Raw genomic sequence first — 57,671 nt, 5'->3', positions numbered from 1 at the left:
GCATCGCGTCTTTTTGGGCTTCTTTTAACGTTTCTATCAGCAACATGATTTTTCCTCCGAAAAAAAACGCGCCATAAGCGGCGCGTTTTTCTAAATAAAATCTATCTTAGTAGAGTTTTACGCGACGAGCATTTTCGCGCGCCAACTTCTTCATGTGGCGCTTTTTAGCGGCTGCTTTCTTACGCTTGCGTTCCCATGTTGGTTTTTCAAAAAACTCACGACGACGTACTTCAGATAGTACACCGGCTTTTTCACATGAACGCTTAAAACGACGAAGAGCAACGTCAAACGGCTCGTTCTCTCTAACTTTAACGATAGGCATTTACAAATTCACCTCAAATAGTAACTGATCGACCGGGATTTCATTGAGGGATTAGCTCCACCCGGGTTAAAAATGGTGCGGAATTCTAATCATATCTGAAAAAGAAGTAAAGCCGAATTTGCGAAAAACTCGGAAACACGTAAACTACGCGCCAAGCTAAAACACCACCATATTATTGAGCATTTACCATTTCCATGCGCGTACTAGGTATTGAAACGTCCTGTGACGAGACCGGCATTGCCGTTTATGACACCACAGCAGGTTTATTGTCACACTCTTTATATAGCCAGATAAAGCTCCACGCTGACTATGGGGGCGTTGTGCCTGAATTGGCGTCGCGCGATCATGTACGTAAAATTGTACCGCTTATTCGTGAAACGATTGCCGAAGCGGGGCTTGTCTCGTCTGATATAGATGGGATCGCCTATACGCGAGGCCCAGGTTTGGTAGGTGCTCTCTTAGTTGGCGCATCGGTGGGGAAAAGTTTGGCGTACGCATGGAATATTCCGTCAATCGGGATACATCACATGGAAGGCCACTTGCTTGCACCGATGCTGGAAGATGACAGGCCGGAGTTCCCCTTTGTCGCGCTGCTGGTTTCCGGTGGACACACCCTCTTGGTCGATGTGCAAGGCATTGGGCAATACACCGTGCTTGGCGAGTCCATAGATGATGCTGCCGGTGAAGCATTCGACAAAACCGCCAAACTCATGGGATTAGACTACCCGGGGGGGCCTTTGCTCGCCAAACTGGCGGACCATGGTGAGCCAGGGCATTATCAGTTTCCCCGACCAATGACCGACAGGCCGGGACTGGATTTTAGCTTCAGTGGGTTAAAAACCTTTGCGGCGAATACTATCCGAGCGTCTGACAATCAAGATCAGACCAGGGCCAATATTGCTTTTGCCTTTCAGGAAGCGGTGGTAGACACCTTGGTGATCAAATCCAAACGGGCGCTTAAACAAACCGGGCGAAAACGGCTTGTGGTTGCTGGCGGCGTTAGCGCAAATCATTATCTGCGAACCCAACTGAGTGAGGTTATGCGCTCGCTGCGGGGGCAGGTGTACTATCCCAGTCTGGCATTTTGTACCGATAACGGTGCGATGATTGCGTATGCTGGCGCACAGCGATTAAACGCTGGGCAAAAAAGTGACTACGATTGCCGCGCAAAACCGCGATGGCCTCTGGAAGAGCTACCTGCACTCTAAGTCACTCCCGGGTTCTGCCTTTATCCCAAATCTTGCTTTCTTCACGGTGCCAGAGTCGCCTGATGTTTTCATGATGTCGAATAATAATCAGTACTGACAACATCGCCACCGGAACCGTGTACAAAGGCTTGATTAAAAAGGTGAACAACGGTGCCAGAGAAACGGCAACCAGCGCGCCTAACGACGAATAACCAAAAATCAACACAGTGACAAACCAAGCTGCTATCAGCAGGCCTGCTAAATCGAGGCCAATGGGTAGCATCGCGCCAAATGCCGTGGCAACGGCTTTACCGCCCTGAAAACCAAAAAATACAGGGAATATGTGCCCTAAGCACGCTGCAATCGCAATCAGGCCCAGAAAAAGTGGCTCAATGCCTAAAAAATAGCTCAGGTAGACGGGTATGGTGCCTTTCAGAATGTCGCTGACCAACACGAGTATGGCCGGTATCCGGCCACCCAGACGGTACACATTGGTTGCGCCCGGATTCCCCGAACCGCTTAGGCGGGGATCAGGCAGGCCGTATAAACGACATACAATGACAGCACTGGAAAGCGAACCGCACAGATACGCGGTACAGAACATCAAAATTATCAGTGCAGCCATGTCATCATTGCTAGGTTCACGGTAAACTGACGCCACATTACAAGAAAGCGGTTGCTCGCGCTAGTTTAGCCGCGCACTGTTTCCGCTCAATACTGTGACAGTTTGCCTATGGAACAAGTAATTATTGAAGGCCTTGAGGTTTCAACCGTGATTGGCGTGTATGAATGGGAGCGCACCAAGCCTCAAACGCTTTATGTGGATTTGGTGATAAATGCCGATCTAAATACGGCCTGCATGTCTGACGATGTCTCTGACACCATTGATTATGCCAAAGTTGCCGAATTTTTGGTTGCTGTTGCCGCCAATGCCCGATTTGAGTTGCTTGAAGCGCTGGCACAAAAGTTTTGTGATCAGCTATTTGCAAATTTTAGTCTGAGGCAAATCGATGTCACGATCACCAAACCGAACATACTGCCCAATGCACGCAAAGTTGCTGTGCGGCTAATCAGAAAAGCGTAAACCGTGAGTATATTACGTCATCATATTCTTATCAGTGTCGGCAGCAATATTCAGCGTGAAACTCACACCCGCAGCGGTGTCGAAGCATTGCAAAACCTATTTTCAGATGTCACCTTATCGTCTGTTTATGAAAGTGAAGCGGTAGGGTTCAGCGGAACTGCATTTTATAACTTAGTGGTGAGTGCATACACCACCATGGCAGTGGGCGACGTGTGCCGGACGCTGAAAGCCATTGAGCGTGAAAATGGCCGCATGCCAAGCGAAAAGAAATTCGCGCCAAGAACGCTGGATTTGGATTTGCTAACCTATGATTCTCTGGTGACTCAGTCTCCCGTTGTGCTGCCACGAGAGGAAATTACCTATAATGCCTTTGTTTTGCAGCCTCTGGCGGAAATTGTGCCCGATGAGGTTCATCCCGTTGTACAAAAAACTTATGCCACTCTATGGGCTGAATATGATAAAAAACAACAACGCTTGTGGCCAATTGATTTTTCATGGAACTAAACGCCAATGACATGGTTTGAAATAATAATACTGGCGATTATTCAGGGCATCACAGAATTCCTGCCGATATCAAGCTCAGCGCACTTATTGTTACCTGCTGAATTACTGGGCTGGCGCAGTCAGGGGCTTGCCTTTGACGTTGCTGTGCATGTTGGCAGTTTGTTGGCGGTACTCATTTACCTTCGTCAGGACGTGGCGCGCATGACAGTCGCATTTTGCTCGCATGGTTGGCGTGCTCAGCAAACTGATGATAGCCGCTTGGCGTGGTGGGTGATCGTTGGCACGATACCCGTGGTTATCGCCGGTTTCCTGATGAAAGATTGGATCGAATTGAATGCGCGTACGGCACTGGTCATGGCAACGACGACGATACTCTTCGGACTGTTATTGTGGTACGCCGATGCAACCGCGAAACTCAGGCTGAAGATGGCTAACATGCGGGGTATGCAGGCGTTGCTGATTGGTTTGGCGCAAATCGTGGCGCTAATTCCCGGTACATCGCGTTCTGGGATCACCATGACGGCGGCATTGATGCTCGGTTTCACGCGGGAAGCCGCAGCACGCTTTTCATTTTTGCTGTCCATTCCAGCCATTTTAGGGGCTGGCCTGTTAGCCACAGTGGATCTTCTGCAAAGTAGTGAAGCCGTTGATTGGTCAGCGCTGTTTTACGGCGCGGCATTTTCATTTGTCAGTGCCTATCTCTGTATCTATTTATTTCTTAGTTGGATATCACGGATTGGCATGTTGCCGTTTGTCATTTACCGGCTAATGCTCGGTGCCGTTTTATTGTGGTTTGTGTTTGCATAGCAGCCTGAAACGAGAACGATGCCACGCACATTTGAAGGAGAAGGTTATGAGCGACACTATTTTTGACAAGATTATTGATAAAAGTATTGCGGCGGACATTCTTTATGAGGATGACCTCGCGCTGGCATTTGCTGATATTAACCCACAAGCGCCAGTACATTTTCTGGTCATACCCAAAAAGCGTATTGCCACCATCAATGACATCAGCAAGGATGACCGCGAGCTGGTAGGGCATTTATATTGGGTTGCCGCGCAACTAGCTGATCAAAAAGGCTTTGCCTCAGAGGGATTTCGCACGGTCATGAATTGCAATGAGTTTGGTGGCCAGTCGGTGTATCACATTCACTTACATGTGCTCGCGGGTAAGCCGCTTGGCTGGCCACCTTATTCAGACGAGTTAAAGGAGAGTTTGGAATAGGTTAACTGTGTCAGGTACGTTGATGAGCCCGTTGAATTGGGCTCATCAATCTGAGTCCTATTTCAAATACTGTTTACCTTGCTTGAAGTGGATATCGACCGGAATATTCGCGGCTGAAAGCCGCTCAAGATCGTCAGCCAATTGTGGCTTTATAACGCCCATGTCGTTAACCAGCTGAGCCACCCCCGCATAGTCGCCATCGCCCTGCAGCATAAGTATCTTTTGTGAGAGCGCTTCGATGGCGTCATCCATTTTGTCAAAATTGACTTTATACAAGCCGTTTTCGTCGCGACTAAAGGCACCCGCCTCGGCGAAGAAGTTAAAACGGATCATGTTCGCTCTGCCGTGAGCGCTCGATGCACCAAATCGGACTGAGCGGAAGATGCCTGCCATAAAGGTTGTGTAGTAGTCTTCGATAGTACCTTCGGTAATTTCGCCACGCGCCAGCAATTGCTGGATCATGTACAAGCCTAAGATATCAGCCTTACCTTCTTCTAACGCAGAAGCATGTTCTTTAAGCGCGCTGCGCACAGTTCCCTGACCATCCAGCGTGTTCTTAATACCTAGCCCATGAGCGACTTCATGAAACATGGTATTAGCAAAGAAGGCATCGAACGTAATGTTATCCCGTTGTTCAGGCACAATTAGCTGCTCTGCGATAGGCACTAAAATATGCTCAAACTTGGCTTGCATGGCATTTTTCAGTTGTAACCGTCGTGTGCCTTTCTCTAATTGCACTTGTTCATCATTCGGAAGATTGATCGCAATCGTTTTGCTTCCGGCATTACTGTGCCCCGCGTAGTAAATCACATCGTAAGCGTTCAAATCAGCATTCGCACCGGGCATTTCGGCTTTATATTCAGCAGGAACCGGCAGACCTTCCTGTAGCGATGGCAAAAACGCCGCGAACTTGGCTAACCTCTCACTCCACGACAAATCCTTAATCAACACGTAGGACTCAAACGCGGCACGGTAACCGAATAGTTGATCCTCATAGGTCTCGATGGGACCGATGACCAATTCGATCGGATTGGTTTTCATGTCCATCCACGCCATATCAGAGGCTTGATACGCGTCAGTTAGCAACGCATCAGCACGCAGTGTAAGATAGCGCGCAAACTCCTCGTTCTCAGCCAATTCGGCAGCCGCTTGTAATAAGTTAGCCGCTTTGCTCAGTTGCTTTGCGTATTTAATCGAATAGGGCACCGTGACAAGCGCACCGTTGTCGTCACGCTCGACCATGCTGTACAGGCCAGTTTTGTCGTCGAGATCAGCACTCTCAAATTCAGCTTTGGTCATATCGGCTGGGTAAAATTGTGCCCCCAGCGGCTTTTTACCGACGCCAGACAAAAACGGCGCGTCACCGGCTAACCTGTCCCACGGGCCGTAATTAATCGAAGCAAAATGGGCAACGGCATCGTCGCTAATCTGGGTGATTAAATCAGATTTCGAGTGCCCGTATGCTTGTAACCAAAACAAAGAATCCATTATTTTTGACGCATCAATAAGCAATTCGAGCATCTTCTTTTGATTGGCACTGAGATGGCTTATATCAGCACGTAGCTCAACCGGGTAATAAATATCCAGTCGCTGCCGGTTACCGATAAAGGTTAACTCTGGTGCTTGCTTTTCAGCCGATGGGCTTTGCTGGTTCATTTCAGAGCGTTGTTCAGTCTTGGGTTGGCAGGCGCTCAAGCCTAGGCAGACAGCTAATGTGAGTAGAGTCAGTTTTGTTGTTTTGCGTGAGAGGGTCATGGTGATTCTCTGTTGTTTTTATTGCACGTACTATAGCCCCGAAAGCGTTATCTGCAAAGTTGCTACCGACTGATTAACCCGTCATTTTCTTGATTCGGATCACAGGATTCAAACGCGAGAGGATTGACTGGAGCATAGATTAGGATACGCTATGACTTAACCGATTTGGAACGCAACGCTTTCGCGTGTATGGATTACTAAGGCACAACTATGTCAACACAAAATGCATTACTGACAATCTTAACTGAGAAAATCAATAACGACACCTTGGTCTTACCTACGCTGCCCGCCATTGCGTTAAAGGTACGCAAAGCCGCAGACGACCCGGATATCAATCTGAACGACATGGCTGATGTTATCGGGCAAGATCCTTCGCTTAGCGCCAGAATGATCAAGATTTCCAACAGCGCCTACATGGGCCGCAGCGTAAAGGTGAACTCTGTTCAGCAAGCGGTAACACGTATCGGTTTGCGTCAGATTAAGAATATTTCCACTGCGTTAGCCATGGAACAGCTGTTTGTGTCTAAAAACGATTTGGTGTCTGAGTACATGAAACGTGAGTGGGAAAAGACCATCGATATTGTGGCCAATGCGATGGCCGCATTGCAGGTGCATACTAAAGAAACCAAAAACCGTGACCTTCAGCTTGATTCAATGACCTTGGCCGCCTTAGTCTCAAAAATTGGTGTGTTGCCCATTTTGACGGAAGCAGAACGTCATTCAGAAGTATTTGCGAATCCTACCTTTTTAGAAGACGCCATCGAGAAGTTATCAGGCCCTATCGGCGCAAATATTATGAACGCTTGGGGTTTTTCTGAGACATTTGCGAGTGTGGCATCAGACTGGCGTGACCTGGGTGTCATTCCTGACACGCTCAGCTACATTGATTTTGTGCGAGTGGGTGCTGCGTTAAGCGGTCAGATGGGCAGCAAAAAAGATGCAGTGTTAAACTTAGCCTTATCTCGCAAAATGGTGAGTGATACGAAAGCCTTTGATTCAGATGAGTTCCACGATATGCGCAATAGCGCCAAAGCCATTTTTGCTTAACACCAGTGCAGATGTGAAAAAGGAGGCTGACGTTGCCTCCTTTTTTTGTGTTTCAGATACGGCACATTACAGGTCTTGCAATTAGTCGTTATTCAGTGCCAGTACTGTAATCATGTTTTCAATGAACGCCAGTATTTCTCCTGACATCAGCGCAAAGTCAGCATCCAGTTTCGCGGCGATCTCGTCTTTAGGGATATCCGCAGTTTGCTCTTTGACCACATCAGTAAATTTAATCCGCTTAACAGAGCCATCCTCATGAATCAGGCAGCTTAAGCGCTCATCCCATTCGATCGCGAGTTTCTGTACCAGCTTGCCAGACTCCAGATGAAGATTGATTTCATCGCTGTGCAAATCTTGATTCTTGCAACGGATGATAGCGCCTTCTTCACTGATAGATTTCAATTCGGCTTCTTCCAACAGAACCACTTTTTCGGGCGCTTTGTCAGTCAGCCATTGGGTTAACTCGCTTTGCAAGCTTTGGCGTACGAGAGGGATGGCGGGTACTGAAGTTAATGCTTTACGCAAATAGGCGAGAAACGCTTCCGCTTGACCATCACTGGATGCCTCGACCAGAATTTTGTCATGCTGCGTGGCAATCATGGCGTGAGTATAACTGTTTTTGGTAAACGATTGCGGTAGCAACTTAAACACGATCTCTTGCTTAAGATCCTGTTGTGCCTTTTTGCCCACCGGCGCACCGGTTTGTGCCTCAATGTCTGCGACTTTTTCGGCAAGTTCAGCATTGACCACCGCTGCCGGTAAAATTCTTTCCTGCTTTTTCAAACACAGCCAAAAGTTTCCATTTGCTGCATGATGAAGCGAGGTGGCATTGCGCATACCCGCCGCAGCAAAGGGAGAAGAGAAGCCCATAGTGGCAGTGTCTTGTTGCCCACAGGGGCGAAAAGAAAACTCTGCGAGCGCATTTTCCAAGCTGTCGGCGTCTAACGATAAAGGCGAAGTCAGGTGATAAGTCTTAAGGTTTTTAAACCACATATTTTTCACAATACAGTTGCAACAAAACGGCCGCGAAGACTAGCATACCTGTGCGCCTAAATCATTAGTGGCACGCGCCTTAGCGTCGCGGAAAACGAATGGTGTAATGCAACCCTTTTCCGGTCTGTGAACGGGCTTCAATCTGGCCATTCAGCGATTGAGTGACCAAGTTATACACGATGTGAGTACCTAAGCCGCTACCACCGCGAGAGCGCTTAGTGGTGAAGAAGGCATCGAACAAACTGTCTAGGTGTTCGGGGAGTAGCCCAATGCCATCATCCGAGTATTTCAGGGTCACGGTTTTTTCATCGGCTTCAACACTGATATTGATATGACCATTAACCTTGTGCTCAAACCCATGCATCACCGAGTTCATGACTAGATTAGTGATAATTTGCGCAATCGCGCCGGGGGCGCACAAAATATTGAGGGTTTCGTCACAGTCCACTTCGATGGTGTGGTGTGTGTTCTTGAAGCTGGGTTTGAGAGACTGAATAACCTCCTTGAGATACTCACACAACTCAAAACGGCGCTCAGCTTCACTGGTTTGATCCACAGCAACCTGTTTGAAACTCGCGATCAGCTCAGAGGCCCGGTTTAGATTATTCATCAGCAGTGCGGTGGTTTGCCCGGCTTCTTCAATAAAACTGCTCATCTGTGACTGCGTGATTGATTTGTCGTTAAACGCCGTTTCTAAACTCTTGATACGTTCCTGCAGGAAGCTGGCAGCGGTAACCCCGACCCCCAAAGGCGTATTGACGTCGTGCGCGATACCGGCCACGAGGCCGCCTAACGAAGCCATTCGCTCGGAATCAACTAATTGTTGCTGTGCAGCCTCCAGCGTGTCCATGGAGCCGGCCAACTCTTCATTGCGCTTGCGGAGCTCCTGCTCCACATATTGGCGATTATCGATTTCCTGACGCAGTGTTAACTGCTTGCCTAACAACTCGTCTTTTTGCGCTTCCAAATCGAGCATGATTTGGCTGAGTGCCGCCGTTTTTTTAGCGACCTCTTGTTCGAGCAGAAGATTTTGGTCATCAAGCTTTTGATTTGCTGTGGTCAAATCTTTTTGCGTTTGGCGCAGCTTAGTTTGGCTTTCAATCAGATCGGAAATCACCTGATTATAAGAATACTGAAGCTGCTTTAATTCATTATCATCTTCGACCTCAACGTTGAGCTTACTGTCTTGCAGGTTCTCAGGGTCGAAATTTTGCATTTGTTCTGTGATGGCATTGAGAGGCTGCGATAACATGCGGCGGAACGCGGTCAGGAATAAAAATATCAGGAAAGTCGTTTTGACGATCGCATTACCGATCAGGAAAAAGATACCCACTTCAATTCGGCCAAGAATAATTTCAAAGCTGGAATAAAGCGACACATCGCCAACACTGGATTGGCGGCCAGAAAACTCAAAAACCAAGGGAAAGCTGTAGCTGAACAAACCACCGGCGTGGTTACGAAATCCGTCCAGACCCACAGGCGCGGCTATCTTGGGCGCGGTGAAGCCGAAATCGACAATATAATTTCCTGCTTCGTCACGGATCTGCACACCTTCAACGATGGGCAGCTCCATCAACCCTTGCGCTATGGAAACGGCTTGAGGCGTATTCAGCTCCCATATCGCACGCGTCAGGCTGTCGCTGAACGTGTTCTGCAACGTCTGTAGTTCATCTTCAATCTGCTGTTTGGTACTGGTGTATTCAGCAATGATCTGAGTTGCGGTCACCACAAGCGTTAGCACAAAGTAGACTGAAAACACGCGCGTTAGTAGTTTGCGCGACAGGCTTGATGAGCCCAAAGCCATAAAAACCCTTTTTCATCAATCGTCTATCCTATCTGTTGAAGAATATGTTGATTTAGACGATTACACAAGCAACACATGTGGCAATCTTCACCTTTACTTGACAGCCGGGTTGTAACACTTTAATAAAAGTGTCACAGATGACCTTAATAATAGCGGCGTTTTTATGAACCGAGTGAAACCCATGTCAAGAACTGTGTTGCTTGTCGAAGATGAAGCGCCGATCCGCGAAATGTTAAAATTTGTACTCGAACAATCGGGTTTCACCACCGATGAAGCCGAGGACTATGATATTGCGCAGCAAAAGATTAAAGAGCCTTACCCAGACCTGATTCTACTGGATTGGATGCTTCCCGGTGGTAGCGGCGTTCAATTGGCGAAAAGCTTAAAGCAGCATGAGTTCACGCGAGATATTCCCGTGATCATGCTGACCGCACGCGGTGAGGAAGACGATAAAATTCGCGGTTTGGATGCGGGTGCTGATGACTACATCACAAAGCCATTTTCACCCAAAGAGTTAGTGGCGCGGATCAAGGCTGTGATGCGCCGAGTCACACCCACCAGTAAAGAAGAGCCGATCGATTTTAATGGTCTTAAACTTGAGCCCGTTTCACACCGTGTAACGGCAAATGATGAAAGCATCGATATGGGGCCGACGGAGTTTAAACTGCTGCACTTTTTTATGAGCCACCCGGAGCGCGTGTATAGCCGCGAGCTGTTGCTCGATAATGTGTGGGGTACGAATGTTTACGTTGAAGATCGCACTGTGGATGTGCACATTCGTCGTCTGCGCAAAGCCATTGGTAAATATGGGCACGACGCGATGATACAAACGGTGCGCGGTGCTGGTTACCGGTTTTCCGCAAAATAACGGTGTACTATCCGTTTTCGTGGTTTAAAAGTGTCGGTTTGTTGGCTGCTTATTTGGCAGCCTTTGGTGTGTTTGGCTGGTACATCAATGAGTTCATTGCCACATTAGCCATCGGCGCCGTTGGGTTGCTGTGTTGGAACTATTGGCAGCTTTATAAACTGAATAAATGGCTCTGGCATAGCAAGAAAATGTCACCGCCCACTGCGGTCGGCATCTGGGAGCATGTTTACGAAGGTATCTATCACCTGTCGCGCCGCAACCGCAAAAAGCGTAAGGAGCTGGGAGAACTGGTTAAGCGCTTTAGAGAAGGTTCTGAGGCGTTGCCAGACGCTGCCGTGGTCGTTGATGAACACGCAAACATTGTGTGGTGTAACCGACTCGCTCGGATCGAACTGGGTCTGCGTTGGCCTGATGACGCTGGGCGCCGCATCGATAATCTGATACGCCACCCGAAGTTTATCGAATACTTTCACGCTGGAAACTATCACTATCCGGTCGAAGTGCCTTCGCCAGCGAATATTCGAAAAATCTTTGAATACCGTATCATGCGTTACGGTGAAGAACATCTGTTATTGATCGCACGGGATGTGACCCGAGTTTCCCAACTGGAAGACATGCGTCGCGATTTTGTCGCCAACGTATCACATGAACTGCGCACCCCACTGACGGTGATCAACGGGTATCTTGAACTGCTACCGAACGCGCATGACGACGGTTCAATGACCGGCAAAGCCTTAAGCGAAATGAGTGCGCAAACGTTACGTATGCGTAACTTGATCGAAGATTTGTTAATTCTGTCTCGGATTGAATCCAGTGCGGAGCGGATCTACGAAAATACCGTTGATATGCCCAAAGTGCTTTCCACCATCGAAATTGAAGCGGCCACGTTAAATCAGGACCGCCATCACCAAATCACTTTCCATATTGATGCCGATGTCGAGCTGTTTGGCGTTGAAACAGAATTGCGCAGCGCGTGTTCTAATCTGGTTTTCAATGCAATCAATTATACACCGTCTGGCGGCAAGATTGATGTGTTCTGGCAAAACCACAAAGAAGGCGTTCGTTTTGCGGTGCGAGACAATGGCGAGGGGATCGAAGAGAAACATTTATCCCGCCTGACAGAGCGTTTCTATCGCGTTGATAAGGCGCGTTCGCGTAAAACGGGAGGCTCGGGCTTAGGCTTATCCATTGTCAAGCACGTACTTAGCCATCACAATAGCCGCTTAGACATCACGAGTGTTGTAGGGGAAGGCAGCGAGTTTTCGTTTGTGCTTTCTGATGAATTAATTAAAACACGCGACCCGTTGAGCGTGCAGAGAAACTCATGACCAACCCACGCCTTTCATGCGCCGTTTGGGCCAGTTTGTTCATCATGTTGGCGATGATGATAACTACAAGTCGTGCTGAGCAACTGAATACACCGCAGTCAGCTAAGCGGGCTAGCGTTGACCTTTCCCCCTACGCGCGTTTTCCTGGCGTAGACGGCAGTATTACGTCAGTGGGTTCTGATACGCTGGCAAACCTGATTGCGCTGTGGTCACAAGAATTCAAAACTTTTTATCCGCATGTGAAATTTCAAATACAAGCTGCCGGTTCCTCAACTGCGCCGCCAGCCTTAACTGAGGGCACAGCCACTATCGGGCCGATGAGCCGAGAATTAAAATCGAGCGAGATTAACGCGTTTCGGCGTAAATACGGCTATTCCCCAACACTGTTGCTCGTTGCCGTCGATGCAATCGCCATATTTGTCGACAGAAAAAACCCGCTACCCGGCTTAACGATGTCGCAATTAGACGGCATTTTTTCAGTCACGCGGTTTTGTGGCGCGCCCCAGCCGATTCAGCGATGGGGGCAGTTAGGTATCGATTATCTGGGCGGTGATCATGCGATCCGTTTGTTTGGCAGAAACTCTGTGTCCGGAACCTATGGCCTGTTCAAAGATATGGCGCTATGTGAAGGGGATTTTAGAGCTAACGTGAATGAGCAACCGGGCTCTTCGTCGGTCGTATTGTCGGTTGCTTCCTCTAACGGCGCGATGGGATACGCGGCCTTTGGGCACAAAACCGCCGGTGTGCGAGCGCTGCCTTTGGCCAAAGAAAACGGGGCTTTTGTTCCCCTTAATGAACAAACGGTGCGCAGCGGTACTTACCCGTTCACGCGCTATCTTTACATCATGATCAACAACCCCCCAGAGCAACCTCTACCCACATTGGAACGCGAGTTTCTGCGTTATATTTTGTCGGCTGAAGGTCAGGCGTTAGTGGCCAGAGACGGCTATTTCCAAGTGCCTTACGACGTGTTGCAGCGACAACTGCGCATTCTCAGTGGCGATGACGGGCTGATACCGGCACGCTAGTCCCCCTTTAGCGCACGGACAACACAAATTCTCTGTAGTTTGTGAAAGTTTTGTGACAATCACCTGGTGTAACAAATTTGTCATTTGCCTCGGTTAGGCTTCTTGCGTTTTCAATTAATATAACATTCGACTGGAGTCTAGAATGCAAGTGAAGCACCTCTTTAAAGCATCTGCGATTGCAACCGCATTGGTACTAGCGGGTTGTGGTGGTGATATCAATATCAGCGAAGGCGATATTGACAATAGCACGGTTAATAACAACACGAATAATGGCGGTGGCGGCACGCCCACACCACCACCGGCAACAGATAATACTCCAGGCGAAGTCAGCTCATTCCTTTCTGGCGAAGTGTCAGCGGCATTCGGTCAAACGGTTGAAGTGCGTGTGCTTTCTGGTCGCTTAACAGATGATGACGCGACCAACGGCAAAGTCACGCTGACTAACGACAAAGTGTGGGCATTGGAAGGCCCTGTATTTGTTGGTGGCGACAATGCAGACAGCACCGTGCTTGAAATTGAAGAAGGTACGGTTGTGTTTGGTCGCACCGGTAACGACTATCTCGTGGTTAGCCGTGGTTCACAGATTGAAGCCATGGGTTCGGCGTCTAGCCCGGTCATCATGACATCTCTTGCTGATGTGTTAGGCGATGAAGTCGGCGCAGGCCAATGGGGTGGTGTGGTTATTCTCGGTAATGCGCCGTCGAACAAGTGCCCAGTTTCTGGTGAGTGTTCGCTTCAGGTTGAAGGTGTTCAGGAAGGTGCAGTCTTTGGTGGAACGGATGAGACTGACAATTCAGGTACGTTGAACTACTTTGTGGTCAAGTATGCTGGTTTTGAGATTGCGCCAGATAACGAGCTAAACGGCATTACCTTCGGTGGCGTTGGTTCTGGCACCACCATTGATTACCTTCAGGTTCACGCGAATGCGGATGATGGTATCGAATTCTTCGGTGGTAACGCGACGCTTAAGCACGTTGTATTAACGTCTATTCAAGATGACAGCATCGATTGGGACAACGGTTACCAAGGTAAGATGCAGTATGTGTACGTAGAGCAGGATCGCGCCTCTGGCGACGCTAACCGCGGTATTGAAGCGGATAACGATGGCTCTACGCCAGACATCGAGCCTCAATCTAACCCAATGATTTCAAACCTTACCATCGTCGGTAACAATTTTGACGGTGAAGACGACTCTGAGGGTGTTTACCTTCGCGAAGGTACAGGCGCACAGATTTACAACATGGTCGTAACTGGCCCTGCGGGTATGGGTGAATGTTTTGAGGTTGAAAACTCAACTGAATCTCAGGCGAACCTGGACGACGGCACCATCACAGTAAGCAACTCAGTGATTGCGTGTAACAATGGCGAGAACTTTAAGTCTGACACGGCTAACGGTGCGACAGACTTAGAAGATTGGTTCTTGAATGTACAGGCGAATAACTTCGTGTCTGAATCAGTCGGTCTAAACAACGACGGCACACCTACCAGCGAAAGCCCGCTACTGGGTGCAGGTACAGATGCTTCACAAGTTGATGGTTTCTTTGAAGCAACTGATTTCATCGGTGCATTGGGTGCAGACGCGGACTGGCGTCAAGGTTGGGCATTCGGTTTTGGTGGTGGTGAAGTGGGTGTTGTTGATTCAGCCTCAGGTTGCCCTACCGGCACTACGTCTATCTCTCCGGTTGATGGTACAACCACAACGTGTCAGGTAAGCGGCCGTATCACATCAGATCTTACGCTAACCTCAGGTAATCTGTACGCATTATCAGGTGCTGTTTTTGTCGGAGGTGATAACACAGACAGTGCTACGTTGACTGTTGAAGCGGGTGTGACGCTTTATGGTGCTTCTGGTAACGATTATTTGGTGGTAAGCCGTGGTTCACAGCTTGTCACAGAAGGCACGGCAACAGCGCCAGTCACCATGACATCGCGTGACGACATCGTTAACGACGCAGGTGCCGCGGGTCAATGGGGTGGACTTGTTATCTTGGGTAACGCGCCATCGAACAAGTGCCCAACAACAGGTGATTGCTCACTACAGGTTGAAGGTGTTCAGGAAGGTGCGGTATTTGGTGGCACCAACGAAGCCGATAACTCAGGTTCAATCCGTTATACTCGCGTGATGCACGGCGGTTTCGAAATTGCGCCAGACAACGAGCTAAATGGTGTGACGTTTGGCGGTGTTGGTTCAGGCACCACAGTTGAATACTTACAAGTTCACAAAAATGCTGATGATGGTGTTGAATTCTTCGGCGGCAACGTGGATGTTAAGTACCTTGTGCTAACGGATATTCAAGACGACAGCATCGATTGGGACAACGGTTTCCGTGGCCGCATGCAGTATGTCTTGGTACGCCATGCACAGGATAACTCTGATGCCAACCGTGGTATTGAAGCGGATAACGACGGTTCAAACCCAGCGATTGAGCCTCAGTCAAACCCAATGATTGCTAACGTAACCATTATCGGTAACGACTTCGACGGTGAAGATGACTCTGAAGGTGTATACCTTCGCGAAGGAACGGGTGCACAACTCTCTAACTTCATCGTGACAGGTTCTGCGGGTATGGGTGAGTGTTTCGAAATTGAAGGCTCAACTGAAAGCCAGGCTAACCTGGGCGACGGTACAACCACATTCAGCAACTCAGTTATCGCCTGTGAAAATGGTGAAAACTTTAAGTTCTCTGACGGTGACGTGAACCTTGAAGATTGGTTCCTGAATGTTCAGGCGGGCAATGCAGTTGAAGCGGATCGTGCCGCAGTACTTAACGGTATCTACAGCATCTCAACCCAAACGCCTAAAGATTTCTCTGGCGACACGTTCTTTGACAATGCTGACTTTGTTGGCGCAGTGAAAGAAGATGCAGACTGGACAGCTGGCTGGACAGTCGGGTTAGAGTAACATTCGTTATTACCTACTTATTGTGACAATACAGCGCATGCAGTCTTTGCATGCGCTTTATTAATCAGAACGCATTTTTATGAGGTTAATAATGAACAAGCCTGCACAAAGGTTCCCCTATAACCGCTTAACCACAGCGATCGTAACGGGGTTATTGTTGCAACCGATTGCAGCAGTTGCACAGGAATCAACATCTGCGCAAGATGAAGATCAGGTGATTGAAGAGGTTGTTTCAACAGGAACGCGTCTTAAAGGCACGGCAACAGCCGTTTTGCAAGAGCGAAAGAATCAAGCTTTCGTTGCTGATATTCTTGGCGCTGAGCAAATTTCTCGAACAGGCGACAGTGATGCAGCATCAGCACTACGTCGTGTGACGGGCCTGACACTGGTTGACGGTAAATTTATCTACGTACGTGGTTTGGGTGAGCGTTACTCAAGTACGCAGCTGAATGGCGCGTCGGTACCCAGCCCTGACCCTACACGTAATGTTATTCCGCTGGATTTATTCCCCTCGGATATTATTGAGTCATTATCGGTGCAAAAAGCGTTTTCACCGTCTATGCCAGCGTCTTTCGGTGGTGGTAACGTTGATATTCGCTTAAAAACCATCCCCACCGACTACATATTCAATATGAGTGGCAGTTTGGGTGGCAATACCGAGAACTTTGACGACGCCTACCAGTACGGCGGCGGCGATAATGACTGGGAAGGTCAGGATGACGGGTTTAGAGCAGCACCTGCAAGTATTGCCAACCGCTGGTCTTCGAAAAATTTCTTAGATAACCTTGACCAAAGTACGGCAGTGGATTTATTGCGTGATGTTCAGCGCAATTACGATCCGGCGCTGGACAGCGTTAACCCTGATGTCGGCTTTAATGTTGCACTCGGTAACAGTTTCGATTTCAACCAAGATATCCGCTACGGCTTTTTAGCAACAGCGGGTTATGACAATAGCACTCAGGTGTCTGAACAGTTTCTGGGTGAACAACAAAGCCGCGATGGCGAGAGTGTGCGCTTCATTCGCTTTTTTGATCAGGTTGACTCAACTGAAAAGTCTGTCAAATGGTCAGGTATGTTCAATTTTGGTATCGACTATCAACGCAATCATCGTATTGACTACAGCTTAATTGCTCTGAACGATACTCGCGATGAAGTGCGTGAAAAGATTGGTAACACGGCCAATATTCAATTGGTGGACAATCAGCGTATTCGTGACGTCGAAGTTATCTACGAAGAGCGCCAGATGTACACCAATCAGGTGCGCGGCAAGCACACTTTCCCGGAATTGGCATTCCTGGGATTTGACTGGAAATATTCATTGGGCCGCTCGAATCGAGATGCGCCGGGTAATTTCCAATCACGTTTTATTCTGGAAGACTTTAATGGCGACGGAATATTCGACCGTGATGCAGAAAGTAGCCTGAGTAATGCGCCCACAGCGGCACGCTACTCGTTCCAGACATTGCACGATCGCGTAGAAAACTACGGCTACAACTTCAACATTCCTTACTATATGGATAAGTGGGAAATGGAGTTTAAAGCCGGTGCCGACTTTATCACCAAAAGTCGTACGGCAGAGAATCGTCGTTTTGACGTGAACACTCGTGCATTTGCAGATTCAAGCATTCTGACTGGCAGCGTTTTCTCTGATATTTTAAGTGATGACGTGCTGAACAATGCGGCGTTTACTAACCAGCCGATTATCCGTGATACCACGATTGCTGGTGATGATTACGTCGCGGGTCAGAAAATTGATGCTTATTATTTCGAAGCAGACTTATTCTTCGACAATACATGGCGCATCAGTGGTGGTGTGCGTTACGAAGACTTCCGTCAGGCGGTAGTACCTTTCGACCCACGTACCAATCAGATTGATATCATCGACGGTGCTGACCGCTCTCAGCTAGCGTTTTTGGAGGATGATTTTTATCCCGCCATTGCACTGACGTATTTTATCAACCCTGACATGCAGTTGCGTACCAGTTTCTCTGAAACTGTGGTTCGCCCTGATTTGCGTGAAGTTTCCTCAGCGACTTATCTAGATCCACTGACAGACAATCCGATTGCAGGTACACCCGGCGTTCGTACCACGTCTGTGAAGAACTACGATATACGCTGGGAATGGTATCGCGAAGCGGGTAATAACCTGTCAGTAGGGTTGTTCTACAAAGACATGACGGACCCGATTGAGTCGGTACAGTCACCTGCGCAGGATGGCCCGCCGCTTATTCGTATCGCGAATGCCGAAACCGGTGAGCTTTACGGCGTCGAAGTCGAGTTTTTGCAAGGGTTAGACGTCATCGGTGAAGGCGTGTGGGATAACCTGTTCCTAAGCGGTAACGTCACCTTGAGTGATTCTGAAATCACACTTGATCCGGTTGCCATTGAAGAACAAACGGGTGTATCTGCCGCTATCACGAATACTCAGCGTCGCTTGACGGGTCACTCTGAGTACGTGGTCAACTTGCAGTTGGGCTTTGACTCTGACAATGGTGAGCACTCAGCGTCATTGGTCTACAATGTATTCGGTGAGCGAATCATTGTGCCAGGCATTGATTTCTTTGATGACAACTTCGAACAGCCGTTTCACTCACTTGATGTGGTGTACAAATTTTATCCTGACTTTAACAGTACTCTGACACTCAAAGTGCAGAATATTCTGGATGAGTCTCGCGAACTTGAGTTTGAGGGGGTGACCTTTCAATCAGAAACCAAAGGCATTGGCTTTAGCTTAAGCTACAAATATGAGTTTTAAGGCTGCAAACTAACAAAAAACCCGCTGGATCAGCGGGTTTTTTAATACTTAGCAATCTAGTCATGCAACTAATACTTATTAACGACCGTGAGTTCGTCCTTCACGGAATCAACATTGTCAGTATCTTCAGCAATCGCTAACGCTATCTCACGCTCCGATTCTGATTTAACCTTACCTTTCAGCGTGACCACTCGATTATCGACATCGATATCTATTGTTTTAGCGGTGAAGTCAGATTCACGCATGAGTCGCGTCTTTATTGACTCGCTAATGCGCGTGTCGGCAGTCGCCATGCCCATATCAGCATCGTCCATGCGGGTCATTTCGGTGTCGCGTTCAGTGTTCATCGCTGTACTGGTCATCGCTGAACCTGTTTGACGATTCATGTCGTCCGTGTCATCCATACCGTCGCGCTGAACGACGAGCATGTTGTTGACACTCATAACACCATCAATATCACTAACTACCTCTTCGGCAAGCTGTTTATCCATTTCGCTTTCGACATTGCCACGAAGCGTCACGTTTCCGTTATCAACATCAGTTTCAATTTTGAACGAATTTAATTCAGTATTGAATAACAAAGAAGCCTCAGCTTTTCCGTCAATCCAAGCATCCTTTGTTTCGCCTTGCCATGTATTTTCGTTTGCCATCGCCGTAGAACTTAGCGCTGCCATTACCGTTAAAGCCATTATATTACGTTTCATAATGTATCCTTAGGTATAAAAACCAATATTTAACATAGGTGATTAAATTGTTTACATCGATTAACTCAGTTAATGACATGACACCAAGCTTAATGCATGCCAGATGGTAACCAATTGATTTAGCAGTCTTATTCTTGAGGTTAGCAACAAGGTCTACGTAATTAATGCAAGCTACTGTGTACAATTTGCTGAGTTTTGTGGTGTTATTGTCAGCAGTTGCCATTGCTGACAACAGACCGAATGCGAAATGACCTGAACACCAATTCGGTCGAATTTAGAATTTTGTGAGATATTTGTGATGAAATTAAGACTAGTAGTGGGTGTGTTGATTACCCTTTGTTTTTCCGCGAACGCCACGCAAACAAGCAACCAACAGAGCCTCAAGCCAGCGAATATCGGTATAGTGGCTGATCGACTGGCTGAAAAGAGTGTGTCCGATATCATTACGCTGGCCATGCGGCTGCAACTAGAATGTCAGCAGGTCAGCGATGAAGACGTGTGCGGGGGCGTTAACTCAATACTCGCTGTCTTAGATGAACGAATCGAGTCCTTGCCTGCATCATACAGTAAAGTGTCTCTGGCATTTTTATCCGGGCTGATGGACGGGGTTAAAAACGCAAACAGAGATATGCTAAGCAGACTGCATCGGACGGAGTAACTATACGACCCAAGGGTATGCGTTCAATTGGTTGAAGCGTGTCGCTAATTTGGTCTATCGTTCATGGTAAATAATTCTTTTCTGAGTCGAGAATAGACAAATACCAATGCATAAACCAAATCTTCTGATTGCAATGAATAGAGTGATTATTACGCTCATTTATTTAGTCACTCCAATTGTTGTGATTGTGCCTATTTTAGGCGCTCACTTTTGTACGCCGCTGACGTGTTTTGCACACCTAGTGTCACTCTCGTCAAAATCCTTGCTTGGAATGGTTATCTACGCGCTGTTTATTTTGGGGTGGACAGCGGTTTTCTATCTGCTCTTAGTTCAAATCAAAAACCTAACGGTATTTCAAAGATTGAAGATGAGGCTGCTTATACTTCTTTTCTGTGTATTGATTCTCCTGCTAGTCTTGCCCATCCACGGAGGTTCAAAAATGATGTCTTTCTTTGAGCACCTCCAAAATACGATTGAATTCCTCAACACAGCAAAGACCAACAGACCCTAGCGATTGCCCGCCGCTGATAAATACTCAGGACAACTGAGCTTCAAGATAAACCCCAAAATGTAATAAAACTGTCACAGACAATCTTCATACTTGCCGGCAGTTTGAATGGTCGGGTTGTGCCGGCTTTTTTGTATCTAGGATTGGTGAGTATGACCTTAAAGAAATCGCTGCCCTTTGCACTGCTTGCCAGTGTTATGGCAATGCACACAGCTACCGCTCAAGAAGAGGATCTTAAACCTGTCGTTAAGATCGCGCAGGAGACAAATGAGTCTGCTGCTAACTCTCAGCAGAGAATCAATAATATTACTAACCAAATCGACGATAAACTGGCTCAGTTTAAAACGCTGAACAAAGAAATCGAAGGGTTAGAGGTATATAACCAGCAACTGCGTCGTCAAATTGCCAATCAGGAACAGGAAATGGCTGATTTGAATGATTCAATTGATGAAGTGAGCGTGATCGAGCGCCAAATTACACCATTGATGTTGCGCATGATCGAAGGTCTTGAGCAGTTTGTTGCATTGGATATGCCCTTCCTGCCCGAAGAACGCGCTAACCGTATTGTCGACTTGAAGAACATGATGGATCGCGCCGACGTAGCGCCTTCAGAAAAATTTCGTCGGGTGATGGAAGCCTTTCAGGTTGAGATGGACTATGGCCGTACCTTAGAAGCGTACAGCGGTATCCATTCGATTGACGGAGAAGAGCGAGATGTAGAGTTCTTACGCTTAGGTCGCACCGCACTGATTTATCAAACACGTGATGCCAGTCGCCAAGGTGTTTGGAACAAACAAACGCGCCAGTGGGAAGAATTACCGTCTAGCTATCGTACTCAGGTCACCAAAGGTCTACGCATGGCGAAGAAACAACTTGCGCCAGACTTATTAATGCTGCCTGTGGCGAAGACGGACTAAGGGGTGATATCCATGAAAACAGTATTTAAACAGGCAATTGTCGCGCTAACGGCTTGCGTTTTTGCTGGTCACGTAGCGGCACAAGATCGTGCCCTTGATTTGGATGCATTGCTTAAACAGCTTGAAGAAGGCAAGTTTGCACAAGCGCAGCAGAATACCCAGCGTGAGCAGGAGTTCATACAGAAGCGTGCTGAGCAAGATCAAATGTTGCGCAACACAGAGCAACTGCGTGATCAAACACTGCAAACTTCAGAGCGTTTAGAAACCACGTTCGAAGAAAACGAAGTTAAGCTTGCCAATCTGAATGAAACGTTGAACAACCGCCTAGGTTCTCTTAAAGAATTGTTTGGTGTGTTACAACAAGTGGCTGGCGATACCAAAAACAAATTCTATAACTCAGTGATTTCTGCGCAAATACCGGGTCGCTCGGAATTTCTTGATGAAATGGCTCAGTCGATGGGGTCAAGCTCTAAGTTGGCTTCCATTGAAGAAATTGAGCGTGTGTGGTTCGAAATTCAGCGTGAAATGACCGAGTCAGGCAAGGTCACTTCATTCACCACCGATGTGGTTGAAGCGGGTGGTCAGAAGGTCAATAAAGAAGTGGTTCGCGTCGGCCCATTTGCGTTAGTCGCTGACGGCATGTACCTGGATTACAACAACGCGACCGGAACAGTGTCTGAGCTAGTGCGTCAACCGGCTGACCGTTACAACGACAGTGCGGCTGAGTTGCAAGCCTCTAACGGTGAAATTGTTCAGTTTGGTGTGGATCCTACCGGGGGCTCTATTCTGGGCTTGTTGGTTCAGGCACCGAATCTTAAAGAGCGTGTTGAGCAAGGTGGTTTGGTCGGTTACATCATCCTGATTGTGGGTGCGATTGGTCTGCTATTGTCGCTTGAACGCTTGATTACGCTGACGTTGATAAAATCGAAGGTAAATCGCCAGCTTAAGTCTGACACGTTCAAAGATGACAACCCTCTTGGCCGCGTAATGCAGGTCAAAGACAAGTATCCAGAAGCAGATACCGAAGCGCTCGAACTGCATCTCACCGAAGCTATTTTGGGTGAAGTGCCTAAATTGGGGCGCAACCTTACCATCATTAAGATAATTTCAGTGGTCGCGCCATTGATGGGTCTATTGGGTACGGTAACCGGTATGATTAATACATTCCAAGCGATTACCTTGTTCGGTACGGGCGATCCCAAACTGATGGCCGGTGGTATTTCAACGGCATTGGTTACCACCGTGTTGGGCTTGGTTGTGGCAATTCCAACCACGTTGCTCTACGCCATGTTGAATACGCGTAGCAAGAACATTGTGTACATCTTGCAGGAGCAAGCTTCGGGTGTTATCGCGGAGCGCGCAGAGCGGAGCTAACTGATGATCGAGATATTTGAAGCAATTCGCGATTTTACAGAAACAGGTGGCCAAGTTCTCTTGGTCATCGGTTTGCTGATATTCGTGATGTGGCTACTGATACTCGAACGTGCGCTGTATTTGTTCTTTGGCCACAAAGAAGCAAAACGTCAGGCTATCAATGCCTGGAAAGCGCGAGACGATAAATCGTCGTGGTTTGCAGAGCAAATTCGTCAAAAAACGATTTCTACGTTGAGTATCAAGTTAAACGGCAGCATTCCCATCATTCAGGCGCTGGTGGCGTTGTGTCCACTCCTCGGATTGATGGGCACGGTAACCGGTATGATTGAAGTATTTGATGTTATGGCTATTTCAGGGTCGGGTAACGCTCGCTCAATGGCGTCTGGTGTGTCAAAAGCGACCATCCCAACCATGGCGGGTATGGTCGGCGCGCTGTCCGGAGTTTTTGCGGCGACGTGGCTGACGCGCACCGTAAAGTCTGAACGGATGCACATTGAAGACGCGTTAGCGGTGAAGCGTTAGTCATAACCCTAAGATTAGGATTCTGGCGGTGAAGACACCGTTAGAGCACGAGGAAAGAGATTATGAAGCAGCACTTTCAAAATTTGGTCGACGAAGAAGAAGCCGCAATTGATATGACGCCCATGCTGGACGTGGTTTTCATTATGTTGATTTTCTTCATCGTTACGGCGTCGTTTGTGAAAGAGGCCGGTATTGATGTAAACCGCCCAGACGCCGCCACCGCGGTGAAAAAGGATCGCGCCAACATTTTGGTTGCCATCAGTGATACCGGTGAAATTTGGATTAACAAACGTCGAATTGATGTGCGCGCCGTTCAAGCCAATATTGAGCGTTTACACGCGGAAAACCCACAGGGTACGGTGGTCATTCAAGCCGATAAAAAAGCCACGACAGAGACGTTAATTAAAGTCATGGACTCTGCCAGAGCGGCCGGTGTTTACGACGTATCAATTGCTGCACAAGAGCCGTAAATCATGCTTCGATTCCTCATTGCCATTGTACTATCAGCGCTGATCACTTTGGGACTGTTCTTTTTGATGCAGTCGTTGATCCAAGCGGGTGGTAGTGCACTCACTGAGCCACCGCAAGGCAGCGTTTTGGATTTTGTGCGCGTGAAGCAGAACGAGGATGTTCAGCAAAAAGACCGCAAACCCAAAAAGCCACCTGCGCCCAAAGAGCCGCCGCCACAAATGGAACAGCCGCAGCTAGACTCGCCAACGCCTGATGGGGAAGGCAGTGGTTTAGACTTTGCTGCCGATGTGGGGGGAGATGTTGCACTCGATGGCGGCCTCGCGCTGGAGTCTGGCGACGGTGAGTATTTGCCGATCGTTAAAGTCGCCGCCGTTTATCCGCGTCGTGCATTGCAGCGAGGTATTGAAGGCTTCGTGATTGTTGAGTTCACTGTAACCAAGCAAGGTTCAGTGCGCGATCCCGTGGTGGTTGAAGCCAATCCGCAGGGTATTTTTGAACAAGCAGCGATGGACGCAGCGTTAAAGTTCAAATACAAACCGCGCGTAGTGAATGGTGAACCGACCGAGGTTGCCGGTGTTCAAAACCGTATAACATTCAAGATTGACGGGTGATACACATGACGATGAATTATCCCACGTGGCGTTCGGTTGTGAGCGGTTTCGCATTGAGTGTGTTGAGTGTTGTGATACTCAGCGCCGCGCCTGTTTCTCAGGTCTCAGCGCAAGAGCAAAAGGCCAGCGAAAAACAAACGCGTAAAACGCCAGCCTTGCGCGCAAGGGTTTATGATCAGCTATCGCGGGCTCAAACGGCGGGTGACGCCGGCAACACGCAAGAAGCTATCGCGATCCTCAAAGAAGTGGAAGATAAAAGCAGCTCAATGAACAGTTATGAGCTTGCTATGTTGTACAACTTCTATGGGTTTATCTATTACAACGCCGAAGACTATGACGAAGCCATTGAATCGTTTGAAAAAGTGGTTCAACAACAGCCGATACCAGAAACGTTCGAGCAGACAACGCTATTCAGCCTCGCCCAATTGCACCTTATGCGCGGTAACTACGCTAAAAGTATCGAGGCGCTTGAGCGTTGGGAATCTTTGCAGACCGGTCCCATTCCGCCAAAGAATCTGGTGATCAAGGCGCAGGCTTATTATCAGAATAAGCAGTACAAAGAAGCCGAAAAGTTCATCACTGCAGCGATTGAAGGCCATGAGGCGGACGGCATGCTGCCAGATGAGGGCTGGTTGATTTTGCAGCGCGCTGTGTTTTATGAGCTGAAACAGCCTGAAAAAGTCAAAGATGTTTTGATTAAGTTATTGAAGCTCTATGAAGATCCAAAGTACTGGATCCAGCTAGCTGGTATGTATGGTGAGCTTGAGCGTGAGGAGGAGCAGTATGCGATTATGGAAGCGGCGTATCAGCAAGGCTATGTGAAGTCTGCATCAGACACCTTCAATCTTGCGCAACTGTATTATTTTCATCAGGCGCCGTACAAGTGCGCTCGATTGATGGAACAGGCGCTGGCAGATGGCACATTGGAACGTAATCTACGCAATCTGAAGTTTTTATCGCAATGCTGGACGCAAGCGAAAGAAAACGAAAAGGCCGTGCCGGTCATGCAGGCCGCTGCTGATTTGTCGGATGATGGTGATTTAGATGCGCAGCTTGGTCAGATTTACCTGAACCTTGAACAGTGGGATAAAGCCATTGCCGCCACGCAAAAGGCGTTGGAAAAAGGGGATTTGTCCAACAAAGGCACAGCGCACTTAGTGCTGGGGATGGCGTATTACAACAAGCGCCAGTTTGTTGATGCATTGAATGAATTAGCAGAGGCTGAAAAAGACAGTAGTAGCCGCGGTATGGCGCAGCAATGGCGCAAATACGTGCAAGGCGAGAAACAGTCTTACGATGCCATTCAGGCAGAGTTGTCGTCTTAACTGATTAATTTGGCAATCAAGCATAAAAACGTCGCATCTGCGGCGTTTTTTTATGTATATTCGTGGCAGACTTAATCTCAGGGCTTATTCGTTATGACGATGCTTCGACTTTCTGCCGCCGGTGCGGTTGTACTTCTCGGCACCGTGCTGACTGCGTGTTCTCCAGCACAGTCACCGGCTGACTCATCCTCTGATCAATCACCTTCAGGTACTAACTCAGTGAATCAATTTCCTCGACTTAAAGCGCTGGATATCCCCGCGCCCAGTGTGCCAGCGCGGCCAGCACAGGTAAACTATCATGGCCAATCGATTGAAGACCCTTACCAATGGCTGCGGGATGAAAGCTACCCTGACACCGACGATAAAGAAGTGCTGGATTATTTACATGCTGAGAATGACTACTTCAACGCCTTTCTAGCGCCTCATTCAGAACTGGTTGATACATTATTTGAAGAATTTAAAGGTCGTTTAGATGAAACGGAAACTTCGGTTCCCTTCGTGAAAAACGGTTACGAGTATCGCTGGAAATATCGAGCAGGCAATGAATATGTAACACGTATTCGCAAAAACCTTGAAACCGGCGAGGAGAGCGTATTTTTAGATGAGCAGGCGTTGTCAGAGGGCTATGACTATTTCCGTTTGCGCAGCTATGATATTTCACCTGACAATCGGCTGGTCGCTTACGCACTGGATACAGATGGTTCTGAGCGCCACACTATTATAGTTAAAGAGATAGAAACTGACACCGTGTTGCCATTGGATATTAGCAACGCGGGGCAATCAGTCGCCTTCTCCAAAGATGGTAAGGGCGTGATCTACAGCCAACTGAACAGCGAACGCTGGCACGTTGAGTCTGTCAATCTGCGTCGCATCGCCCCAGAAGCGGGAGAAGCTGCAGACACTGTGTTATTTAAAGAAGACGACAACGCGTATTTTCTGGGCGCATCTCATTCATCAGACGGTCAATGGTTAATTAAAACCTCCGGTCGCCATCAAAACAATGACGTTGAGCTATTGCCCGCCTACGATCTTGGCGCAGAGCCTATTGTGGTGGTCAGCAAAGCGGATAATGTCATGGCGTCTGTTGATACCGCCGGGGATAGCCTGTACTTACTCACGAACGACAGCCACGTTAATTTCCGACTGGCGCGCGCAACACTTAATGATGCTGAAACGCCAGTCGGTGATAAGTCACAATGGCAAACTCTGGTTGAAGGCCGTGACAGCCACTACTTAATGGGTATGCAAACCTTCAGCGACTTCATTGTGCTGTCGCTGCGCGAGAACGGGCAGGATCGTATCCAATTGATGGAGCATGATGGCACCTTACGTCAACAAGTCGAGTTTAGTGAGTCGGTGTACACGGCTGAGATTGATCACAATCCCGAGTTTGACCAACAACACGTGCGCTTGTACTACGAGTCGATGATTACGCCCGAGACGATTTACGACTTTTCGCTAGAGACTACCGAACTTGTCGAGCGCAAGAAGCAACATATCCCTTCGGGCTACGACAAATCCAACTACCGTACTGAACGGCTTATGGCGCCAGCGCGCGATGGCGTTCAGGTGCCTATTTCAATTGTGTATCACAAAGATTTTGAGAAAAACGGCAAATCGCCGTTGTCACTTTATGCATACGGTGCATACGGTAGCGGGTTATCGCCAACCTTCAAAACTGAAAGGCTAAGCCTGCTGGATCGCGGTTTTGCATTTGCGATTGCACACGTGCGTGGCGGTGATGAGATGGGGTATCAGTGGTATCTGGATGGCAAAATGGACAAGCGCAAAAATGCCTTTACTGATTTTATTGATGTCGCTGATTACTTGATTGAACAAGGCTACACCGGCAAGGGCAATATCTCCATTTCAGGGCGCAGTGCGGGCGGCATGATGATGGGAGCGATGACCATTCAGGCACCCGACTACTGGCGCTCTGTGAATCTGGGTGTGCCGTTTGTTGATGTGCTTAACACTATGCTGGATGCCAGCCTACCGCTGACGCCGCCTGAGTGGCAGGAGTGGGGCAATCCGATTGAGAATAAATCAGAATTTGAGTACATCTTGTCTTATTCTCCCTACGATCAAATCACGGCGCGCGACTATCCGCCTATGCTCGTAACGGGAGGATTGAACGACCCACGGGTGACCTACTGGGAGCCCGCCAAATGGACGGCGCGCATGCGAGCCACCAAGACCGACAATAACCTGTTAGTAATGCGCATGAATATGGGCGCAGGGCACTTTGCTAACTCAGGTCGCTACGGCAAATTACGCGATAGCGCGGAAGAATACGCGTTTGAATTACTAGCGCACGGCATAGAACATTAGCGATTAACGCTACCCTAATACAGCGATTGATACGATAAGACAACGACAAGGAAAAGCCATAATGAACACACCTCGTACCGCTTTGGCAATGGCGCTGGCAACAGCGCTGATGGGCAGTTGCTTACAACCGGTTTATGCTGTGCAAAGTACAACGACAGCGCCGGTCGAAGCGGCATCTACCCACGAACAGCAGTCCGAAACTGAGCGCTTGAATGCTTGGTTTGAAGCGCAATACGAGCAACAGTTGCAGCAATCTCCTTTGCGCATGACAAGCCTAGGCCGCAAAGACCGCTACGGTGAAATCGATGATATGTCGGAAGCCGCGGCCGACGCTCAATTTGCCAAACTTGAGCAGAGTGTGACTGAAATGCAGAGCACTTTTGACTACAACAAGCTCACAGACGATGCGAAGATCTCATATGATTTGTGGATCTACGGCTACGAAACCGCTAAGGCGATGCGCCCTTACAGCCGCCGTAGCTATGTGTTTACCCAGATGTCGGGCGCGCAGAGTTCGTTACCTAATTTGCTGATCAACTTTCACAATGTGAGCAGTGAGCAAGATATACGCGATTACATCTCGCGCGTATCAGGTTTAGGTCGCGCGATATCGCAGCTACTCACGCGGGCCCAAGTTCATGCTGAGGAAGGAGTGCGCGCTCCATACTTTGCGTATGATGGCGTTATCGAACAGGCAACTAACTTAATCACTGGTGCTCCCTTTGCGCCAGACAGCGATACCGATGCGCCCCTCTACGCCGATGCCAAGCGCAAAATTGGTGCGCTTGAAGAGGCGGGTAATATAGATACCGCGACCGCACAGGCGTTAACCGCGTCAGTCGAACAAGCATTAATCAAAGACTTTGAGCCAGCCTATGCTCAGCTTATCGCGTGGATGCAGACCGACCGGGCGAATGTCAGCGAAGAAGCAACCGGTATGGGGGCGCTGCCTGACGGCGTTGCCGCCTACAATGCGGCGTTGCGCAGCAACACCACAACGGCGATGACCGCTGATGAAATTCACGCACTGGGGTTGGCTGAGGTAGCTCGCATTCGCGCTGAAATGGAAACCATCAAAGCTGACGTCGGGTTTGACGGTTCACTACAGGCGTTTTTTGATCTACTGAAAAGCTCAACTGACGATGAACGCTTTTACTACCCCAACACCGACGCAGGCCGACAAGGCTATTTAGACGATTCAACCGCTTACCTCGATTACATCAAAGACAAATTGCCAGAGTATTTTGGCCTATTACCCAAAGCGGACCTTGTGGTAAAACGCGTTGAAGCCTTTCGTGAGCAACCGGGGGCGGCTCAACACTATTACCCCGGAACGCCAGATGGTTCACGCGACGGTATTTACTATGCGCACCTTTCTGACATGACGGCGATGCCCAAAAATGAAATGGAAGCCATTGCCTATCATGAAGGTAACCCCGGCCATCATATGCAAATTTCAATTGCACAGGAGCTTACCGGTGTACCAACCTTCAGAACGCAGCAATTCTTTACCGCGTACATCGAAGGATGGGCCCTCTATTCTGAATTACTGGCAAAGGAGATGGGCGCATATCAAAATCCATACTCTGACTTTGGCCGGTTGGTCACAGAAATATGGCGCGCGATTCGGTTGGTGGTCGATACAGGGTTACATGCCAAAGGCTGGACAGAGCAACAAGCGATTGACTATTTTAAACAAAACTCGCCGATCGCCGAAGACGCAGTACGCTCTGAGGTGCGCCGCTATCTGGTCTGGCCCGGTCAAGCCACGGCATACAAAATCGGTATGCTAAAAATACTTGAGCTGCGAGAAAAAGCACAACGTGCTTTGGGCGATCAATTCGATATTCGAGGTTTCCACGATGTTGTGCTCGGTGGCGGTGCCGTGCCTATGCCAATCTTGGAGCGCATGGTCGACGACTGGATAGCGCACGAAAAAGCGAAATCAGCCTAACCACTAAAGCGATTTACAAAAAGCGCAGACAAGGGCTCATCCACCAATGAGCCCTTGTCATCACGAAACCGCCACGTTGATGACGTAACCATAGGGCAAACAATCGCCTTTTGGGCTTTAACAACAGTCTGAAGAGCTAGGGAAGAGGTGATATCGTTATGATGCTCCATCGCCCGATACGCACATCAAATCTCACTCCGCAAGCTGGTATTGTCAGCGCGATCCTGCACCATCTACAACGAAACTATCGTTATGATGTATCGGCCGATGCCTTTGGGAATTGGTCGGGGAACTCTATCGTTAGGCAATCGATAAACCAACCAGAGCCTCGATTTACTGGCACCATAGACACATCAAAACTAGATGCAAAATTAGCGCAACAGTTTGGTAGTGACTTTGATAAGGCGACTGACAACCAAATAAGTCAGATAGCCGAGCAAACCGCGACAAACTTGACTGATACTGTCGTGATACCTGAGACAAATTTTGCAGATATCACAACGTTTGCGAATTCTAATGCAGGTGTCAATTTAGCGCTGTCATCAGTAGCGCAAAGTAATCAGTTGAATCGTCGTTTGGGTGAGCAAGCTCTGTCTGTAAGAAATGCGCAAGCTCTAATTGGCGCAACTCAAGTACAAGATACTATTCGTGCGCCACGAGAGACTGATCCCATTGCAGCAGCGGATGCGCTAGCAAGAACTTCTTCGACTAGAAGTGCTCCGGGGCCGTGGAGTGATGGCTATGTATTTCCAAATACCAAATACCAAAGAGCGAAGCGCTTGGGATATCACAAAAGATGTAGTTGGTAATTCATTTGAGATATATGGAAACGCATTCGAACGGATTTATGAAGCAGGCGCGGATTTATTAACACTAGAGCATCAAAACAGTCAACCCATCCGCTCCAACACACTTTCTTTCGGAGGACTAAGTACTTTTAGAGATGTACTTGGAGGCAGTGTAAACGTTAACGTTGGTGTTCAGAGCGATGGTACGATCGGTTGGGCAGCATCTGGTGATGGATATCTTCAGGCTAGCGAACAGCACTTCAAACAAGGCAGTTTCAAGCTTGGTGCTGATGTTGCTTTACTGAATTGGGAAGGCGTTAACAGGGAAGCTACACTTAAAAATATCTTTAGCGGTTACTCCACTAATACCGATTACGACCTTACAGCCTTTAAATATGACATAGGGTGGAAGGAGTCATCAGCATGGGTCGATAAGCCATTTATTTCACCGTTAGCAGTAGAAGGCTCAGGTCCAAGACTTGGGGTTGATTTATTTGGTCGTAGCGACAAATACCGATTCCCATTTGAAGTTTCTACAGGTATTGGTCATCAAATTGGTAACGAGGTAAATACATATGACGCTGGAGTTGCAGGTCGTTGGTTGTATTGGTTCACGAGGCAGTAATGATCTATGACGTCTTAGCAGAATGTGAAATGTGGGAAACCTTTAGGTTGGTGTTAGCACCAGCCTTAGGGCTGATTTATTATCTATTTTTACCTAAGTTAAAAAGGAGCTTAGAAAAACATAAACTTATTGTTCTCAATGTATTTATTACGGTTTGGGTTATAGCAATATTCCTTAGTTACCTAAATGCTGTAGAGAGAAATCAAGAACTAAATGCCTTAAAGCTAGATTATAGGGAAAACAACTACCAATCTGCTCAAGGAACAATCCACATAGAAATATATAAAAATGATGGGTTAGATCGATTTACAATCGATGGACAAAGCTTTTTAAGAATTGACCCACATAAACAGATACCTCAGCATGGCTGTTGGAAAGGATTCGTGACTAAGCAGGAACACCTTGATGGGAAGTATGTGAAAATGGATTTTATAAACTTCCAAAGATGGGTATCACCACCATTAGATATGGGTGAAGAAAAGCTTGTTCAGATATGTATCTTACGGCTTGAGATTATAAATCAATCATAAGCGGAGATTTACTATGTAGCGGCCGATGCCTTTGGCAATGCGTTGGGGAACTTCATCGATAACGCTGGGTAGCCTACACCGGGCGCCGTCGATACTGCGAAATCTGAAAAGCCGCTACAGGCAGGTCAAACGGCTTAGTTAGTCACAACATGACGCTGACAGCAATCTGACTGCCAGTCACCAAGAAATGGTTACCGAAAAACACGGGGCAGCCTAAAAAACACCATGTGTTTTACCCTCGTGCAAAAAATTCAAATTACGTTGGTGAAGATAAAACGGTCGGTTATGTTAACCGCTTGGTCTCGTTCAAAAAAACAGGGTGTATCGTTTATATAGTGAACGATAAATGGTGTGCGTGCGATACGCCTACATGTATGACATGTAAAACGGGTGGCAAAATGTTATCTCTTAGACTCTCAAATGATGCAGAAAGCCGATTGGCAAAGCTTGCAGAAAGTACTGGCCGTTACGAAGTCGTTTTATGCCAAAAAAGCGATCATGAAGTATCTGGATGAAATGGAAGATACCTCCATCGCCATTGACCGCGTAGAGCGTCCTGGTAAACGCATCTCAATGGCCGATGTGGGTGATTGAATGGAACGAACGTGTATGACTAAGTTGCCGGTTATCGTATTTACATGCAAACGCATTCTACATACGGAATTCCCATCACATAGATTGCTTGCTTCATCTCATTTCTGCTTTATCTTTCCCCAACACGACTACTACCGAACATTCACACTGGTGTGACTGGCCTGCTGTTCGATGGGCGGCATAAAAGACTTGGCGAGAGTTTTGTTCACACGCCACTACACACCGGCTTAAAAAAGGAAAAGTCATGAGAAGCGTTTTATCGGTTAGTGTCGTTTTTGGGGCAATATTGTCATTCAGTGCCGTCGCGCAATTAGCCACGACCAAAATCACTGAAAATGTCATCTTGGTCAAATCCAGCGGTTCCAATACAAACATTGGCTTAATACAGACTTCGCAGGGCAATGTTGTGGTGGATCCTGTGCCGGGCGCAGCACATTTAGATGCACTGAATGTACTGGCGAAGGAGCATTTTGGCGGTTCAGTGGATTTAATTCTCAATACCCATCAGCACCGTGATCACAGCGGCGGAAACGACTATTTTATAGAGCGTGGCGGCAAACTTATCTCACAGGATAATACGTTAGATAGTGTGCAGATCCTCACCGTGAAAGCTCACTCAGCTGAAGACAACATTATTTGTCACTCCGACAGCAATGTAATATTCGTTGGCGATATTTATGACACTAGCTGGCACCCAACGTTTTGGGCGGGAGGACGCGCCGGTTTCAGCGCCGCAGTGAGTAAAATTTTGGAGATAGGTAATGATCAAACGCTGATAGTGCCCGGCCATGGTGAACCATCATCTAAAAAACAGCTGACAGAATTTCTGGGGGCAACGTTGGATTGGGTCGCTCATGTCGAACAGCTACACCGTGAAGGGAAAACGGTCAAAGAGATCCAGACTGCAGCCAAGACCCGTGAGATCTTAGAGCGATTTAACGTTGAAAATAAATCGCCGTTTTTACCTCAAGGTTCGATCACGACCTTTATCAATCGAACGCTTCAGGTCATTGAAAATGAGATCAGGCCCACGCCGTAGTGGGGGCTTGAGCACATTGAATCCATACCCCAGCAGAACCTTAGCTTCGCGTTATTGACGTAACTCGCGGCGCAGAATTTTACCCACGGTGGATTTGGGCAGTTCATCAATCACGTGTACTTCTTTAGGAACCTTATAACCGGTTAATTGTTCTTTGCAGAATGCGCGAACCTGATCTTTATCAATCGGGTTTGCGACGGTCACATAAGCACATACGCGCTCGCCACTTTTCTCATCAGGCGCACCGACCACGGCGGCTTCAACAATATCCGGGTGAGACGTGAGTACATTTTCTATTTCATTCGGGTACACATTAAAGCCAGACACGATGATCATGTCTTTAAGCCTATCGACAATCTTGATCGCGCCGTCTGGCAAGCGGATACCGATGTCGCCGGTTTTAAAGTAGCCGTCAGAGGTCATTACCTCTGCGGTCGCGTCATCTCGTTGCCAGTAACCGAGCATCACCTGCGGGCCTTTCACAGCAATTTGCCCTTCATCACCGTCTGCAACCGGCTGGTCGTTTTTGTCCAGAAGCTTTACCTCGGTACTCATCAGCGGAAAGCCAATAGTGCCAATCTGTTCGTGACCCGGCTGGTTGAATGTGACCACGGGCGCGGTCTCTGATAAACCATAACCTTCGGTTATGCTGCAACCCGTGGTCTGCTGCCAGATATCCACCGCCGCAGACGTTAACGCGGTGCCACCGGATAAGGTGAGTTTTAAGGCGCTGAAATCAAGCTTCTTAAACTCGGGGTGCTGGCTGAGGCCAACAAACAACGTATTGATCCCGGCGAAGGTCGTAAATTTGTGTGGCTTGAGCGCATTGATAAACGCATCTGGATCGCGCGGGTTTGGAATTAGCACGGTGAGACAGCCTTTGGCAAAGAACGTCATCATGCATACAGTGAAGGCATAAATGTGATACAGCGGTAGCGGACACACCACGATTTCTTCGCCAGAGCGGAAGCTATCACCCAGTCGATCCAGTGTTTGTACACTGTTACTCAGCACATTGGCGTGAGATAAGGCTGCGCCTTTAGAGAGCCCGGTGGTGCCGCCTGTGTATTGCAGCATGCACAAGGTGTCTAACGTGACTTCGGGTCGTGCGAATTCAGCGCAGCTTTTGCCTTGCTTGATGGCACCGGTCAATGAAATGTAACTTGGATGCTGGGGCGCACTGTCGGGTTGTAAAAACTCCGTTGCCGAGGTGATGACCACGGTATCAATCGTGGTGTTCTCAATGACCTTTTCAAGATTTGGTAACAAGTCACTTAAAATAACGATGGCTTTAGCGCCAGAGTCGCTGAACTGGTGCTGCATCTCTCGCGGCGTGTAAAGCGGGTTGGTATTCACGACCACCAATCCGGCACGAAGCGCGGCATACACAGCCACAGGGTTTTGCAATAAATTGGGTAGCTGAATGGCGATACGATCACCCGGTCTTAGGCCCGCCTCATGCTGAAACCAGTTCGCCAGTGCACGAGAGCGTGTTTCCAAGTCGGTAAAGGTGAACGTTTGGCCCAAAGCGCAATAGGCTGGAGCATCGGTGTAGGTTGAAAAAACGTGCTCAATATAATCAGGGAGAGAGCGAACGTCAGCAGGGAGAAGATCGGTATACATGGCGACTTTTCTTATGGTTTGGGACGACTCATCTCACCATATACGAAATCTGTTAACAATTCGATTACATTGATACTGATGTATGTTTTTGGCTGATAATGCGTGCGAAGACGTAACCGCCCATCAAGCCGGCTGCGCATTGAAATAAAAAGCCCAGTGTGCTGCGCGCGCCCGCAATCAAAGTGACATTCAATATAGGCTGCATCGCCAACAGCATCACTGCCATTGCAAACGCAGCAGCGAAAGGAAACAGCCAACGAGGAACCTGACCTACGTAGCGATTCACCCCAGTTAAGATAATAAAACCCATCAATAGCGCAAAGGCAATAGCGCCGCCATAGCTGGGGAGTAACCCGATGAAATCACTCAAGGTCATCGACACCCATTCGCTACTGGGAATAGCGATGTTCAAACGGCTTAACTCGTACAGCACAAACTGGCTATGGAAAACACTCGCCAGCGCAAAAGTCACGAGCGCAGCAATGATCCACGCCGCAATCCAGTGAAGTATCGGTTTCATCTTTTCGCCCTACAGCAACTTTGATAATAACACCATAGCGCTTACAATTTGTGAACACAATGACTAAGCTAATCCCACTTGGAATAAAAAAGGACCCATTATGCGGCCTATTGGTACATCGCTAAACCCACTAATCGCCCTGGTGCTTTTTGTATTTGTCGGCATCAGTAGCGCCGTCGCTCAACCTGTATTTCCGAATGTGACGGTCGAGACAGTGGCGACTGGCTTGCGCTCTCCTTGGGCACTCACTCAGTTGCCCGACGGGCAGTGGTTGATCAGTGAAAAGTCGGGGTCAATTGTGCTGCTCAGTGAAAACAATCAAAAGCAGTATTTAGGCGATGTGCCTCCAGATATCTATGTGGCGGGGCAAGGTGGTCTACTCGACATTGAGTTACATCCTGATTTTGCGCAAAACGGCTTTGTCTATATCACCTATGCTGCAGGAGAGCCGGATGCCAACTATCTCGCCATAGCCCGCGCAGTTTACGCGCAGGGAAGTCTAGCTGCATGGGAACGCCTGTTTTCAGTCAACTCATTGAAAGACACGCCTGTGCATTACGCCGGGCGACTGGCTTTTCTTGCTGATGGCAGTTTGTTAGTTAGCGTAGGGGACGGCTTCGATTACCGTGAAGACGCCCAGCGCAATACGTCGATGTTAGGAAAAATACTGCGCCTCAGTGACACGGGGGAGGCGCTAGCGGATAACCCGTTTTACACGGGAGCGGGCGGCCCTCAGGACTTCATTTACTCGTTAGGCCACCGTAATATGCAGGGGCTGGTTTACGATGCCAAAAACAATCAGGTGTTAGCTCATGAGCACGGCCCAGCAGGCGGTGATGAGATAAATGTGATCACGGCAGGGGCAAACTACGGTTGGCCAGTGGTGACCCGAGGCAAAGATTACTCTGGCGCTAACATCAGCCCGTTTGAAACGTATCCGGGTATGGTTGAGCCGATTGTGAATTGGACGCCATCAATCGCGCCGGCAGGCATGGTGCAATATCGCGGCGAAGAACTTGCGGAGTTGGATGGCGACTTACTGATCACCGCACTTAAACCACCCCATTTCCACTGGGTGCGTATACAAAACGGCGAACGACTTATTCAGAAACCGGTTGTGGGTAGCCTCGCTATGCGTTTGCGCGACGTTGCTGTAGGTCAGGGCGGCGCAGTGTACCTGTTGACCGATGGCGATGATGCATCACTTTTACGAATGACTTCAGCCGATTAGATTCCGCTAGTGAATATCGGCTATAATCAAACTATTAGCCCATTCTGATTTAATTTAAACCGCGAAAACGCTATACTTCGCGGGTTTTATTATCACCCGATCGCGCGAGTTATTATTCCGGCGGTCATAGCTCCAACCACGAGGACCAAAAAGTGTTAGAAGAGTATCGTAAACACGTTGACGAGCGTGCCGCTGAAGGCATTCCCCCGAAGCCGCTTAACGCTGAACAAGTTGCAGGACTGGTCGAATTATTAAAAAATCCCCCGGCAGGTGAAGAACAATATTTGCTTGAGCTTATCTCAGAGCGCGTTCCTCCTGGTGTTGATGAAGCTGCGTACGTGAAGGCGGGTTTCTTAAGTGCGATCGCGAAGGGCGAAGACAACAGCCCGTTGATCGACAAAGATGCCGCTGTGCAACTCCTCGGCAATATGCACGGTGGTTACAACATCGAAACTCTGGTTAGCTTGCTTGACGATAAAGAGCTTGCTGAGTTAGCAGCAGAAGAGCTTAAGCATACTATTTTGATGTTTGATGCGTTTCACGATGTGGAAGAAAAACACAAGGCGGGCAACGAGTTCGCGACTGATGTGATTAATTCGTGGGCAGAAGGCGAGTGGTTCACGTCACGCAACGACCTACCTGAGAAAATCACTGCGAGTGTGTTTAAAGTCACCGGTGAAACCAACACGGATGACTTGTCTCCTGCACCCGATGCGTGGTCGCGCCCCGATATTCCTCTGCATGCACGGGCAATGTACAAAATGACACGTGATGGACTGGAGCCTGAAAAACACGGCGAAGTAGGTCCACTGGCGCAAATTGAAGCGGTAAAAGCAAAAGGCCACCCCGTGGCATTTGTGGGTGACGTAGTGGGTACAGGCTCGTCGCGCAAATCAGCGACTAACAGCGTATTGTGGTTCTTCGGTGAAGACTTACCCGGTGTTCCAAACAAGCGTGGTGGCGGTATTTGTATCGGCAGTAAAGTCGCGCCAATTTTCTTCAATACCATGGAAGATGCCGGTGCATTAGTGTTTGAAGCTGATGTTGAAAAAATGGAAATGGGCGATGTTATCGACATTTTCCCATTGGATGGCAAAATCCAGAATGCTGAAACCGGCGAAGTATTGGCCGAGTATAGCTATAAATCTAAAGTATTACTTGATGAAGTGCGCGCGGGTGGCCGTATCAACTTAATCATTGGTCGTGGCTTAACCGAAAAAGCGCGTGAAGCGCTAGGCATGGGTGAAACCGATTTATTCCGTCGCCCAGAACAGCCAAATGATACGGGCAAAGGTTATACGCTGGCACAGAAAATGGTCGGCAAAGCGTGTGGCGTAGAAGGTATTCGTCCGGGCACGTATTGCGAACCCAAAATGACCACCGTGGGTAGTCAGGACACGACCGGCCCTATGACTCGCGATGAGTTGAAAGACTTAGCCTGCCTTGGTTTCACTGCAGACTTAACCATGCAGTCGTTCTGTCACACTGCGGCGTACCCTAAACCAGTAGATATCGACACTCAGCACACATTGCCTGATTTTATTATGAATCGTGGCGGCGTTTCATTGCGCCCCGGCGACGGTATTATTCACTCATGGCTCAACCGCATGCTTCTGCCTGATACTGTAGGTACAGGCGGTGATTCGCATACACGTTTCCCCATGGGTATTTCATTCCCAGCGGGTTCTGGCTTGGTGGCTTTCGCGGCCGCTACCGGAGTTATGCCGTTGGATATGCCTGAGTCTGTATTGGTGCGGTTTAAAGGAAAAATGCAACCGGGTATTACCCTGCGCGACCTCGTTCATGCAATCCCGTTATACGGTATCAAGCAAGGTCTGTTAACGGTTGCGAAGAAAGGCAAGATCAACGCGTTCTCAGGTCGTATTCTTGAAATCGAAGGGCTTGATCATCTCACCGTTGAACAAGCATTTGAATTGTCGGATGCGTCAGCAGAGCGCTCTGCGGCAGGTTGTACCATCAAACTGTCTGAAGAGTCGATTGCCGAATATTTACGTTCAAATATCACCATGCTGCGTTGGATGATCAACGAAGGCTATGGTGATCCACGCACCCTTGAGCGTCGCGCGCTGAAGATGGAAGAGTGGCTGGCCAACCCTGAATTGATGCAAGCGGATAAAGATGCAGAATATGCAGAAGTGATCGAGATCGATCTGAATGACATTAAAGAGCCAATTTTATGCTGCCCGAACGACCCGGATGACGCCAAAACGTTGTCGGAAGTTGCCGGTGATAAAGTTGATGAAGTGTTTATCGGCTCGTGCATGACCAATATCGGTCACTTCCGTGCGGCGGGTAAACTGCTGGAGCAATTCAGTGGTACATTGCCAACGCGCTTGTGGATCTCTCCTCCTACCAAGATGGATCAGGCACAATTAATGGAAGAGGGTTACTACAATATTTATGGCCGTGCTGGTGTTCGTACTGAAATGCCAGGGTGTTCGCTGTGTATGGGTAATCAGGCGCGCGTGCTGGCAGGTGCAACGGTGTTGTCAACGTCGACGCGTAATTTCCCGAACCGTTTGGGTGATGGCGCGAATGTTTACTTGTGCTCGGCTGAACTGGCCGCTGTGGGTGCGATTGTTGGCCGGGTGCCAACCACAGAAGAGTACATGCAATACGCCAGTAAGATTGAATCAATGAGTGCTGAAGTGTTTAAATACTTAAACTTTGATCGAATGGATGTGTTTAAGAAAGCGGAAGAGAACGCGAAAGCGAAGATCATCCCAACGCTAAACGTCGCCTGATTCAGCTAGCTGAATGACAAAACCGGGCCTTCGTTGAAGCGCCCGGTTTTTTTATGGGAGAAATGTATGGTTAAGCAGGTTAAATACTCGTCAGCAGCATTGCTTTGCTGGGGGCTTTTTGTCACTCTGTTGTGCTTCAGCGCTGTTGGCCAGAGTATCGAAGCGGATATCGAGTTTGGTCGCGCTGTCGTTGAGGTCAATGATATTCAGTTGGACGTGGAGTATGCATCGACCTACGCACAGCGGGCACGTGGTTTGATGGATCGCGCTGAGCTGTGTGGCGATTGCGGTATGTTATTTGAATTTGAGTCGGCACGAATGGCCGGTTTCTGGATGAAAAATACACTGATTCCACTGGACATAGCTTATATTGACAGTCGCGGCATCATTGTAGACATTAAGCCTTTGCAGCCATTGGATTTGACCTCAGTGCCATCGTCTAAGCCCGTGCTTCATGCGCTGGAAATGAATCAAGGCTGGTTTGCCGCCAATCAGGTCAGCGAGGGAGACACCCTCACGGTATTACAGCGCTTTAGCGCCCAAGAATTGAAAGAAGGAGTCAGAGTCAGTGAGTAAGGCCATCAATATCGCCAAATTTGGCGGCACCAGTGTGGCGAATTTCGACGCCATTTCAAATTGTGCGAACATTGTAAAGCATAATCCCGAAACACGCGTGATGGTTGTCAGTGCGGCGGCTGGAGTGACTAATTTGCTGGTAGAGTTGGCATTTAGTCCCTTAACGCAGGCACAAATTGCCGAAACGTGCGAAAAAATCAGGCGCATCGAGCATGCAATATTAGCACGCCTTGATGCATCAGAAGCCGTGTCCGATAAGCTGGAAGCGCTGCTGGCAGAAATTGAATCACTAGCGTGCCACGAAGAGATTTTACATCGCGATGATTTAAAAGATGAATTGATGTCAATGGGCGAGCGCATGTCGTCTTTGCTGTGCACTGAAGTGCTAAAGCAACAGGGCGTGAACGCACTTAATTTTGATATACGCAAAGTGTTGGTGACTGACAGCACGTTTGGAGAGGGCGTACCTCAGCTAGATTTGATTGCGCAGCGCGCAGCAGAAGTATTAACACCAGAGTTAACTGAGCATGTGGTGGTTACGCAGGGCTTCGTGGGTGCCGATATTCATGGCAATACAACCACGCTAGGGCGAGGCGGTTCTGACTTTACCGCTGCGCTGATTGCTGAAGCGCTTGATGCAAAAAGCTGTGAAATCTGGACTGATGTCATCGGCGTTTATACCACCGACCCTCGCATCACCAAAGCGGCGAAACCACTACCTGAACTCAGCTTTGAAGAAGCCGCCGAGATGGCGACCTTTGGCGCGAAAGTGCTGCACCCAGCGACTATGGAGCCGGCGCTTAGACGTGATATTCCAGTATTTGTAGGCTCTAGCCGGGAACCCGAAAAAGGCGGAACGTGGATTGTTAAAGATTGTCAGCATGAGCCTGCGTACCGTGCAATAACCCGCCGTTCACAACAGGTAATGGTGACGGTGAAAACGCCACAAATGATGTACGCTCAAGGTTACCTTGAACGTGTGTTTGGCATCATTGCGCAACACAAGCTATCCGTCGACCTGGTGACAACATCAGAAATCGCGATTTCATTTACGCTGGACAACCCGCCTAACTCAGTGGCAGAACGCTTGAATAAAGCAACCATTGCTGACCTTGAAGCCATGAGCGAAGTGACGGTTGAAAAAGGCTTTGATTTGGTGACGGTGGTCGGCAATCACATGCAATCAGCCAAGGGCGTGTCGAGCCGAATATTTAATGCGGTGAGCGATTTCAACGTGCGCATGATTTGCTTTGGTGCGAATCCACACAACATGAGCTTTCTGGTGAATGAAGCAGACAGCGCAAACGTTGTCACCGCCCTGCACAGAGATTTGTTTGAGTAGGCAGACTGATGAAGAATATCAATATATTGGTGGTGGACGACGATGTTGTCACACTGGAACTGGTCACCCTTGTACTTGCCGATTACACCGAGGGGCAGGTACACACCTTTACTAAAAGTACGGATGCCATTCGTGCGATTGAAGAAGCGGGTGCGTTTGAATATCAGTTAGTGATCAGCGACCTGATGATGCCTGAAAAAGATGGGCTGGATGTATTGGCAGCGCTAAACGGCGCTGTTTTGGATGCAAAGTTTCTGATGCTTACCGGCAACGCCACCCGTGAAAAAGTGTTAGAAGCACGCAAATTAGGAGCCGATGCTTTTATCGCAAAGCCATTTGCCACTCAGGACTTGCTCGATAAACTCGATGACATAGTAGATTAGGAGAATCATGAACTTCGACAGTTGCCCGGACCGCGCCAACACCGATGCCTTCAAGTGGAAAAAATACGCAGGAACCGACATTTTACCCATGTGGGTTGCCGACATGGAGTTCACCTGTGCCCCATCAATCTTATCCGCTCTGCGCGGTGAAATTGACCATGGGGTACTCGGCTACACCTTACCCAGCCAGCATACCGGCGCGAATCAAGCGGTAAAGCATTGGTTGAAACAGCAGCACCAGTGGGATGTGGAGACAGACTGGATCGTGTGGATGCCAGGTGTAGTGCCGGCGTTTAACGCGGCCTGCAAAGCGTTGTGTCATGCAGGTGACAATGTGATTGTACAAACGCCAAACTACCCACCTTTGTTAGCCGCGCCAGCTTTGCATGGTTTAAACCGCTTAACGGTAGATTGTGTGTTAGAAGATGGCCGCTTCACGCTGGACTTTGACGCTCTCGAACGCCACGCCGCACTGCCAGAAACGAAGCTATTTATTTTATGTAACCCAATGAATCCTGTTGGCAGCGTATTAACTCAAGCTGAGTTAGACAGAGTCGCAACGATTTGCACAGCCCACGATGTGGTGGTGTGCTCGGACGAAATACATTGCGATTTGGTCTTGTCGGAAAACGCTAAACATCTGCCTGCGGGAAATCATTCAGCGTTGCACGAACATAGCATTACGTTGATGGCGGCGAGTAAAACGTTCAATGTTGCGGGTTTAGGTGCCGCGTTTGCCATTATTCCAAACCGACAACTGCGCGCCCGCTTTAATCGCGCTTCGCAGGGTATGATCCCGTGGGTGAATATTTTGGGTTTAGTGGCTACCGAAGCGGCGTTTACCCAAGCCGAGCAATGGCATCATGAGGTGCTCCAGTATTTGCGCGGGAATCGCGATTATTTGGTCAAGCAGATTAATCAGATTGACGGCCTGAGCGCCGTGACCCCCGAAGCGACATTTTTACTGTGGGTTGAGGCCAGTGGTTTAGGGGTGAATGACACTCAAGCATGGTGTGAATCACGCGGTGTGGGCCCGTCGCCTGGGGCTGATTTTGGTCAGGCCAGCGGGTTTAGAATTAACTTTGGTTGCCCGCGAGCACAGCTTGAAACCGCAATACGACGATTAAAAAACGCCGATGAGTTTGCGCAAGCCCAGCAGCAAAGTAAATAATACAATCGCACCGCCTACGACGTTCATCAGCATGTGGTTGCGGTGTTGCCCCAAGCGGTTTTTGTCATTCATCACCATGATCAGGAATAAGGCCACAAAGGGCAGTAAAAGCCCATTGGTGGCTTGAGCGAACAACATCGCTGCCAGCGGTTTGAAGCCTATGCTGGCAACGATGGCACCACACAGCAATACCAGTAGCCACACAAATCGAAAAGGTGTGGTGTGGATTGCGGTGGATAATCCAAACGCGCCACATACCGCATAAGCGGCAGCCAGTGGTGCGGTTATCGCGCTGGTGAGTCCGGCGGCGAATAAGCCAACGGCAAATATATCGGCTGCACCGTCGCCCAGCAATGGTTGAAGCTGCGCGGCAATGTTGCTGGCACTGAGTGTGGTTCCGGTGGCATAAAATGCACCGGTCGCTGTGGTTAGGATAGCCAGCGTGATAAAACCGCCACACGTAATCGCGATGGCACTGGAGCGGCGTTGCGCGTTAAGTTCAGCGTGCATGTCGCCTGAGTACTGGCTCACGACACTGGCGTGAAGAAATAAGTTGTAGGGGACAATGGTGGTACCAATCAAAGCCAGCACGATGGTAAAGGTGGCAGCGTCAAAGCGTGGGCTGAGTGCGTTGCTAAGCAATACATTCCAGTCTGGACTGGCAACGATGGCAGTAGCAATAAAAATGAAACTCATGATCGCGACCAACAGAAGCAGTGTTTTTTCTATTAGCTTATAGCCGCCAAACCACAGCAACAAAGCCGAAATCATCGATAACGTGACCACCCACACCGGCATTCCCACGCCCGTGAGTTGCGACAGACCCAAAGCGGCACCGGTGAGATTACCGCCTTCATACGCTGCATTGCCGATGCCGATAGCGCCAACAATTAACAGGCTAAACCCCCAGCGGACGGCGGGTGCTTTTACACTGTTTTTTAGGGCTTCAGCTAAGCCAGAACGAGTCACAACGCCAAGCCGCACGGTCATATCTTGAAGCACCAGAGTGGCGACAATTGAAAACAGCAGCGCCCACAATACACTGTAACCAAATTCTGCACCGGCGATACTTGCTGTCGTTACCGTGCCAGGGCCAATAAAGGCGGCAGCAATAAGCCATCCTGCGTGTTTGTTTGTGCCTTTTTGTGCCATGCTGTGTTCATCTTGATCGTCGTGGTGGAAGTGTTCACTCTACGAAGAATCCTGTTAAGCTGCAATGCAACAGAACGAAAACAGGACATTGACGCCACGTGAAACCACTTGATGGTTTGTATTCAAAAACACATTACCGTGCTGCACTGCAACCCAAACCTTTCGTAGAGGGAGTGATTGCGGCGGTCAGTTGTGCGCCGGAAATTCCCATGCCACCCGAGTGGATGCCGTGGGTATTCAATGTAAACGTAACGGATGATTCAAGAGTTGATTGGGAAGTGCTCACAGACGCCTTGGTCAAGGCACTACGTGACACCTTAAGCCTTGTTCGCGCTAACGAACCTTTACTACCAAAACAGTATTGTCTTGAACTCACGCTTAGCGACAGCGAACAAGCGCAATGGTTAACCGGTTTTTTGTATGCCCATCAACAACTACAACCTGTATGGCAACGCGCATGGGAACACCTGCAAACAGCTTCCATTGAAGAAGCGGAGACCGCATCACACTCACTCACGCATTGCTTGAAAGTGTTTTCTGCGCTGGCAGATCCGCAAGCGCTGCTTGCCAAGTCAGATGCAGACACCTTGCGAAAGAATCTACCAGAGGTCGCTAAAACGTTACCGCGTACGTTACAGCAGTATCGCCAGTTGGCGGATCGGTTAGCAGGGTATTTGCCGAATCAGTTTGAGTCGTTTACGCAGCGCACTGATTAGCGCGTTACGTTATCGTGCGGGCTTGAGGGTAAGCCCTGCTTAACGGAGGAGATATATTGATTCAGGTCGCGCTTGGCTGCTTCATACGCATCCTGCAAATCATGTGAGTTCGGATCTTTCAATAAACTTTTAAACGCCGAATCAGTTCGATCAATCAGATCGCGTAAATAGGCATTATTGACATCCATGTTGCGCTCCAACCTAAGTGAGACATGTGAATTATTACACCGGCTTCACAATGGCCAATACCACAATGGCAAAAATGAGTAGCACGGGTGCTTCATTGAGTATGCGATAAAAAAGCGGACTACGCATAGGCTTATCCGCTGCAAAATCACGTAGTACCTTAAATAGATAGAAGTGGTATGCGTAAATAGCAAGCACAAGCAGTAATTTAATGTGTAGCCACGCAGAGGCCGCAAACCAGGCCTTACCATAACTAACGATTAATGCGATCCCAAAAATCAGCGTCAAGAGTGCAAACGGCGTGACAAAAAACCATAATCGGCGTTCCATGATTTTGAACTGCTGATGTACGTCCTCACTGCTCTGCGTGTTTCTATTGATGGCGTGATAAACGAATAGACGTGGCAAGTAAAACAATCCCGCCATCCACGCGAGCATGAAAAACACGTGCAGCGCTTTTAACCATAAAATGCTCATGATGTGTCCTTTTTTATCTCTATTGTTCTTTCATTAAATAGCTTTGCAGCGTGTTCCAATTAACGATGCCAACGAGTTCGTCAGGTTTATCACCGTAAATGTAAACAGCGCCGCTGCGCGCTGACTGCAAAACGTCGTACACTTCCGACAACGTTGCTTGGCTAGACAAGCCAGCCATGCTGCTGAAACTCAAGGGACTGCCGTCGTGCTCGAGACTAACGTTATAGGCAACTAATTTGAATTGCACATCTAACTCAAAGTGAGAGCGCTGCACTACCGGGTGAGTCGGTGACTTATCCAGAAACGCTAATATCGCTTTGTCAGGCGCATCGTAAAAAACTTTAAACTGGGTATCCATGACTGCCAGTACACCGGTTTTCTGTAGCGTTTCTCGCACAGATGAAGTGGCGTAGGGGAGTTTTTGGTAATCCAGCTGTTGAAGGAAAATCGAACGGTTTTTCAGAAACTGTGTCGAGGTAACATACGCAGGCACAATTACCAGCATCGCAGGCAGTATAATTTGCGGGTTATAGGACAGTTCCATCACCGCAGAGAGTGCTGCCAGCGGTGCGTGCAGAACCGCTGTTAGCATGCCTGCCACGCCCAGTAGCGCAAAGCTATTGGTCAGAGGGGTAACGTCGACAAAGTAGCCCACGGGCACGAGAAGCAATGCGCCTGCAATCATTCCCAGAATCATCACTGGCCCCATGATCCCGCCCGGAACACCAAGCCCTATCGCTGTGATGGTCAATACAAACTTCGCCAGTAGCACCACCGCCAGCAACCATAGACCTGGGTCATCGGCAAAAAGAGTTTCAACCGCTTCAAAGCTGCCACCCATCGCTTCGGGTAAAATTGATCCTATGATTGCGGTAATCGAAGCTGCTAAGACCAATCGCCAATGCATACCGAATCGCCTGAATAAGCGCATTACAAACATGAGATTGCGGTTAAACAAGGCTGCCAAGCCGCCCAGCAACACGCCGAACACGACGAGATAGGCGTATATCCACAGATCGAATTCGGCGAACGACAGAAATGCTAACTCATTAAACTCGCCAAATACGGCGCGCGTAAGCAAGGAGCCGCAGGCCGCTGCCAGCATAACCGGCACAAACATGTGAATACGGTATTCTCTTAACACCACTTCCATCACAAAGATAACCGCAGCAAATGGCGTGTTAAACGACGCGGAGATACCGGCTGCTATCCCACAACCGGCTAATATGCGAATGCTATTAAAGGGCAACTTTAGCGACTGCCCGATGAAGCTGCTGCCAGCGGCGCCCAAGTGTACTGAAGGGCCTTCACGCCCTACTGAAAAACCAGACGCTAGGGCCAACATGCCGCCGAAAAATTGATTGATGGTTGTTCTAAACGGTATGTGGCCAAAATGATATTTGACGCGGTGGATAACAAACGGGATCCCAAGACGGTAGTGACGAAAACCTGTTAAATAAGCCACCAGCAAGATGCCGACAATGGCGGCAATTGGCATAAAGAAACGCGTGAGCGGCGATACGCTATCAAACGCACCAATGTGTGACAAAACTTGCAATTGAATCCATTCGTAGCACAATCTGAACACAATGATAATTGAGGCTGCAATAACGCCTGCCACAATCCCCAGCACACAAAGCTGTACACTGGTTCGCGGATGGGCTAATTCATAGCGTAGGGCGTGAAGGCTCATGATTGGCTAAGCAAAATAACGATATGTGCAGCATAACACAAGTGCTTGTATTGCATAATATTAAGCGTGGTTTGATAGCACACAGAACGTAGGGTACACACAGATTTGAATCTACATGAATTGCGTAGCGGGCTTACCCGGATGCGTTACACGCTACTGATAACACTGGTAATGCTGGTGATGACGTATTTCGGCTATCAATTAGCCCAGTTGCATCATCAATACCTGAGCGAGCAATTGGCCGTTGCCGAAACCACCGTGCGGAATCTATCGGCGGAAAACCAAACCTTGATCCAGACTAATAATCAACTAAAGGCACAGTATGAAATCGCTGAGTTGGCCAACGAGGCGCTCGATCAACGCATTCAGCAGGGCTTGCTGCGCGAGCGTCAGCTTACCGAACAGGTGACTTTTTATCAAAAAGTCGTCGCGCCTGAACTGAGCGAAGAAGGATTCAGTATCGATGGTGTACAAGTTGCCGAAACGTCCAGTGACGACTATTTTTCGCTTTCTATGGTGTTGATCCAGCAAACGCGTGTTAAAGCGACGATCAAAGGCGAGTTAGACATTTTTTTATACGGCAGCCTCAATGGTCAACCGATGGAGCACCGATTAACCGCCGACAATGGCTTGATAGGCGATCTGAATTTTAGTTTTAAGTATTTTCAAACGCTGCAGGTTGAATTTCAACTGCCTGCGGGTTTTATTCCCGACCGCCTACAGACCAGCACCAGCATTTACCAGTATCGCAAAAAGCGTGGCGATTATGAAAAAAGCTTTGCGTGGTCGCAAATAGTCAATGGCATTGACGAGCGAGAATAACGATTAGCTCAAAACACTGGCTCATTTAGCACCGACCAATTAACCGGTACGTCAGAATAAAAACTGTGAATATACGAGGTAGGCGCTGATAACGGTGGCGACAAATCCGCCTGTAATTAAGATGCCGTCTTCTGTCGTCAATCCAATCGCGGTTAATGCAATGGCGGTTCCCGGCACGGCGGCGGCAAAAGGAAGCACCTCCAAAGGGATCATCAGCAATCCGGTCAACCCACACAATAGTGCAATGATGCGTTTCACCCAATTTTGCGTCAACCACGGCATACGCGGTTCGAAGATAGCATCAATTTTAGTGGTATATGGCTTGGCTGATTCAACCCCTTTTTTAAGCTTGTCACGCTTAATGCTGATATCCTCCAGGCGTTTTGGCAGCCATGGGCGTTCATCGCCATAGCAAAGCTGAATCGCAATCAAAAAAATGGTGATACCACAGGCCGATGGGATGCCGGGAATCGCGCCTGTGGGCAAAATAGCAATTAATGAAGGCACCAATAGTAAAGGACCAAAACCTCGGCTTTTGAGGTGATTAATCAGTTCACCCAACGAAGTCTCGCTACCCTCAGTGTCATCAACGAGTTTCTGTAATACATCTGTAAGCTTTAATCTATCTGACACGCGCTTTTCACCTAAGTATTTGGTTCACAAAAATACCTGCTTTGTATATTAGCAGCCTACAGCCTGATTGCGTCAAAATCATGAAAACGCGAAGATAACCGGGTGCGTCGACAAACGGTTTATGAAAACGTAGACTGTTTCATCGACAAAAATGCGATAAACTGATAGATATATTAGTTTAAACGTGGCGAATGATTGATTCAGCATGACAAATCAACCGAAACAAGCGGTAACAAAAACCAGAAGAAAGCGCGGGGAAACGCGGGTTGAGATATTACGAACCGTGATGCGGCTGCTGATGCAGGAAGGGCCGGATGTTATTTCAACCACGCGCCTAGCGAAGGAAGTCGGCATTGTGCAATCGGGTTTTTACGCACACTTCAAAACGATTGAAGAGTGCCTGCACGCTGTAGTACACGAAATTGATGTGAATGTGCGTACGCCGCTGTCCAACAGTATGGCGCAATTACGCCTGACGGATGCCTCCGATGTGGATCTGCTGGAACAGTTTTTTGATGAACTGTTTGATACCGTGCAAAATAACTGGTCGTTAATGGAGCTGTTTTTACATTATCGAGGTGACCATTCAGTTGTAGGGCGACTGATCGGTGAGTTTGAATCGAGCTTAGTGGCTGATCTGCAAGCGCATTTACGAGCATTACAGCACTCAGACACAGTAGAGCCGGTATTCGATGATATGTCTGATCTTACGCTATCGGCTTTGGCACATTTGATGATGAGTCAGTCGTTGGTGGGGATATCGCAGTGGAAAAGCGACGCTATATCCCGCAAGATGCTGGCGCGCTATTTAGCGGAGCAAACCGCGCATATTGGCAAGAGCATCGAAGCGGCTCAGGCACGAGACCGAGCGCACTAGCGTTCGGCCGGATTCTATGGTCCCCTCAGAGAATTGCTTCTCGAACAGATATTGCCCCAACCACGGTAGTTTAATCAGCCAACACGATTTGCAAATATGAGTTAGCGAGTGTGAATAACAAGTCGCCAACTGATAAGGCACGGTCGATGGATGTATTTATTGGAAGACAATGAAAAATGCTCGTTGTTAATTAACGTCACGACTCCTATTCACATCCCTAACGCCTAAGCCCAGCTCCATCACGGTTATCGTATCGACTGTGTCGAATTGCACTTTGCACCCCGCGTCAATCATGGCACGCCACACATACCGCAATGCGTCGGGGCGCTCGCCCTTCCAAAAGTCTTCGGTTTTCTCAAGATAGGCAAGCACGGGTTCCACGTGCCCTTGACGATAAATGTGTCGAACAAATTCAAAATCAGGACCAAAAGAACTCATCATCGCGGAGTCGCTGCGGTCAACAGACGCTAATAGTTCTGCGAATGATTTTTCGAGATTGCCTTCTCTAAAAGCCACCCATGCGCGAGCGATTCCTACTGAGTGAGTCTCAACACTGAATCGGTCGACCACATCACCCGCTATTTGCTGCTCGCGACTGAGCATGTCGGCGTGAGCAAACACACGGTCGATTTTATCAGCCACAATATCTAAGGGATCAAATTGCGCACTGTACTTGAGGTGTCTACTGAGCTCGCTGATGACCTGGTAGCGATTGCGATTTAGCGAAAGACTCAGTTCGTAGTTGCGCAATGAATCTGAATAATAGCGTTTGCTTCTCGCTTGTGCATCCGCATACCGCTCATCCATGTATCGTGCGTAACGCGCATCGTTGCAGCCATCAGGATAATTGGCGCAAGCGGTAGCGCTGTATAGTACAGCGAATATTGCTAGGGGGATAAGGGACTTGTTCAATGACATTAACTCTTGGGTAAATCATAATTCAAGCGCTAGATGGACGATTTAATGTAAACGCACGTTTAATTCATCAATGACTTCGGCCCACAATGCATCCTCTACCAGCGCCTCTTTCAAAAATGTGCGCTGGGCATCATTCCAATAGTCGGCTTTATGCAGATAGGTGGTTTTATTAAGGCCTTTGTGCTTCTCAATAAATTGTTCAATGGATTCATCGTCACTCTTCAGTCCCAATTGCTGAAACAAATCCGACATACTGGGTTGGTTAATGTCCATAATTTAATGCCTCGCTGTGATGTATTTATTGATTCAAACGGAGCAGGGGCTCACAAAGATCATCTAGCGTTATGCGTGAGCCGCTAGGCTAAACCTAGTCGATGGTCTGCAATAAGTAAAACTGCGAACCCTGTGTTCTTGAGTGAGTTCATACCCTATTCGAGTAAGGTCACAAAAACCATGCCTTAATAGTGTTTACGCGACGCAAAGTTTACGGGTTAGTGGTACAGTTTGAGACAGTAGAAATAACGCCACTTTGTGCAGTCGCTTAGGTTTTTCGTGAAAAGTCGTCTTATCTCAATATTATTGCTGGTCACTTTTGCTTTCTCCTCAACGGGTTTTGCCCAGCAATCACCCAGCGATGAACTGCAACTGCAGCAAGCGATCCAATAAGCTCGCATGCAAGGTAATATGGATCACGCCGACGTGGCATGCTGAGGCGCTGTACGAACAAGCTCGCAACAGCATGGAGCGAAACCGGTACGAAGAAGCCTCGAATCTATTGAATCAATCAATAGCGCTATTTCAAACATTGGATCAGCGCAAGCGCCTTGCTGATGCCTATCGGCAGCTGGGCTTAACCTATCGCTATCAAAGCCGCTATTCTACCGCTTTGGAATATATCTATCTGGCGATGCAGATTTATCAGGAGTTGGGTGACAAGAGTGCCATCAGCTCCACCTACAATAGCATTGGCACAGTAATGGAAAAAATGGGGCAGTTAGAAGAAGCGTCGCAGGCGCACAATCAGGCGCTCCAACTGCACTATGAGCTCGATGACCAACAAGGCATTGCCAGTGCGCTTTACAACATTGGTGACATATATCGTTCAATGGGCGACTTTGAAAAAGCCTTACCTTATTTACAAGATGCGTTGAAAATGGACATCGCTGCGGGCGAACCTAAGAATATTGCGTATAGCCTGAATAAATTGGGTTATATGCTTAACCAAATGGGGCAGCGAGAGCAGGGACGCGATTATTTGTATCAAGCCCTCGCATTGTTTGAAGATATACAGGCCCCTCGCGATACTGACTGGGCATGGAGTGCGATCGCACAGCTAGAATTAGATGACGGGAACATTGATTTAGCCAGCGACATTATCAATGGCGTAATCAGTAGGGCGACTGAAAATAATTACAACAGTCTTCTGGTCGACGCGCATTTAGTCGCGGCGAAGATTGCGATACGGCGCAAACAGTTTGAGCAGGCGCTTAGTGTAATCGAACAGGGTATAGCACAGGCGATTGCCAATGATGAGGTGAACAAGCAAGCCACTTTAGAAGCGTTAAGAGTTGACGTTTTATACGCAAGCAACGCGGTGGAAGCAGCGTTCAACGCCTTGAAGCGTCAGAAAGCTCTGGACGACTCGATTTTAGACGCCCAACGAATCGATACCATCGCGCGCATGCAGGCTGAATCTGATTTCGTTATGCAAGCGCAGCGTATTAAGTTATTGGAAAATGAAACTGCGCTGCAACAAGCTGTTATCGAAAAAGAGCAGTTATCGCTTCGACTGTGGGTTATTTCAGTTATCGCCATCAGTGTATTTGTCGTTTTGTTCATCGGCAGACTTAATCAAAGAAAACTAAACCGGGAATTGAGCCAGCAGGTACAAGCAAGAACGCACGAACTACAAACCAAAAACGGTGAGTTGAGCAAAGCATACAAACGCATGGAAGCACTGAGTATGTCAGATAAATTAACCGGAATTAACAATCGCCGGTTTCTGGAAAAGTATATTGATTCTGACATGGTCCAAACCATCCGCAAATATGAAGATTGGCAACAAGGGCGAACCGCGAAACCAAAAGAAAGCGACATTGCTTTCTTTATGTTTGATTTAGACAACTTCAAAAAAATTAATGACCAGTATGGCCATACCACGGGTGATGAAGTTCTGATCGAATTTGTGTCGAGAATGAAAAATGTTTTTCGTCAGTCTGACTATTTAATTCGCTGGGGCGGTGAAGAGTTTGTTGCTGTCGCGAGATTTATCGACGCCTCGTCAGCTCCCGTTCTGGCGCAAAGAATGCTCCACGAGGTGAGCGCATATCCTTTTGACGTGCCTTCAAGTAAGCCGCTGTCGCTTACCTGCTCAATCGGCTATTGCTGCTTTTCCGGTGCGCACGAGCAACAAAATACGTCATGGTACAACTCAATTGCCGTGGCCGATGCTTGCTCATACATTGTCAAGTACAGTGGAAAAAATGGGTGGTTTGGTATTGAGAGTATGAACCAGACACTTGATTTAAGTGCACAGGTGACCCCAGAAAAGCTGGGGCAATGGTACGCAGAAGAAGATATTGTTGTAAAAACTGATTTTGAGCCTCAACAGCTCAAATGGTCAGCGAGCCGAGCGTAGAACACGCGCTATAAAATATTGCCTACTCATTCTCTTTTTCGTTGCGCGTCAACTTTGAAAGGCATTAAGCCGTTTAATGGAGAAGCAAAATAGCCCGAGCCGTTAGCTGACAGCGATGATGGCTTATCGCGTTGGTTATTTGGTCTTAAATAAAGACTTCTGCTCTGGTTTCTCGAGTGGCGATACCGAGTTCTTGCAATAATCAGACGCAGAAAGCCAGCCTGGCGTGCCGTCAGGTGGTCGCTAGCTCTCAGGTTGTTTAAGAAGACTTTCGATATCTCTGATCGCGCGTGTGTCATTGTCTATACGTTGCTTAAAATACAATTTCTTACGTTCAAGCTGCGCAATAAATTGGGGGCACAGCGCACCCAACTGCTTATAGCGATTGTATCCTTGCTTAATGTCATCCAGAGAAAAGCCAATCGACTTGCCTTTCTGAATAAATGCCAATTCATCCATCTGAACGTGGCTGTACACCCTGTACCCGTTCGCACTTCTACGGGGTGGGGTCAGCATACCAATTTTCTCATAGTACCGGATGGTGTCGCGCGATAACCCGACCTTCTTCTCAAAAACGGAAATCTTCATATTTGCCCATTGACTGTGGAGTAACTTCATACTTTACCATGCTTTGGAAAAGGAGTGAGTCATGAAAATTACACAGATTAGAAACGCCACAATCATCGTTGAATCGCAAGATATTTGCATGATTGTAGACCCGATGATGGCAAAAAAATCAGCTTTGCCGAAGCTACGTTACTTTAAAAGTCAGTTGAAAAACCCGTTGGTCGATTTGCCCGCCGAATTTAGCGAATTCGAAAGCAGGATAAACTGCGCACTTATCACACACTGTCAAAAAGGTCATTTTGATCACTTGGACCGCGCGGGCGTGAGGTGGTTAAAAGAAAAGCAGCTTGTCACTTTTTGTACGCCTCGTGATGCTTCGTATCTAGCTAAAAAAGGTATTCATACACATGAGCTGGAGAAAAAGCGCAGTGTATTTTTTGACGGCACGATAGTTCAAGTCCCAGCAACACACACCAGTGGATGGTTAACTCCATTTATGGAGCATGGAACAGGATACTTCATTCAGTTGCCGAAGGCGCAGAGTGTTTATTTGATGGGAGATACTATATTAACTGATGAGATAAGAAAATTTGTTGTAGAGCAGCAACCTGACTTTATTGTCGCGCCTTTATTGCTCAATGAAGAAGAAATACTTGAATTGGCCTCGTTGTTCAATGGCAAAGTAATTTGTAATCATATGGAAGCGCTAGATCACTGTCGGATCAATCGACATGATCTGCGCGACTTAGTCGCTTCCCACGCGCTCAGTCATCGATACATTATTCCCCGTGATGGAGAGACTATTGACCTTTTACCATCAGAGTAATTGATTCGATCCAGTTTCTCCTTGCGAGAGCGTGAGGGAAATCTGCCCAGTGGAGACCCGTCATTTGGCGGTTTTGAAATGCAGTCGCGTTCCGAATTCAAGGAAATAATACTTGGAAAAGAGATCAAGAGAACGAATTACATTACACTAGTCAAATGGGGCATCGAAGACATGATTTTTAATGCAGACACAAATACAAAATTTAGTAGGTTGTGGTCAGTGAATGGCGAAACCGGCAACGTCAAATTAGTTGGCAATATAGACTGGAATGACGGCTTTGAACTGTGCTCTGTAATTAGCAAAAATGCATAATAGGGCGCTAACTGCGCTCACTGGGGCAGCAACGAGCGGCACTTCGCGACAATGACGCTACGTCACTACTCATTAGCTTACCATTACGTGCAAAAGAAGTTTTAATGCCAAAGAATAAAAAACTAATCATTGCTGGGTGCTTGAGCTTTGTAGCTTCTCTTCTTCATATTGCTTGCATTTTTGGTGGTCCAGATTGGTATCTTTTCTTTGGTGCAGGGGAAAGAATGGCTCAACTGGCTGCTGCCGGCGACCCTTATCCTACACAAGTTACGCTGGTTATCGCCTCTATTCTCGCGGGTTGGGGACTCTACGCTTTTTCTGGCGCAGGTCTTATTTTTAAATTGCCGCTTTTAAGAACGTGCTTGGTTCTTATCTCAGCCGTATATCTTATTCGCGGAGTAGCCGGATTGTTTGCTCCGTTCATTACATCAGATCCTGTCGTGCATCAAAACTCTGTCACCTTTTGGATTGTTAGCTCAATAATCTGCTGTATTTATGGTACTTATTATTTATTGGGTACAAAGCAGATATGGCGCTCGGTTTGAATTCGTGGATACACGCTTTGGTGACTAAGATTCCAAGTCAACCTTAGGCTGTATCTTTATCCCATCAAGCACCGCCTCTCATCATGGTACTGCGAAAGGGCCTTAGTCTCGCATATACAGCATCATGGCTAATGCTTTTAGATTTTCCTTTTGTGACCGTCCTCTCACGCATGGCTTAAAACTATTTACGTCGAATTCCCTGCTTATGAATGACGAGAAAACTCTATTTTTTTCCGGCTATTTTTACGAGGGGATTAACTGGCTTAAAATGGGGGATTACAGGGGGCAGTCGAAGAAACCACGCTATCTCTGCGTGGTTCTTCAGGGCTCAATGTCTATTATTCAGAGTCATCTGCTCCATCATTGACATATTCAGTGTACTCTTTTTTACTGACATGATTATCTTTGTCTTTATCAAGGTACGCAAAATGACGACTAAGCTCGCTATTCTCAGCCTCGCCCATGGAAATCATCGCATTTTTATCTGCGTCCAGTTCATCAAACGACTCCAGCGGAGGCTCCATTTCAGTGGATCTGATAGTTGACGTCATTGAGTCAACTTTATCGTCTGAATTCGTCTTGCGTGCGTGAAGAGCCAGGAATTTATCAAACTCTTTCTCTGACAACTTGTCATCAGCAGTCGATTGAGCAAGACCATCTATTTTTGCGAAATAATCAAGGACTTCATGCCCTTTTGCTTCCTCGCGCGAAATATATCCATCCTTGTCTTTGTCTAGTGTGTCAAAAGAATGAGGTATTTTTTCGTCAACACTCATTGATTCCATGTTATCGGCGTAATCTTGAGCCTGTGCTGACAAAGACAATGCGGCTGTGACAAATGTTGCTACGGCTAGCTTTTTCATAATCAATCTCCTTGCGTCAAATGTTGGCCTGCATGCAAACCGGTGATTTAGCATTTACCAGGGGTCATACAATTCACATACCATTTTTATTACTTAAGTAATTCAATGGGTTGAGGAGGTTTCTCGGGTTGCAAGTACCGGTAATTACGTAGTATTTATGTGGTTTGTGTAAAACGTTCAAATGTGATCGTAGGCTCAGAGACATTTTCTGAATAAACGGGCAGTGTGTGGCGGTTGGCCTTAGCTCATGAGTTAGCTTAAGCTATGCGCTAAACACAGAAGAAGTGAGTCAAAATGAGCCAACATCTAAAAATAGATATTGTATCGGACGTGTCCTGTCCGTGGTGCATTATTGGCTATCAGGCGCTGGATAAAGCGTTAGCGAACCTGTCGCCTGATGTGAGTGCCGACATCACTTGGCAACCGTTTGAGCTCAATCCTCATATGCCCCCGGAAGGTCAGGAAATTACAGAGCACCTTACACAAAAATATGGAATAAGTGTTGAGCAAGCTGATCAAAACAGAATGCTAATAAAGCAACGGGGCCAGGCACTGGGCTACGAATTCGGCAACCGTGGCGGTGGTCGGATTTACAATACGTTTGATGCTCATCGACTGCTGCATTGGGCGAAGGAAGAGGGTAAGCAGACCGAGTTAAAGCTTGCCTTGTTCGACTTGTACTTCAAGCACAACGGAAATCCCAGTGACCATGAGCAACTACTAAAAGTAGTACATAGCGTTGGTTTAGACCTGAGCAGGGCTAAACAAATACTTGCGTCGAATGAGTATGAAAACGATGTGCGCGCCCTTCAACAGCGCTATTTATCGGCTGGAATAAGCTCAGTACCCGCCGTTATCGTTAATGACAAGCATCTGATAAGTGGCGGCCAACCTGTTGAGGTTTTTGAGCAAGCACTGAAAGACATCGCGGCTGAAGCGTAAGATCGATAGCACAAGGTCGTGAACACTCGCGAGTAGCGACAATACTTGATTGATTTACTCAAGTATTAGATAATACGCGCCAATTCTGTCTATTTCTGCACCTTGTATAAGAACAGGTTTGCGAGACCGCAAATTTGTTA

General features: G+C 48.1%; 56 protein-coding genes (1 of these 56 only partly in view). 38 read left to right on the top strand and 18 right to left on the bottom strand.

Annotated features, from left to right (window positions below; translation table 11 throughout):
• Positions 1 to 46, bottom strand: the 5' end (the start) of a protein-coding gene (locus KIU71_RS02680; RefSeq protein ID WP_214129605.1) for a GatB/YqeY domain-containing protein. 398 nt of this gene lie to the left of the window's left edge; only the first 46 of its 444 coding nucleotides appear in the window; its start codon is at positions 44 to 46; the stop codon falls past the left edge of the window.
• Positions 47 to 106: 60 nt separating this feature from the next.
• Positions 107 to 322: a 30S ribosomal protein S21 gene (gene rpsU / locus KIU71_RS02675; protein ID WP_070123829.1), complete on the bottom strand. Its 216-nt coding sequence runs from the start codon at positions 320 to 322 to the stop codon at positions 107 to 109.
• Between the two features lie 194 nt (positions 323 to 516).
• Between rpsU and tsaD the strand changes: the two genes are divergently transcribed.
• On the top strand, positions 517 to 1,530 hold the full coding sequence (tsaD, locus tag KIU71_RS02670; protein WP_214129604.1) for a tRNA (adenosine(37)-N6)-threonylcarbamoyltransferase complex transferase subunit TsaD: 1,014 nt from the start codon (positions 517 to 519) through the stop codon (positions 1,528 to 1,530).
• A 1-nt stretch (position 1,531) separates the two neighbouring features.
• Here the strand turns inward: tsaD and plsY are convergent, their stop codons facing one another.
• Positions 1,532 to 2,134, bottom strand: a complete 603-nt coding sequence (gene plsY / locus KIU71_RS02665) for a glycerol-3-phosphate 1-O-acyltransferase PlsY (protein WP_214129603.1) — start codon at positions 2,132 to 2,134, stop codon at positions 1,532 to 1,534.
• Positions 2,135 to 2,242: 108 nt separating this feature from the next.
• Between plsY and folB the strand changes: the two genes are divergently transcribed.
• The 4 genes from folB to KIU71_RS02645 are packed head-to-tail and all read left to right on the top strand — an operon-like array spanning position 2,243 to position 4,322.
• Positions 2,243 to 2,593, top strand: a complete 351-nt coding sequence (folB, locus tag KIU71_RS02660) for a dihydroneopterin aldolase (RefSeq protein ID WP_214129602.1) — start codon at positions 2,243 to 2,245, stop codon at positions 2,591 to 2,593.
• Positions 2,594 to 2,602: 9 nt separating this feature from the next.
• The gene (gene folK / locus KIU71_RS02655; protein WP_214129726.1) at positions 2,603 to 3,097 is read left to right on the top strand and encodes a 2-amino-4-hydroxy-6-hydroxymethyldihydropteridine diphosphokinase; all 495 of its coding nucleotides are present in this window, start codon (positions 2,603 to 2,605) and stop codon (positions 3,095 to 3,097) included.
• 6 nt (positions 3,098 to 3,103) lie between these two features.
• Positions 3,104 to 3,904 (top strand): undecaprenyl-diphosphate phosphatase, encoded by an 801-nt coding sequence (locus KIU71_RS02650; protein ID WP_214129601.1) that lies wholly within the window; start codon positions 3,104 to 3,106, stop codon positions 3,902 to 3,904.
• A gap of 46 nt (positions 3,905 to 3,950) precedes the next feature.
• Positions 3,951 to 4,322 (top strand): histidine triad nucleotide-binding protein, encoded by a 372-nt coding sequence (locus KIU71_RS02645; RefSeq protein ID WP_214129600.1) that lies wholly within the window; start codon positions 3,951 to 3,953, stop codon positions 4,320 to 4,322.
• Between the two features lie 57 nt (positions 4,323 to 4,379).
• On the opposite strand, the gene KIU71_RS02640 is transcribed toward KIU71_RS02645, so the two are convergent.
• Complete coding sequence (locus tag KIU71_RS02640) at positions 4,380 to 6,077, bottom strand: dipeptidyl-peptidase 3 family protein (RefSeq protein ID WP_214129599.1); 1,698 nt, start codon at positions 6,075 to 6,077, stop codon at positions 4,380 to 4,382.
• 210 nt (positions 6,078 to 6,287) lie between these two features.
• Between KIU71_RS02640 and KIU71_RS02635 the strand changes: the two genes are divergently transcribed.
• Complete coding sequence (locus KIU71_RS02635) at positions 6,288 to 7,124, top strand: HDOD domain-containing protein (RefSeq protein ID WP_214129598.1); 837 nt, start codon at positions 6,288 to 6,290, stop codon at positions 7,122 to 7,124.
• Positions 7,125 to 7,205: 81 nt separating this feature from the next.
• On the opposite strand, the gene rdgC is transcribed toward KIU71_RS02635, so the two are convergent.
• Positions 7,206 to 8,117 (bottom strand): recombination-associated protein RdgC, encoded by a 912-nt coding sequence (gene rdgC, locus KIU71_RS02630; protein ID WP_214129597.1) that lies wholly within the window; start codon positions 8,115 to 8,117, stop codon positions 7,206 to 7,208.
• 79 nt (positions 8,118 to 8,196) lie between these two features.
• Positions 8,197 to 9,921: a sensor histidine kinase gene (locus KIU71_RS02625; RefSeq protein ID WP_214129596.1), complete on the bottom strand. Its 1,725-nt coding sequence runs from the start codon at positions 9,919 to 9,921 to the stop codon at positions 8,197 to 8,199.
• A 181-nt stretch (positions 9,922 to 10,102) separates the two neighbouring features.
• Between KIU71_RS02625 and phoB the strand changes: the two genes are divergently transcribed.
• The 5 genes from phoB (at position 10,103) to KIU71_RS02600 (ending at position 18,802) form a co-directional block, all read left to right on the top strand.
• On the top strand, positions 10,103 to 10,789 hold the full coding sequence (phoB, locus tag KIU71_RS02620; protein WP_214129595.1) for a phosphate regulon transcriptional regulator PhoB: 687 nt from the start codon (positions 10,103 to 10,105) through the stop codon (positions 10,787 to 10,789).
• A 2-nt stretch (positions 10,790 to 10,791) separates the two neighbouring features.
• Positions 10,792 to 12,117: a phosphate regulon sensor histidine kinase PhoR gene (gene phoR, locus KIU71_RS02615; RefSeq protein WP_214129594.1), complete on the top strand. Its 1,326-nt coding sequence runs from the start codon at positions 10,792 to 10,794 to the stop codon at positions 12,115 to 12,117.
• Positions 12,114 to 13,145 (top strand): PstS family phosphate ABC transporter substrate-binding protein, encoded by a 1,032-nt coding sequence (locus KIU71_RS02610; protein ID WP_250207185.1) that lies wholly within the window; start codon positions 12,114 to 12,116, stop codon positions 13,143 to 13,145. Before phoR ends, KIU71_RS02610 begins: the two co-directional genes overlap by 4 nt.
• A gap of 142 nt (positions 13,146 to 13,287) precedes the next feature.
• The gene (locus tag KIU71_RS02605; protein WP_214129593.1) at positions 13,288 to 16,047 is read left to right on the top strand and encodes a hypothetical protein; all 2,760 of its coding nucleotides are present in this window, start codon (positions 13,288 to 13,290) and stop codon (positions 16,045 to 16,047) included.
• A gap of 91 nt (positions 16,048 to 16,138) precedes the next feature.
• Positions 16,139 to 18,802, top strand: coding sequence for a TonB-dependent receptor domain-containing protein (locus KIU71_RS02600; RefSeq protein ID WP_214129592.1), 2,664 nt, complete (start codon positions 16,139 to 16,141; stop codon positions 18,800 to 18,802).
• A 68-nt stretch (positions 18,803 to 18,870) separates the two neighbouring features.
• On the opposite strand, the gene KIU71_RS02595 is transcribed toward KIU71_RS02600, so the two are convergent.
• Positions 18,871 to 19,506 (bottom strand): BON domain-containing protein, encoded by a 636-nt coding sequence (locus tag KIU71_RS02595; RefSeq protein ID WP_214129591.1) that lies wholly within the window; start codon positions 19,504 to 19,506, stop codon positions 18,871 to 18,873.
• A 298-nt stretch (positions 19,507 to 19,804) separates the two neighbouring features.
• On the opposite strand from KIU71_RS02595, the gene KIU71_RS02590 reads away from it, so the two are divergent.
• The 14 genes from KIU71_RS02590 to KIU71_RS02525 all read left to right on the top strand — a co-directional run bounded on the left by KIU71_RS02590 (position 19,805) and on the right by KIU71_RS02525 (position 33,753).
• Positions 19,805 to 20,164, top strand: a complete 360-nt coding sequence (locus tag KIU71_RS02590) for a hypothetical protein (RefSeq protein ID WP_214129590.1) — start codon at positions 19,805 to 19,807, stop codon at positions 20,162 to 20,164.
• A 705-nt stretch (positions 20,165 to 20,869) separates the two neighbouring features.
• On the top strand, positions 20,870 to 21,589 hold the full coding sequence (locus KIU71_RS02585) for a DUF3450 domain-containing protein (RefSeq protein ID WP_250207231.1): 720 nt from the start codon (positions 20,870 to 20,872) through the stop codon (positions 21,587 to 21,589).
• 12 nt (positions 21,590 to 21,601) lie between these two features.
• A complete protein-coding gene (locus KIU71_RS02580; RefSeq protein WP_214129588.1) occupies positions 21,602 to 22,963 on the top strand; it encodes a MotA/TolQ/ExbB proton channel family protein in 1,362 nt (453 codons plus the stop codon).
• Between the two features lie 3 nt (positions 22,964 to 22,966).
• A complete protein-coding gene (locus tag KIU71_RS02575; protein WP_214129587.1) occupies positions 22,967 to 23,485 on the top strand; it encodes a MotA/TolQ/ExbB proton channel family protein in 519 nt (172 codons plus the stop codon).
• A 62-nt stretch (positions 23,486 to 23,547) separates the two neighbouring features.
• Entirely contained in the window at positions 23,548 to 23,955 is a 408-nt protein-coding gene (locus KIU71_RS02570; RefSeq protein ID WP_214129586.1) for an ExbD/TolR family protein, read from the top strand.
• A gap of 3 nt (positions 23,956 to 23,958) precedes the next feature.
• Entirely contained in the window at positions 23,959 to 24,567 is a 609-nt protein-coding gene (locus KIU71_RS02565) for an energy transducer TonB (RefSeq protein ID WP_214129585.1), read from the top strand.
• Positions 24,568 to 24,578: 11 nt separating this feature from the next.
• Positions 24,579 to 25,892, top strand: coding sequence for a tetratricopeptide repeat protein (locus tag KIU71_RS02560; RefSeq protein WP_214129724.1), 1,314 nt, complete (start codon positions 24,579 to 24,581; stop codon positions 25,890 to 25,892).
• Between the two features lie 93 nt (positions 25,893 to 25,985).
• A complete protein-coding gene (locus tag KIU71_RS02555) occupies positions 25,986 to 28,223 on the top strand; it encodes a S9 family peptidase (protein ID WP_250207184.1) in 2,238 nt (745 codons plus the stop codon).
• A gap of 61 nt (positions 28,224 to 28,284) precedes the next feature.
• Positions 28,285 to 30,177 carry a DUF885 domain-containing protein gene (locus KIU71_RS02550; protein ID WP_214129584.1) on the top strand — a complete coding sequence of 631 codons (1,893 nt, stop codon included), beginning with the start codon at positions 28,285 to 28,287 and terminating at the stop codon, positions 30,175 to 30,177.
• A 158-nt stretch (positions 30,178 to 30,335) separates the two neighbouring features.
• A complete protein-coding gene (locus tag KIU71_RS02545) occupies positions 30,336 to 30,986 on the top strand; it encodes a hypothetical protein (protein WP_214129583.1) in 651 nt (216 codons plus the stop codon).
• Positions 30,919 to 31,590, top strand: a complete 672-nt coding sequence (locus tag KIU71_RS02540; RefSeq protein WP_214129582.1) for a hypothetical protein — start codon at positions 30,919 to 30,921, stop codon at positions 31,588 to 31,590. Before KIU71_RS02545 ends, KIU71_RS02540 begins: the two co-directional genes overlap by 68 nt.
• A complete protein-coding gene (locus tag KIU71_RS02535; RefSeq protein ID WP_214129581.1) occupies positions 31,590 to 32,120 on the top strand; it encodes a hypothetical protein in 531 nt (176 codons plus the stop codon). Before KIU71_RS02540 ends, KIU71_RS02535 begins: the two co-directional genes overlap by 1 nt.
• Positions 32,121 to 32,540: 420 nt before the next feature.
• Positions 32,541 to 32,714, top strand: a complete 174-nt coding sequence (locus tag KIU71_RS02530; protein ID WP_214129580.1) for a hypothetical protein — start codon at positions 32,541 to 32,543, stop codon at positions 32,712 to 32,714.
• 244 nt (positions 32,715 to 32,958) lie between these two features.
• Positions 32,959 to 33,753 (top strand): MBL fold metallo-hydrolase, encoded by a 795-nt coding sequence (locus tag KIU71_RS02525; RefSeq protein WP_214129579.1) that lies wholly within the window; start codon positions 32,959 to 32,961, stop codon positions 33,751 to 33,753.
• Positions 33,754 to 33,804: 51 nt separating this feature from the next.
• On the opposite strand, the gene KIU71_RS02520 is transcribed toward KIU71_RS02525, so the two are convergent.
• Complete coding sequence (locus KIU71_RS02520; protein ID WP_214129578.1) at positions 33,805 to 35,376, bottom strand: AMP-binding protein; 1,572 nt, start codon at positions 35,374 to 35,376, stop codon at positions 33,805 to 33,807.
• Positions 35,377 to 35,440: 64 nt separating this feature from the next.
• A complete protein-coding gene (locus KIU71_RS02515; RefSeq protein ID WP_214129577.1) occupies positions 35,441 to 35,896 on the bottom strand; it encodes a hypothetical protein in 456 nt (151 codons plus the stop codon).
• A 100-nt stretch (positions 35,897 to 35,996) separates the two neighbouring features.
• Between KIU71_RS02515 and KIU71_RS02510 the strand changes: the two genes are divergently transcribed.
• The 6 genes from KIU71_RS02510 (at position 35,997) to KIU71_RS02485 (ending at position 43,364) form a co-directional block, all read left to right on the top strand.
• Positions 35,997 to 37,127, top strand: coding sequence for a PQQ-dependent sugar dehydrogenase (locus KIU71_RS02510; RefSeq protein WP_214129576.1), 1,131 nt, complete (start codon positions 35,997 to 35,999; stop codon positions 37,125 to 37,127).
• Between the two features lie 152 nt (positions 37,128 to 37,279).
• Positions 37,280 to 39,892: a bifunctional aconitate hydratase 2/2-methylisocitrate dehydratase gene (acnB, locus tag KIU71_RS02505; protein ID WP_214129575.1), complete on the top strand. Its 2,613-nt coding sequence runs from the start codon at positions 37,280 to 37,282 to the stop codon at positions 39,890 to 39,892.
• A 66-nt stretch (positions 39,893 to 39,958) separates the two neighbouring features.
• Positions 39,959 to 40,468: a DUF192 domain-containing protein gene (locus KIU71_RS02500; RefSeq protein WP_214129574.1), complete on the top strand. Its 510-nt coding sequence runs from the start codon at positions 39,959 to 39,961 to the stop codon at positions 40,466 to 40,468.
• Entirely contained in the window at positions 40,461 to 41,810 is a 1,350-nt protein-coding gene (lysC, locus tag KIU71_RS02495) for a lysine-sensitive aspartokinase 3 (protein ID WP_214129573.1), read from the top strand. The genes KIU71_RS02500 and lysC overlap by 8 nt, the downstream gene beginning before the upstream one ends.
• Before the next feature lie 8 nt (positions 41,811 to 41,818).
• Positions 41,819 to 42,193 carry a response regulator gene (locus KIU71_RS02490; protein ID WP_214129572.1) on the top strand — a complete coding sequence of 125 codons (375 nt, stop codon included), beginning with the start codon at positions 41,819 to 41,821 and terminating at the stop codon, positions 42,191 to 42,193.
• Between the two features lie 7 nt (positions 42,194 to 42,200).
• Complete coding sequence (locus KIU71_RS02485) at positions 42,201 to 43,364, top strand: MalY/PatB family protein (protein ID WP_214129571.1); 1,164 nt, start codon at positions 42,201 to 42,203, stop codon at positions 43,362 to 43,364.
• On the opposite strand, the gene KIU71_RS02480 is transcribed toward KIU71_RS02485, so the two are convergent.
• Positions 43,317 to 44,516 carry an Nramp family divalent metal transporter gene (locus KIU71_RS02480; protein ID WP_214129570.1) on the bottom strand — a complete coding sequence of 400 codons (1,200 nt, stop codon included), beginning with the start codon at positions 44,514 to 44,516 and terminating at the stop codon, positions 43,317 to 43,319. The two genes, KIU71_RS02485 and KIU71_RS02480, sit on opposite strands and share 48 nt — an antisense overlap.
• 98 nt (positions 44,517 to 44,614) lie before the next feature.
• On the opposite strand from KIU71_RS02480, the gene KIU71_RS02475 reads away from it, so the two are divergent.
• Positions 44,615 to 45,232: a UPF0149 family protein gene (locus tag KIU71_RS02475; RefSeq protein ID WP_214129569.1), complete on the top strand. Its 618-nt coding sequence runs from the start codon at positions 44,615 to 44,617 to the stop codon at positions 45,230 to 45,232.
• Here KIU71_RS02475 and KIU71_RS02470 read toward each other — a convergent pair.
• Genes KIU71_RS02470 through KIU71_RS02460 form a run of 3 tightly spaced genes read right to left on the bottom strand, consistent with a single transcriptional unit; the run spans position 45,229 to position 47,588 of the window.
• Positions 45,229 to 45,420 (bottom strand): hypothetical protein, encoded by a 192-nt coding sequence (locus KIU71_RS02470; RefSeq protein WP_214129568.1) that lies wholly within the window; start codon positions 45,418 to 45,420, stop codon positions 45,229 to 45,231. The two genes, KIU71_RS02475 and KIU71_RS02470, sit on opposite strands and share 4 nt — an antisense overlap.
• A gap of 34 nt (positions 45,421 to 45,454) precedes the next feature.
• The gene (locus KIU71_RS02465; protein ID WP_214129567.1) at positions 45,455 to 45,895 is read right to left on the bottom strand and encodes a CopD family protein; all 441 of its coding nucleotides are present in this window, start codon (positions 45,893 to 45,895) and stop codon (positions 45,455 to 45,457) included.
• A 19-nt stretch (positions 45,896 to 45,914) separates the two neighbouring features.
• On the bottom strand, positions 45,915 to 47,588 hold the full coding sequence (locus tag KIU71_RS02460; protein WP_214129566.1) for a chloride channel protein: 1,674 nt from the start codon (positions 47,586 to 47,588) through the stop codon (positions 45,915 to 45,917).
• A 105-nt stretch (positions 47,589 to 47,693) separates the two neighbouring features.
• Here KIU71_RS02460 and KIU71_RS02455 point away from each other — a divergent pair, with 105 nt between their 5' ends.
• The gene (locus KIU71_RS02455) at positions 47,694 to 48,410 is read left to right on the top strand and encodes a DUF6776 family protein (protein ID WP_214129565.1); all 717 of its coding nucleotides are present in this window, start codon (positions 47,694 to 47,696) and stop codon (positions 48,408 to 48,410) included.
• Positions 48,411 to 48,461: 51 nt separating this feature from the next.
• On the opposite strand, the gene KIU71_RS02450 is transcribed toward KIU71_RS02455, so the two are convergent.
• Positions 48,462 to 49,043, bottom strand: a complete 582-nt coding sequence (locus KIU71_RS02450; RefSeq protein ID WP_214129564.1) for an exopolysaccharide biosynthesis protein — start codon at positions 49,041 to 49,043, stop codon at positions 48,462 to 48,464.
• A gap of 205 nt (positions 49,044 to 49,248) precedes the next feature.
• On the opposite strand from KIU71_RS02450, the gene KIU71_RS02445 reads away from it, so the two are divergent.
• Complete coding sequence (locus KIU71_RS02445; protein WP_214129563.1) at positions 49,249 to 49,920, top strand: TetR/AcrR family transcriptional regulator; 672 nt, start codon at positions 49,249 to 49,251, stop codon at positions 49,918 to 49,920.
• 186 nt (positions 49,921 to 50,106) lie between these two features.
• Here the strand turns inward: KIU71_RS02445 and KIU71_RS02440 are convergent, their stop codons facing one another.
• The gene (locus KIU71_RS02440; protein WP_214129562.1) at positions 50,107 to 50,838 is read right to left on the bottom strand and encodes a hypothetical protein; all 732 of its coding nucleotides are present in this window, start codon (positions 50,836 to 50,838) and stop codon (positions 50,107 to 50,109) included.
• 42 nt (positions 50,839 to 50,880) lie between these two features.
• Positions 50,881 to 51,111 (bottom strand): DUF2789 domain-containing protein, encoded by a 231-nt coding sequence (locus KIU71_RS02435; RefSeq protein ID WP_214129561.1) that lies wholly within the window; start codon positions 51,109 to 51,111, stop codon positions 50,881 to 50,883.
• Between the two features lie 361 nt (positions 51,112 to 51,472).
• On the opposite strand from KIU71_RS02435, the gene KIU71_RS02430 reads away from it, so the two are divergent.
• Complete coding sequence (locus KIU71_RS02430) at positions 51,473 to 53,476, top strand: tetratricopeptide repeat-containing diguanylate cyclase (RefSeq protein WP_214129560.1); 2,004 nt, start codon at positions 51,473 to 51,475, stop codon at positions 53,474 to 53,476.
• A gap of 243 nt (positions 53,477 to 53,719) precedes the next feature.
• On the opposite strand, the gene KIU71_RS02425 is transcribed toward KIU71_RS02430, so the two are convergent.
• On the bottom strand, positions 53,720 to 54,094 hold the full coding sequence (locus KIU71_RS02425; RefSeq protein ID WP_214129559.1) for a MerR family transcriptional regulator: 375 nt from the start codon (positions 54,092 to 54,094) through the stop codon (positions 53,720 to 53,722).
• 31 nt (positions 54,095 to 54,125) lie between these two features.
• On the opposite strand from KIU71_RS02425, the gene KIU71_RS02420 reads away from it, so the two are divergent.
• Both KIU71_RS02420 and KIU71_RS02415 read left to right on the top strand, forming a co-directional pair.
• Positions 54,126 to 54,869, top strand: a complete 744-nt coding sequence (locus KIU71_RS02420; RefSeq protein WP_214129558.1) for an MBL fold metallo-hydrolase — start codon at positions 54,126 to 54,128, stop codon at positions 54,867 to 54,869.
• Between the two features lie 416 nt (positions 54,870 to 55,285).
• Entirely contained in the window at positions 55,286 to 55,726 is a 441-nt protein-coding gene (locus tag KIU71_RS02415) for a hypothetical protein (protein WP_214129557.1), read from the top strand.
• Positions 55,727 to 56,064: 338 nt separating this feature from the next.
• Here KIU71_RS02415 and KIU71_RS02410 read toward each other — a convergent pair whose 3' ends face one another.
• A complete protein-coding gene (locus KIU71_RS02410) occupies positions 56,065 to 56,589 on the bottom strand; it encodes a hypothetical protein (protein WP_214129556.1) in 525 nt (174 codons plus the stop codon).
• 294 nt (positions 56,590 to 56,883) lie between these two features.
• Between KIU71_RS02410 and KIU71_RS02405 the strand changes: the two genes are divergently transcribed.
• Positions 56,884 to 57,531, top strand: coding sequence for a DsbA family oxidoreductase (locus KIU71_RS02405; protein WP_214129555.1), 648 nt, complete (start codon positions 56,884 to 56,886; stop codon positions 57,529 to 57,531).
• Positions 57,532 to 57,671 lie beyond the last annotated feature (140 nt).

This window comes from Alteromonas oceanisediminis (assembly GCF_018474025.1).
GTDB lineage: Bacteria > Pseudomonadota > Gammaproteobacteria > Enterobacterales > Alteromonadaceae > Alteromonas_E > Alteromonas_E oceanisediminis.
This window is presented reverse-complemented; position numbering and strand designations above follow the sequence as displayed.

What these genes read in the sequence shown, in the direction of transcription:
- KIU71_RS02440 (WP_214129562.1), bottom strand. Translation starts at nt 50,838, where the DNA reads ATGTCATTGAACAAGTCCCTTATCCCCCTAGCAATATTCGCTGTACTA.
- KIU71_RS02415 (WP_214129557.1), top strand. Translation starts at nt 55,286, where the DNA reads ATGCCAAAGAATAAAAAACTAATCATTGCTGGGTGCTTGAGCTTTGTA.
- KIU71_RS02595 (WP_214129591.1), bottom strand. Translation starts at nt 19,506, where the DNA reads ATGAAACGTAATATAATGGCTTTAACGGTAATGGCAGCGCTAAGTTCT.
- KIU71_RS02640 (WP_214129599.1), bottom strand. Translation starts at nt 6,077, where the DNA reads ATGACCCTCTCACGCAAAACAACAAAACTGACTCTACTCACATTAGCT.
- KIU71_RS02555 (WP_250207184.1), top strand. Translation starts at nt 25,986, where the DNA reads ATGACGATGCTTCGACTTTCTGCCGCCGGTGCGGTTGTACTTCTCGGC.
- KIU71_RS02585 (WP_250207231.1), top strand. Translation starts at nt 20,870, where the DNA reads ATGGCAATGCACACAGCTACCGCTCAAGAAGAGGATCTTAAACCTGTC.
- KIU71_RS02605 (WP_214129593.1), top strand. Translation starts at nt 13,288, where the DNA reads ATGCAAGTGAAGCACCTCTTTAAAGCATCTGCGATTGCAACCGCATTG.
- KIU71_RS02445 (WP_214129563.1), top strand. Translation starts at nt 49,249, where the DNA reads ATGACAAATCAACCGAAACAAGCGGTAACAAAAACCAGAAGAAAGCGC.
- rpsU (WP_070123829.1), bottom strand. Translation starts at nt 322, where the DNA reads ATGCCTATCGTTAAAGTTAGAGAGAACGAGCCGTTTGACGTTGCTCTT.
- KIU71_RS02465 (WP_214129567.1), bottom strand. Translation starts at nt 45,895, where the DNA reads ATGAGCATTTTATGGTTAAAAGCGCTGCACGTGTTTTTCATGCTCGCG.
- KIU71_RS02435 (WP_214129561.1), bottom strand. Translation starts at nt 51,111, where the DNA reads ATGGACATTAACCAACCCAGTATGTCGGATTTGTTTCAGCAATTGGGA.
- KIU71_RS02510 (WP_214129576.1), top strand. Translation starts at nt 35,997, where the DNA reads ATGCGGCCTATTGGTACATCGCTAAACCCACTAATCGCCCTGGTGCTT.
- KIU71_RS02430 (WP_214129560.1), top strand. Translation starts at nt 51,473, where the DNA reads ATGAACTGCAACTGCAGCAAGCGATCCAATAAGCTCGCATGCAAGGTA.
- KIU71_RS02460 (WP_214129566.1), bottom strand. Translation starts at nt 47,588, where the DNA reads ATGAGCCTTCACGCCCTACGCTATGAATTAGCCCATCCGCGAACCAGT.
- KIU71_RS02520 (WP_214129578.1), bottom strand. Translation starts at nt 35,376, where the DNA reads ATGTATACCGATCTTCTCCCTGCTGACGTTCGCTCTCTCCCTGATTAT.
- KIU71_RS02575 (WP_214129587.1), top strand. Translation starts at nt 22,967, where the DNA reads ATGATCGAGATATTTGAAGCAATTCGCGATTTTACAGAAACAGGTGGC.
- KIU71_RS02645 (WP_214129600.1), top strand. Translation starts at nt 3,951, where the DNA reads ATGAGCGACACTATTTTTGACAAGATTATTGATAAAAGTATTGCGGCG.
- KIU71_RS02580 (WP_214129588.1), top strand. Translation starts at nt 21,602, where the DNA reads ATGAAAACAGTATTTAAACAGGCAATTGTCGCGCTAACGGCTTGCGTT.
- KIU71_RS02625 (WP_214129596.1), bottom strand. Translation starts at nt 9,921, where the DNA reads ATGGCTTTGGGCTCATCAAGCCTGTCGCGCAAACTACTAACGCGCGTG.
- rdgC (WP_214129597.1), bottom strand. Translation starts at nt 8,117, where the DNA reads ATGTGGTTTAAAAACCTTAAGACTTATCACCTGACTTCGCCTTTATCG.
- KIU71_RS02545 (WP_214129583.1), top strand. Translation starts at nt 30,336, where the DNA reads ATGATGCTCCATCGCCCGATACGCACATCAAATCTCACTCCGCAAGCT.
- KIU71_RS02500 (WP_214129574.1), top strand. Translation starts at nt 39,959, where the DNA reads ATGGTTAAGCAGGTTAAATACTCGTCAGCAGCATTGCTTTGCTGGGGG.
- KIU71_RS02650 (WP_214129601.1), top strand. Translation starts at nt 3,104, where the DNA reads ATGACATGGTTTGAAATAATAATACTGGCGATTATTCAGGGCATCACA.
- KIU71_RS02425 (WP_214129559.1), bottom strand. Translation starts at nt 54,094, where the DNA reads ATGAAGTTACTCCACAGTCAATGGGCAAATATGAAGATTTCCGTTTTT.
- KIU71_RS02570 (WP_214129586.1), top strand. Translation starts at nt 23,548, where the DNA reads ATGAAGCAGCACTTTCAAAATTTGGTCGACGAAGAAGAAGCCGCAATT.
- KIU71_RS02590 (WP_214129590.1), top strand. Translation starts at nt 19,805, where the DNA reads ATGAAATTAAGACTAGTAGTGGGTGTGTTGATTACCCTTTGTTTTTCC.
- plsY (WP_214129603.1), bottom strand. Translation starts at nt 2,134, where the DNA reads ATGGCTGCACTGATAATTTTGATGTTCTGTACCGCGTATCTGTGCGGT.
- KIU71_RS02635 (WP_214129598.1), top strand. Translation starts at nt 6,288, where the DNA reads ATGTCAACACAAAATGCATTACTGACAATCTTAACTGAGAAAATCAAT.
- KIU71_RS02565 (WP_214129585.1), top strand. Translation starts at nt 23,959, where the DNA reads ATGCTTCGATTCCTCATTGCCATTGTACTATCAGCGCTGATCACTTTG.
- KIU71_RS02600 (WP_214129592.1), top strand. Translation starts at nt 16,139, where the DNA reads ATGAACAAGCCTGCACAAAGGTTCCCCTATAACCGCTTAACCACAGCG.
- KIU71_RS02405 (WP_214129555.1), top strand. Translation starts at nt 56,884, where the DNA reads ATGAGCCAACATCTAAAAATAGATATTGTATCGGACGTGTCCTGTCCG.
- KIU71_RS02485 (WP_214129571.1), top strand. Translation starts at nt 42,201, where the DNA reads ATGAACTTCGACAGTTGCCCGGACCGCGCCAACACCGATGCCTTCAAG.
- KIU71_RS02515 (WP_214129577.1), bottom strand. Translation starts at nt 35,896, where the DNA reads ATGAAACCGATACTTCACTGGATTGCGGCGTGGATCATTGCTGCGCTC.
- KIU71_RS02560 (WP_214129724.1), top strand. Translation starts at nt 24,579, where the DNA reads ATGAATTATCCCACGTGGCGTTCGGTTGTGAGCGGTTTCGCATTGAGT.
- KIU71_RS02535 (WP_214129581.1), top strand. Translation starts at nt 31,590, where the DNA reads ATGATCTATGACGTCTTAGCAGAATGTGAAATGTGGGAAACCTTTAGG.
- KIU71_RS02470 (WP_214129568.1), bottom strand. Translation starts at nt 45,420, where the DNA reads ATGGATGTCAATAATGCCTATTTACGCGATCTGATTGATCGAACTGAT.
- KIU71_RS02525 (WP_214129579.1), top strand. Translation starts at nt 32,959, where the DNA reads ATGAGAAGCGTTTTATCGGTTAGTGTCGTTTTTGGGGCAATATTGTCA.
- KIU71_RS02540 (WP_214129582.1), top strand. Translation starts at nt 30,919, where the DNA reads ATGTATTTCCAAATACCAAATACCAAAGAGCGAAGCGCTTGGGATATC.
- KIU71_RS02610 (WP_250207185.1), top strand. Translation starts at nt 12,114, where the DNA reads ATGACCAACCCACGCCTTTCATGCGCCGTTTGGGCCAGTTTGTTCATC.
- KIU71_RS02410 (WP_214129556.1), bottom strand. Translation starts at nt 56,589, where the DNA reads ATGAAAAAGCTAGCCGTAGCAACATTTGTCACAGCCGCATTGTCTTTG.
- folB (WP_214129602.1), top strand. Translation starts at nt 2,243, where the DNA reads ATGGAACAAGTAATTATTGAAGGCCTTGAGGTTTCAACCGTGATTGGC.
- KIU71_RS02490 (WP_214129572.1), top strand. Translation starts at nt 41,819, where the DNA reads ATGAAGAATATCAATATATTGGTGGTGGACGACGATGTTGTCACACTG.
- KIU71_RS02480 (WP_214129570.1), bottom strand. Translation starts at nt 44,516, where the DNA reads ATGGCACAAAAAGGCACAAACAAACACGCAGGATGGCTTATTGCTGCC.
- phoB (WP_214129595.1), top strand. Translation starts at nt 10,103, where the DNA reads ATGTCAAGAACTGTGTTGCTTGTCGAAGATGAAGCGCCGATCCGCGAA.
- tsaD (WP_214129604.1), top strand. Translation starts at nt 517, where the DNA reads ATGCGCGTACTAGGTATTGAAACGTCCTGTGACGAGACCGGCATTGCC.
- KIU71_RS02420 (WP_214129558.1), top strand. Translation starts at nt 54,126, where the DNA reads ATGAAAATTACACAGATTAGAAACGCCACAATCATCGTTGAATCGCAA.
- KIU71_RS02530 (WP_214129580.1), top strand. Translation starts at nt 32,541, where the DNA reads ATGATGCAGAAAGCCGATTGGCAAAGCTTGCAGAAAGTACTGGCCGTT.
- KIU71_RS02550 (WP_214129584.1), top strand. Translation starts at nt 28,285, where the DNA reads ATGAACACACCTCGTACCGCTTTGGCAATGGCGCTGGCAACAGCGCTG.